Source organism: Bradyrhizobium sp. 195 (assembly GCF_023101665.1).
GTDB lineage: Bacteria > Pseudomonadota > Alphaproteobacteria > Rhizobiales > Xanthobacteraceae > Bradyrhizobium.
Genome location: NZ_CP082161.1, coordinates 5,517,102 through 5,573,919, shown reverse-complemented (window position 1 = coordinate 5,573,919; position 56,818 = coordinate 5,517,102). Strand labels below are relative to the sequence as shown.

Annotated in this window: 50 protein-coding genes and 1 tRNA gene (2 of these 51 only partly in view); 18 read left to right on the top strand and 33 right to left on the bottom strand. The window is 64.2% G+C overall.

Going from position 1 to position 56,818, the window contains the following annotated elements; all coding sequences use genetic code 11:
- A protein-coding gene (gene groL, locus IVB26_RS26070; RefSeq protein ID WP_247968013.1) for a chaperonin GroEL crosses the window boundary here: on the bottom strand, positions 1–1,255 show its 5' portion. 386 nt of this gene lie to the left of the window's left edge; the window shows 1,255 of its 1,641 coding nt (coding positions 1–1,255); its start codon is at positions 1,253–1,255; the stop codon falls past the left edge of the window.
- Positions 1,256–1,300: 45 nt separating this feature from the next.
- Entirely contained in the window at positions 1,301–1,615 is a 315-nt protein-coding gene (locus IVB26_RS26065) for a co-chaperone GroES (RefSeq protein ID WP_008139213.1), read from the bottom strand.
- Between the two features lie 377 nt (positions 1,616–1,992).
- On the opposite strand from IVB26_RS26065, the gene IVB26_RS26060 reads away from it, so the two are divergent.
- Complete coding sequence (locus IVB26_RS26060; protein WP_247968012.1) at positions 1,993–2,280, top strand: usg protein; 288 nt, start codon at positions 1,993–1,995, stop codon at positions 2,278–2,280.
- A 187-nt stretch (positions 2,281–2,467) separates the two neighbouring features.
- Here IVB26_RS26060 and IVB26_RS26055 read toward each other — a convergent pair whose 3' ends face one another.
- Positions 2,468–4,597, bottom strand: coding sequence for an O-linked N-acetylglucosamine transferase, SPINDLY family protein (locus IVB26_RS26055; protein WP_247968011.1), 2,130 nt, complete (start codon positions 4,595–4,597; stop codon positions 2,468–2,470).
- 206 nt (positions 4,598–4,803) lie between these two features.
- On the opposite strand from IVB26_RS26055, the gene IVB26_RS26050 reads away from it, so the two are divergent.
- The gene (locus tag IVB26_RS26050; protein ID WP_247968010.1) at positions 4,804–5,331 is read left to right on the top strand and encodes a cupin domain-containing protein; all 528 of its coding nucleotides are present in this window, start codon (positions 4,804–4,806) and stop codon (positions 5,329–5,331) included.
- A 210-nt stretch (positions 5,332–5,541) separates the two neighbouring features.
- Here IVB26_RS26050 and IVB26_RS26045 read toward each other — a convergent pair whose 3' ends face one another.
- The gene (locus tag IVB26_RS26045; protein WP_247968009.1) at positions 5,542–6,792 is read right to left on the bottom strand and encodes a NupC/NupG family nucleoside CNT transporter; all 1,251 of its coding nucleotides are present in this window, start codon (positions 6,790–6,792) and stop codon (positions 5,542–5,544) included.
- Positions 6,793–6,946: 154 nt separating this feature from the next.
- Between IVB26_RS26045 and IVB26_RS26040 the strand changes: the two genes are divergently transcribed.
- Positions 6,947–8,185, top strand: coding sequence for an MFS transporter (locus tag IVB26_RS26040; RefSeq protein WP_247968008.1), 1,239 nt, complete (start codon positions 6,947–6,949; stop codon positions 8,183–8,185).
- Between the two features lie 121 nt (positions 8,186–8,306).
- On the opposite strand, the gene IVB26_RS26035 is transcribed toward IVB26_RS26040, so the two are convergent.
- The 6 genes from IVB26_RS26035 to IVB26_RS26010 all read right to left on the bottom strand — a co-directional run bounded on the left by IVB26_RS26035 (position 8,307) and on the right by IVB26_RS26010 (position 13,754).
- On the bottom strand, positions 8,307–9,065 hold the full coding sequence (locus IVB26_RS26035; RefSeq protein WP_246928378.1) for an SDR family oxidoreductase: 759 nt from the start codon (positions 9,063–9,065) through the stop codon (positions 8,307–8,309).
- 22 nt (positions 9,066–9,087) lie between these two features.
- Entirely contained in the window at positions 9,088–9,846 is a 759-nt protein-coding gene (locus IVB26_RS26030; protein WP_194403044.1) for a proteasome-type protease, read from the bottom strand.
- A gap of 107 nt (positions 9,847–9,953) precedes the next feature.
- Positions 9,954–10,361 carry a carboxymuconolactone decarboxylase family protein gene (locus tag IVB26_RS26025; RefSeq protein ID WP_247968007.1) on the bottom strand — a complete coding sequence of 136 codons (408 nt, stop codon included), beginning with the start codon at positions 10,359–10,361 and terminating at the stop codon, positions 9,954–9,956.
- Between the two features lie 67 nt (positions 10,362–10,428).
- Entirely contained in the window at positions 10,429–11,277 is an 849-nt protein-coding gene (locus IVB26_RS26020) for a transglutaminase family protein (RefSeq protein WP_247968006.1), read from the bottom strand.
- A 109-nt stretch (positions 11,278–11,386) separates the two neighbouring features.
- Positions 11,387–12,331 carry an alpha-E domain-containing protein gene (locus IVB26_RS26015; RefSeq protein ID WP_018322069.1) on the bottom strand — a complete coding sequence of 315 codons (945 nt, stop codon included), beginning with the start codon at positions 12,329–12,331 and terminating at the stop codon, positions 11,387–11,389.
- Positions 12,332–12,335: 4 nt separating this feature from the next.
- Positions 12,336–13,754 (bottom strand): circularly permuted type 2 ATP-grasp protein, encoded by a 1,419-nt coding sequence (locus IVB26_RS26010; RefSeq protein WP_247968005.1) that lies wholly within the window; start codon positions 13,752–13,754, stop codon positions 12,336–12,338.
- Positions 13,755–14,033: 279 nt separating this feature from the next.
- Here IVB26_RS26010 and IVB26_RS26005 point away from each other — a divergent pair, with 279 nt between their 5' ends.
- The 3 genes from IVB26_RS26005 (at position 14,034) to IVB26_RS25995 (ending at position 16,062) form a co-directional block, all read left to right on the top strand.
- On the top strand, positions 14,034–14,771 hold the full coding sequence (locus IVB26_RS26005) for a competence/damage-inducible protein A (RefSeq protein ID WP_247968004.1): 738 nt from the start codon (positions 14,034–14,036) through the stop codon (positions 14,769–14,771).
- A 39-nt stretch (positions 14,772–14,810) separates the two neighbouring features.
- A complete protein-coding gene (gene gpt, locus IVB26_RS26000; RefSeq protein ID WP_212081434.1) occupies positions 14,811–15,338 on the top strand; it encodes a xanthine phosphoribosyltransferase in 528 nt (175 codons plus the stop codon).
- 106 nt (positions 15,339–15,444) lie between these two features.
- Positions 15,445–16,062 (top strand): hypothetical protein, encoded by a 618-nt coding sequence (locus IVB26_RS25995; RefSeq protein WP_247968003.1) that lies wholly within the window; start codon positions 15,445–15,447, stop codon positions 16,060–16,062.
- Positions 16,063–16,087: 25 nt separating this feature from the next.
- Here IVB26_RS25995 and IVB26_RS25990 read toward each other — a convergent pair whose 3' ends face one another.
- Positions 16,088–17,110 carry a methionine synthase gene (locus IVB26_RS25990; RefSeq protein WP_247968002.1) on the bottom strand — a complete coding sequence of 341 codons (1,023 nt, stop codon included), beginning with the start codon at positions 17,108–17,110 and terminating at the stop codon, positions 16,088–16,090.
- Between the two features lie 134 nt (positions 17,111–17,244).
- On the opposite strand from IVB26_RS25990, the gene IVB26_RS25985 reads away from it, so the two are divergent.
- The 3 genes from IVB26_RS25985 to IVB26_RS25975 all read left to right on the top strand — a co-directional run bounded on the left by IVB26_RS25985 (position 17,245) and on the right by IVB26_RS25975 (position 19,675).
- Positions 17,245–17,946 carry a glutathione S-transferase N-terminal domain-containing protein gene (locus tag IVB26_RS25985; protein WP_247968001.1) on the top strand — a complete coding sequence of 234 codons (702 nt, stop codon included), beginning with the start codon at positions 17,245–17,247 and terminating at the stop codon, positions 17,944–17,946.
- Positions 17,947–18,089: 143 nt separating this feature from the next.
- Positions 18,090–18,698 carry a 2-hydroxychromene-2-carboxylate isomerase gene (locus IVB26_RS25980; RefSeq protein WP_247968000.1) on the top strand — a complete coding sequence of 203 codons (609 nt, stop codon included), beginning with the start codon at positions 18,090–18,092 and terminating at the stop codon, positions 18,696–18,698.
- Entirely contained in the window at positions 18,698–19,675 is a 978-nt protein-coding gene (locus IVB26_RS25975; RefSeq protein ID WP_247967999.1) for an NADPH:quinone oxidoreductase family protein, read from the top strand. The genes IVB26_RS25980 and IVB26_RS25975 overlap by 1 nt, the downstream gene beginning before the upstream one ends.
- 118 nt (positions 19,676–19,793) lie before the next feature.
- On the opposite strand, the gene IVB26_RS25970 is transcribed toward IVB26_RS25975, so the two are convergent.
- From IVB26_RS25970 to IVB26_RS25935, 8 genes are all read right to left on the bottom strand, one after another.
- The gene (locus IVB26_RS25970) at positions 19,794–20,684 is read right to left on the bottom strand and encodes a crotonase/enoyl-CoA hydratase family protein (protein WP_247967998.1); all 891 of its coding nucleotides are present in this window, start codon (positions 20,682–20,684) and stop codon (positions 19,794–19,796) included.
- A gap of 139 nt (positions 20,685–20,823) precedes the next feature.
- Complete coding sequence (locus IVB26_RS25965; protein WP_247967997.1) at positions 20,824–22,245, bottom strand: amidase; 1,422 nt, start codon at positions 22,243–22,245, stop codon at positions 20,824–20,826.
- Entirely contained in the window at positions 22,238–23,410 is a 1,173-nt protein-coding gene (locus IVB26_RS25960) for a M20 aminoacylase family protein (protein ID WP_247967996.1), read from the bottom strand. Before IVB26_RS25960 ends, IVB26_RS25965 begins: the two co-directional genes overlap by 8 nt.
- Before the next feature lie 14 nt (positions 23,411–23,424).
- A complete protein-coding gene (locus tag IVB26_RS25955; protein WP_247967995.1) occupies positions 23,425–24,930 on the bottom strand; it encodes a M81 family metallopeptidase in 1,506 nt (501 codons plus the stop codon).
- Between the two features lie 212 nt (positions 24,931–25,142).
- Positions 25,143–26,792, bottom strand: a complete 1,650-nt coding sequence (locus IVB26_RS25950; RefSeq protein WP_247967994.1) for an ABC transporter ATP-binding protein — start codon at positions 26,790–26,792, stop codon at positions 25,143–25,145.
- A 130-nt stretch (positions 26,793–26,922) separates the two neighbouring features.
- Complete coding sequence (locus tag IVB26_RS25945; protein WP_247327022.1) at positions 26,923–27,810, bottom strand: ABC transporter permease; 888 nt, start codon at positions 27,808–27,810, stop codon at positions 26,923–26,925.
- Between the two features lie 19 nt (positions 27,811–27,829).
- Positions 27,830–28,771: an ABC transporter permease gene (locus IVB26_RS25940; RefSeq protein WP_246927300.1), complete on the bottom strand. Its 942-nt coding sequence runs from the start codon at positions 28,769–28,771 to the stop codon at positions 27,830–27,832.
- A gap of 240 nt (positions 28,772–29,011) precedes the next feature.
- Positions 29,012–30,142, bottom strand: a complete 1,131-nt coding sequence (locus IVB26_RS25935; RefSeq protein WP_247967993.1) for a M20/M25/M40 family metallo-hydrolase — start codon at positions 30,140–30,142, stop codon at positions 29,012–29,014.
- A 269-nt stretch (positions 30,143–30,411) separates the two neighbouring features.
- Between IVB26_RS25935 and IVB26_RS25930 the strand changes: the two genes are divergently transcribed.
- Complete coding sequence (locus IVB26_RS25930) at positions 30,412–32,022, top strand: ABC transporter substrate-binding protein (protein ID WP_247967992.1); 1,611 nt, start codon at positions 30,412–30,414, stop codon at positions 32,020–32,022.
- Positions 32,023–32,307: 285 nt separating this feature from the next.
- On the opposite strand, the gene IVB26_RS25925 is transcribed toward IVB26_RS25930, so the two are convergent.
- Positions 32,308–33,510 carry a multidrug effflux MFS transporter gene (locus tag IVB26_RS25925; RefSeq protein ID WP_458309287.1) on the bottom strand — a complete coding sequence of 401 codons (1,203 nt, stop codon included), beginning with the start codon at positions 33,508–33,510 and terminating at the stop codon, positions 32,308–32,310.
- Positions 33,511–33,869: 359 nt separating this feature from the next.
- Here IVB26_RS25925 and IVB26_RS25920 point away from each other — a divergent pair, with 359 nt between their 5' ends.
- Together IVB26_RS25920 and IVB26_RS25915 are read left to right on the top strand one after the other, a co-directional pair.
- Positions 33,870–35,192, top strand: a complete 1,323-nt coding sequence (locus IVB26_RS25920; protein WP_247967990.1) for a hypothetical protein — start codon at positions 33,870–33,872, stop codon at positions 35,190–35,192.
- A 71-nt stretch (positions 35,193–35,263) separates the two neighbouring features.
- A complete protein-coding gene (locus IVB26_RS25915) occupies positions 35,264–36,517 on the top strand; it encodes a hypothetical protein (protein ID WP_247967989.1) in 1,254 nt (417 codons plus the stop codon).
- A gap of 2 nt (positions 36,518–36,519) precedes the next feature.
- On the opposite strand, the gene IVB26_RS25910 is transcribed toward IVB26_RS25915, so the two are convergent.
- The 7 genes from IVB26_RS25910 to IVB26_RS25880 form a co-directional block, all read right to left on the bottom strand.
- Positions 36,520–38,025: a hypothetical protein gene (locus IVB26_RS25910; RefSeq protein ID WP_247967988.1), complete on the bottom strand. Its 1,506-nt coding sequence runs from the start codon at positions 38,023–38,025 to the stop codon at positions 36,520–36,522.
- Positions 38,026–38,210: 185 nt separating this feature from the next.
- On the bottom strand, positions 38,211–39,929 hold the full coding sequence (locus tag IVB26_RS25905) for a hypothetical protein (RefSeq protein WP_247967987.1): 1,719 nt from the start codon (positions 39,927–39,929) through the stop codon (positions 38,211–38,213).
- A gap of 56 nt (positions 39,930–39,985) precedes the next feature.
- Positions 39,986–40,789, bottom strand: coding sequence for a class I SAM-dependent methyltransferase (locus IVB26_RS25900; protein ID WP_247967986.1), 804 nt, complete (start codon positions 40,787–40,789; stop codon positions 39,986–39,988).
- Positions 40,790–40,813: 24 nt separating this feature from the next.
- Complete coding sequence (gene asnB, locus IVB26_RS25895) at positions 40,814–42,715, bottom strand: asparagine synthase (glutamine-hydrolyzing) (RefSeq protein WP_247967985.1); 1,902 nt, start codon at positions 42,713–42,715, stop codon at positions 40,814–40,816.
- Positions 42,716–42,737: 22 nt separating this feature from the next.
- On the bottom strand, positions 42,738–43,604 hold the full coding sequence (locus IVB26_RS25890) for a glycosyltransferase family 2 protein (RefSeq protein ID WP_247967984.1): 867 nt from the start codon (positions 43,602–43,604) through the stop codon (positions 42,738–42,740).
- Positions 43,601–44,347 (bottom strand): class I SAM-dependent methyltransferase, encoded by a 747-nt coding sequence (locus IVB26_RS25885; protein ID WP_247967983.1) that lies wholly within the window; start codon positions 44,345–44,347, stop codon positions 43,601–43,603. The genes IVB26_RS25890 and IVB26_RS25885 overlap by 4 nt, the downstream gene beginning before the upstream one ends.
- A 361-nt stretch (positions 44,348–44,708) precedes the next feature.
- Positions 44,709–44,797 (bottom strand) — tRNA-Leu (locus IVB26_RS25880).
- 174 nt (positions 44,798–44,971) lie between these two features.
- Here IVB26_RS25880 and IVB26_RS25875 point away from each other — a divergent pair.
- Complete coding sequence (locus IVB26_RS25875; RefSeq protein ID WP_247967982.1) at positions 44,972–45,400, top strand: twin-arginine translocation pathway signal; 429 nt, start codon at positions 44,972–44,974, stop codon at positions 45,398–45,400.
- Between the two features lie 20 nt (positions 45,401–45,420).
- Here the strand turns inward: IVB26_RS25875 and IVB26_RS25870 are convergent, their stop codons facing one another.
- Positions 45,421–46,623, bottom strand: coding sequence for an FAD-dependent monooxygenase (locus IVB26_RS25870; RefSeq protein WP_247967981.1), 1,203 nt, complete (start codon positions 46,621–46,623; stop codon positions 45,421–45,423).
- Between the two features lie 19 nt (positions 46,624–46,642).
- Positions 46,643–46,888 (bottom strand): zinc-finger domain-containing protein, encoded by a 246-nt coding sequence (locus IVB26_RS25865; RefSeq protein WP_007602543.1) that lies wholly within the window; start codon positions 46,886–46,888, stop codon positions 46,643–46,645.
- A gap of 304 nt (positions 46,889–47,192) precedes the next feature.
- Here IVB26_RS25865 and IVB26_RS25860 point away from each other — a divergent pair, with 304 nt between their 5' ends.
- The 3 genes from IVB26_RS25860 to IVB26_RS25850 all read left to right on the top strand — a co-directional run bounded on the left by IVB26_RS25860 (position 47,193) and on the right by IVB26_RS25850 (position 50,332).
- The gene (locus tag IVB26_RS25860; protein ID WP_247967980.1) at positions 47,193–48,329 is read left to right on the top strand and encodes a hypothetical protein; all 1,137 of its coding nucleotides are present in this window, start codon (positions 47,193–47,195) and stop codon (positions 48,327–48,329) included.
- 123 nt (positions 48,330–48,452) lie between these two features.
- A complete protein-coding gene (locus IVB26_RS25855; protein ID WP_247967979.1) occupies positions 48,453–49,208 on the top strand; it encodes an alpha/beta fold hydrolase in 756 nt (251 codons plus the stop codon).
- A gap of 308 nt (positions 49,209–49,516) precedes the next feature.
- Positions 49,517–50,332 carry a hypothetical protein gene (locus tag IVB26_RS25850; RefSeq protein WP_247967978.1) on the top strand — a complete coding sequence of 272 codons (816 nt, stop codon included), beginning with the start codon at positions 49,517–49,519 and terminating at the stop codon, positions 50,330–50,332.
- Positions 50,333–50,623: 291 nt separating this feature from the next.
- Here IVB26_RS25850 and IVB26_RS25845 read toward each other — a convergent pair whose 3' ends face one another.
- Complete coding sequence (locus tag IVB26_RS25845) at positions 50,624–51,982, bottom strand: hypothetical protein (RefSeq protein WP_247967977.1); 1,359 nt, start codon at positions 51,980–51,982, stop codon at positions 50,624–50,626.
- Between the two features lie 290 nt (positions 51,983–52,272).
- Here IVB26_RS25845 and cysE point away from each other — a divergent pair, with 290 nt between their 5' ends.
- Together cysE and IVB26_RS25835 are read left to right on the top strand one after the other, a co-directional pair.
- The gene (gene cysE / locus IVB26_RS25840) at positions 52,273–53,097 is read left to right on the top strand and encodes a serine O-acetyltransferase (RefSeq protein WP_247967976.1); all 825 of its coding nucleotides are present in this window, start codon (positions 52,273–52,275) and stop codon (positions 53,095–53,097) included.
- 133 nt (positions 53,098–53,230) lie between these two features.
- Entirely contained in the window at positions 53,231–53,449 is a 219-nt protein-coding gene (locus tag IVB26_RS25835) for a DUF3126 family protein (RefSeq protein WP_007602550.1), read from the top strand.
- A 37-nt stretch (positions 53,450–53,486) separates the two neighbouring features.
- On the opposite strand, the gene IVB26_RS25830 is transcribed toward IVB26_RS25835, so the two are convergent.
- The 3 genes in view from IVB26_RS25830 to IVB26_RS25820 are tightly spaced (at most 2 nt apart) and all read right to left on the bottom strand, a layout consistent with a single transcriptional unit that may run on beyond the window.
- Positions 53,487–54,815, bottom strand: a complete 1,329-nt coding sequence (locus IVB26_RS25830; protein WP_247967975.1) for an FAD-dependent oxidoreductase — start codon at positions 54,813–54,815, stop codon at positions 53,487–53,489.
- Positions 54,812–55,117: a ferredoxin family protein gene (locus IVB26_RS25825; RefSeq protein ID WP_247967974.1), complete on the bottom strand. Its 306-nt coding sequence runs from the start codon at positions 55,115–55,117 to the stop codon at positions 54,812–54,814. The genes IVB26_RS25830 and IVB26_RS25825 overlap by 4 nt, the downstream gene beginning before the upstream one ends.
- Before the next feature lie 2 nt (positions 55,118–55,119).
- On the bottom strand, positions 55,120–56,818 hold the 3' portion of the coding sequence (locus IVB26_RS25820; RefSeq protein WP_247967973.1) for a molybdopterin-containing oxidoreductase family protein. 473 nt of this gene lie beyond the right edge of the window; the window shows 1,699 of its 2,172 coding nt (coding positions 474–2,172); the start codon falls outside the window, past its right edge — the gene reads right to left on this strand; the stop codon is at positions 55,120–55,122.

Below are 56,818 nucleotides of genomic sequence, written 5' to 3'. Positions count from 1 at the left end.
GGGCGACGCCGCCGCCCGGGACGATGCCTTCTTCCACAGCCGCGCGGGTCGCATGCATCGCGTCATCAACGCGATCCTTGCGCTCCTTCACCTCGACCTCGGTCGCGCCGCCGACGCGGATCACCGCAACGCCGCCGGCGAGCTTGGCCAGACGCTCCTGGAGCTTCTCACGGTCGTAGTCCGAGGTGGTTTCCTCGATCTGCGCCTTGATCTGGGCCACGCGCGCCTCGATGTCGGCCTTCTTGCCGGCGCCGTTGACGATCGTGGTGTTCTCCTTGTCGATCATCACCTTCTTGGCGCGACCGAGCATGTTGAGCGTGACGTTCTCGAGCTTGATGCCGAGATCTTCCGAGATCGCCTGGCCGCCGGTCAGGATCGCGATGTCCTGCAGCATGGCCTTGCGGCGATCGCCGAAGCCGGGAGCCTTGACGGCCGCGACCTTGAGGCCGCCGCGCAGGCGGTTCACGACCAGGGTCGCGAGGGCTTCACCTTCGACGTCCTCGGCGACGATGACCAGCGGCTTGCCGGTCTGCACCACGGCCTCGAGCAGCGGCAGCAGCTCGTTCAGCGAGGAGAGCTTCTTCTCGTTGATGAGGATGTAGGCGTCGTCCATTTCAACGCGCATCTTGTCGGCGTTGGTGACGAAGTAGGGCGAGATGTAGCCGCGGTCGAACTGCATGCCCTCGACGACGTCGAGCTCGGTCTCGAGCGACTTGGCTTCCTCGACGGTGATGACACCCTCGTTGCCGACCTTCTTCATGGCGTCGGAGAGGAACTTGCCGATCTCCTGGTCGCCGTTGGCCGAGATGGTGCCGACCTGGGCGATCTCGTCGTTGGAGGTGACCTTCTTGGAGTTCTTGACGAGGTCGGCGACCACGGCTTCCACCGCCAGGTCGATACCGCGCTTGAGATCCATCGGGTTCATGCCGGCGGCAACCGACTTGGCGCCTTCGCGCACGATCGCCTGGGCGAGCACGGTGGCCGTGGTGGTGCCGTCGCCGGCCGCGTCAGCGGACTTGGAGGCGACTTCGCGCACCATCTGGGCGCCCATGTTCTCGAACTTGTCCTCGAGCTCGATCTCCTTGGCGACGGTGACGCCGTCCTTGGTGATGCGGGGAGCGCCGAACGACTTGTCGAGCACGACGTTGCGGCCCTTCGGACCGAGCGTGACCTTCACCGCGTTGGCGAGAACGTCGACGCCGCGCAGCATCTTGTCACGCGCTTCAACCGAGAATTTGACTTCTTTGGCTGCCATGTGGGTTTTTCCTTGGAATGTTTGACTGGAGGGAGAGAGGGGCTCTTAGGCCGCCTTCTTCTTGGAAGCGGGGACGTCGAGAACGCCCATGATGTCGCTTTCCTTCATGATCAGCAGGTCGACGTTGTCGATCTTGACCTCGGTGCCGGACCACTTGCCGAACAGCACGCGGTCGCCGACCTTCAGGTCGATCGGGATCAGCTTGCCGGCTTCGTCGCGGCCACCGGGGCCGACGGCGACGACTTCGCCCTGCGAGGGCTTTTCCTTGGCAGTGTCGGGAATGATGATGCCGCCAGCGGTCTTCTCTTCTGCGTCGATGCGCTTGACCACGACGCGGTCGTGAAGCGGACGGAATTTCATGCAGTCCTCCTAAGCATTTGCTCGGGTTGAGATTTTCAGATTGTTAGCAATCGGTGCCCGCGAGTGCTAGCACAGGCGAGGCTGAAATAGGACAGGAATTTTGCGGGAGCAAGGGCTTCTAGCAGAAAAATCGGCACCCGGAAGCGCGGATTGCCAGAATCTCTTTTCCATCGTTAACCGAGGTCGGGTCCGTATTAGCACGGTGCCGCATCTGCTGCTAACGCATTGAATTTCAACAGCTTGTTAAACTTTTGGGCTTGAGATGAATTGTCAGTTTGCGTCACATTTCTCTCATGTGAGCGCATCAGTACCAGGTGGCTCGTAAGGCGCACACCGACCAAGCCGCCCTTGAATGCGCTCCTGCAAAGGAGGTTGGCATGGACTTGCGGAGTGGGGGCGTTTCCGAGGACTTCCGGAAACAGATGCTGGGTTACGGGCTGACGACGGCACAAATTCTCTATCGGATGCCGGATCATCCCTCGCTGCTACAGACCTACGTCTGGCAGAACTACGACATGTTTCCGAAATTCCCGGCGCTGAAGGATTTCCTGGCGTTCTGGCAGGAGAAGCTCGACGGCCCCCTTCATTCGGTCACCGTCGCGCATTCCAAGCTGATCAAGCCGGCCGAGCTGCGCGCCGTGGATGGCGTGTTCCGGCTGCATTGAGGCGGACACCGGTCTCGTAGGGCGGGCAAAGGCGCGCGCTTGCGAGCCGTGCCCACCATATCTCTCCGCGATTGCATGGGCATGGTGGGCACGCTCCGCTTTGCCCACCCTACGATATCTGCGTTGGAACTGCGCAGGATGGACTAGCATCGGCTGCGCGTGTCGCTGTCCGCCCGCGAACACGCAATCATGCGCCGCCGTTGCAATAGCGCTTCCACATTGCGCGATAGGCCTCGTCCACCGCCCGCGCATAGGGGACAGGGTTGCCGGCGGCTGCGGAGTCGATCTGTCCAGGCAGGTCGCGGCGCAAGCGATCGAGTTCACCGATCTCAACTGCATGGCAGACAGCGATTTCGATATATCCCTCATTGCTATCCGTAACCCAGTGCGGCAGGCCAAGCGCCGTGAGGATGGAGCCGGCAGCACGGCTGGGCAGGCTGTTGCCGAGTTTCGCCACCACCGGCACGCCCATCTGCAAGGCCTCCCAGGTGCTGACGCCGCCGTTCTGCGGGAACGGGTCGAGGCAGATATCGACGCGATTGAACGATGCCAGATGTTCGCCCCGCAAGGTGGCTCCGAGCAGATCGATACGTTCGGCCGGCAATCCGCAAGCCGCAAACCGCGCCAGCAGATTGTCGCGGACCAGCTGGTCGTCCAGCGCAACATCCTTGATCAGCAGGCGCGAACCCGGCACTCGCTCGAGAATCCTGGACCAGACTTCCGCTGCCTCGTCCGAAATCTTGCTGATGCGGTTGAAGACGCCGAATGTGACGAAGCGGTTCGAGATCGCCGGGGTCGGCGCCTGCTCGATCCCGGCCGGCAGTGGCGTCAGCGTTACAAAGCACGGCAGGTCGACAACAGTTTCCGCAAACAGATCCCGGACCGCGAAAGGAATCGCGACGGGGTCCGAGAACAGATAGTCGATCGTCGGCAGTCCGGTGCCAGTGCCGTGGCCCCAGCCATGGACCTGGATCGGCGCCGGCTTGCGTGCAAACACGCTGAGCCGGTTTCCTCTGGTATGGCCGGACAGATCGATCAGGATATCGACGCCATCGGCGCGGATCTCGGCGGCGAGACGCTCGTCGGTCCATTGCGAGGCGTCGCGCCAGCGGTCGGCAATCCCTTGAAATTCGCTGGTCGTCGTGTCCACTTTTGACGAACAAGAGTAGCAAACGATCTCGAACTGTGCCCGGTCGTGATGTTGCAGGACCGGCTTGAAAATGAACGCAGCCGAATGCGCGTTGAAGTCCGACGAGACATAGCCAAGCACGAGGCGGCGATCCGGATCGCGGCTGTTGTCATGCGGTCCGGCCGCCTCCGAGGCGATCTTCGCGCCGACACGCTCCCACCATACCTGCCGCGCCTGCTGGTGCCGTTCGACGGTGGCGTCCCCCACAAAATCGAGCGTGAATATCTTGTTGGAGATCGCGCTCTGGAGGTCAGGCTGGATGTCGAGGGCTCTGTCAAAGCTGGCCAGGGCTTCGTCGACCCGGCCAAGCCCGGCGAGGCAAAGGCCCAGCACCAGGTGAGCTTGAATGGAATCGGGAGCGATCGCGAGGGCCTGCTCGCAATCGTGCGATGCCTGGGCAATTTGCTGGATCTGGAGCAGGACACTGGCCCGCGCGAGCCACCCGTTCGCCTCGTCGGGTGCCAGCCCGACGGCCCGATTGCCATCTCCCAGGGCTTCATCGAATCGCTGAAGTTCCCGCAATGCAACCGCGCGGTTCGCCAGCGCTGCGGCGTAGTCAGGCTTGATCGATAGCGCGCGGTCGAGGCTTGCGAGCGCCCCGTCATAATTGCGCAGACGGCTGAGCGCCCAACCCCGGCCGTTATGGGCTTCAGCAAGGTTTGCGTCGAGTGCGAGCGCCTTGTCGTAGTTGTGGAGTGCCTCCTCGTGAAGGTCGAGGGCCACGCTCGCGTTACCGAGATTGGAGAGGGTTACGGCGTGGTTGGGCCGCAAGGCGAGGGCCTTGCGATAGCTCGCGCAGGCCTCGCCGTGACGCCGTAGTCCGTTGAGCGCGACGCCGAGGCTCATATGAGCATCGGCCGACCGCGGATCGACGGCAACCGCCCGGCTCAGCAGAATTTCCGCCTGCTGATAGTTCTTGGTGTCGGCCTCCAACACGCCAAGCATATGCAGCGCGATGAATTGGTTGGGGGCGAGCTGCAGGAGTTGGCGATAGGCGGCCTGGGCCTCCGGCAAAAGCCCCATCTTGTGCAACTGGAGTGCATGCCCGAGCAATGGCAGCACTTCGGCTTTCTGTCGTTTCTGAAGCCGGGCATTTTGAAATGCACGCTGACCTACGCTGCTTCCCATGAATCAATTCCCCAGGATCTCCCGGCGAGATTAATTCAGCGTGGGAACGAATACGAGACGACGTCGGCTCGCCACGACAGCTTGGGACAAGCTACGATTGGATCTTCGACTGACCAGCCCGCAATTGCTGCCTCGTCCAAGACTGGATAATCTGCCTTCGGGTCGTACCCGTCCGGCGGGCGCGGCTCAGATCAGGGAGGCAGACAATGGCCAAGCAAAAGGCATCAAGACCCGCAACGAAGAGTGCGGTGAAGAAGCGCAGCGGAGCAAAGGCGGCGGCGCGATCGTCGGCGCGCAAAGCGGTGAAGGCGAAGGCCCGCATTGTGACTCCGAAAAAGCCCGCGCGCCCTAGACAACGCATCGCGATCAGCCATCACCGCGAGGAAGACTTCAAGGCCGACGGCCTGCGCGCCTACGCCAAGTATCGTGACCTCGGCATTGCCGCAGCGTCCCATGGTCTCGCGCAAGCGCATGTGATCCGCCTGCAAGGCCCCTGCAATCCGGCCGAGGTCTCGAAGCTGCACTTTCACGACGTCGAATTCCAGATGGTCTACGTGCTCAAGGGCTGGGTGAAGACCTACATGGACGGGCAGGGCGAGACGCTCATGAAAGAAGGCAGCGCCTGGACCCAGCCGCCGAAGATCAAGCACATGATCCTGGACTATTCCGACGACGTCGAGCTGCTGGAGGTGATCCTGCCGGCGGAGTTCCGGACGGTGGAGTTGAAGGCGTAGGCCACACTCTCTCTCCTCGTCATTGCGAGGAGCTCTTGCGACGAAGCAATCCAGACTATTTCCGCGGACACATTTCTGGATTGCTTCGCTGCGCTCGCAATGACGATTTTCTAGTAGCCCGGATGAGCGCAGCGACATCCGGGACACCGTCAGCAACGAGCTAGAAAGTCCCGGATTGCGCTTCGCTCCATCCGGGCTACGGACTCGTTGCTAGCTCAACACCCCCACCACCGCCCCCATCAAGCACGTCGTCAGCGTCCCCGACACGATCGACTTCAGTCCGAGCGCGTTGATCTCCTCGCGCCGCTCGGGCGCCATCACTCCCAGGCCGCCGATCATGATGCCGAGGCTGGCGAAATTGGCGAAGCCGCACATCGCATAGAGCATGATCAGGCGCGAGCGCGGATCGAGCGCGTCGCCCGGCAGCTTTGAGAACTCGACATAGGCGATCAATTCGTTGAGTACGGTCTTGGTACCCATCAGGCTGCCGGCGGTCACGGCCTGATCCCACGGCAGTCCCATCAGCCAGCACACCGGCGCCATCACGAGCCCAAGCAGGCGCTGCAACGAGATCGCGGCGCCGCCGATGTGTGGCAACAGGCCGAGGATGGCGTTGACGAGATAGACCAGCGCCACCAGCACCAGCAGCATTGCGACGATGTTGATCAGCAGCTCAATCCCTGCGCTGGTGCCCTTCACGATCGCATCCATCGTGCCGGAGACCTCCATCTCGGGGTCTTCCAACGTGCCGCCGGTGCGCTTGTCGGAGGTTTCAGGCACCATGATCAGGCTGATGAGGATCGCGGCCGGCGCGCCCAGCACGGAGGCGATGACGAAATGCGCGGCGGCATCAGGGATGAGGGGAGCAAGGAACGTCGCATAGAGCACCAGCACCGTGCCTGCGATGCCTGCCATGCCGCCGGTCATCACCAGGAACAGCTCGCTGCGGGTCATCTGTTTCAGATAGGGCCGCACGAACAGCGGTGCCTCGACCATGCCGAGAAAGATGTTGGCTGCGGTCGACAGGCCCACCGCGCCGCCGACGCCCAGCGTCCGCTCCAGCAGCCGGGCCATGCCTCGCACGATCGGCGGCAGCACGCGCCAATAGAACAGCAGCGTCGTCAGCACGCTCATGACCAGCACGATCGGCAGCGCCTGGAACGCCAGGATGAAATCGGCGCCCGGCACCTTCAAATCGAACGGCAGGGTGCCGCCGCAGATATAGCCGAACACGAAGGCGGACCCGGCGCGCGAGGCCGCCGAGATCGCGCCGACCGCCTCGTTGATGGCACCGAAGGCGCGCGCGACGATCGGCAGCTTCAGGAGCGCGATCGCGGTGACGAAAGTGGCGAGGAGGCCGATCGCCGCCTGTCGCAGCGACACGGCGCGCCGATTCTCTGCGAGCGCGAAGGCGATCAACAGCAATGCGAAAATGCCGAGTGCCGATTGCAAGCGCAGCATGATGTCCCCGAACCCTCAATGATTATGGCCGCGCCTGCGCTGCAAAGGCAATGCCGGAAGGTCCCCCCAGCCGCCTGCTGTTGACAAGAGGGTCCCAGTCAGTCACGCGAGGCACGTCCATAGGAGCGACGTTTCAGGGGTCACGCAAGAGGCGATGTCAGAGCAGCCAATAGCAGCGAATCCGCCGGTAACTGCCCGCGAGCTCCTCACCCACCGCGCCTTCCTGTTCTTCCTGCTCTCGCGCAGCCTGTCGCGCTTTTCCAGCCAGATCGCGGCGGTCGCGATCGGCTGGCAGATCTACGATCTCACCGGCTCGGCCTTCGACCTCGGCATGGTCGGCCTAGTCCAGTTCCTGCCCACCGCGCTCCTGGTGTTCGTCGCCGGCCACGCCGCCGACCGCTTCGAGCGCAAGCGCGTGGTCCAGCTCTGTCAGCTCGTGGAAGCCGCAACCGCGCTCTATCTCGCTGCGATCACCTATCTCGGTGCGGTCAGCGAGGTGCAGATCTTCATCGCGACCTTCGTGCTCGGCATTGCCGGCGCGTTCGAAAGCCCGACTACGGCGGCGCTGCTGCCGTTGATCGCGCCGCAGGGCTCGCTCCAGCGCGCCACCGCCGTCTCTAGCGGCGCGGCGCAGGTCGCGACCATCACCGGGCCGGCGCTCGGCGGCTTCGCCTATGCGGTCGCCCCGCATCTTGCCTATGCCATGATGGTCCTGTTCTGGATCTTCGGGATGGTCCTGACCGGCTTTATCCGGCCGCGCCCGCAGGCCATCGCGAAGGAGGGGACGAACTCGGACAATATCTTCGCCGGCGTCCGCTTCATCCGCCGTAATCCCGCAATCCTCGGCACCATCTCGCTCGATCTGTTCGCGGTGCTGTTCGGCGGCGTCACGGCACTGTTGCCGATCTATGCCCGCGACATCCTCCAGACCGGGCCGGTCGGGCTCGGCGTGCTGCGTGCGGCGCCCGCGGTAGGCGCGCTCCTGATGACCATGGTCCTGGCGCGCCACGCCATCTCCACGCATGTGGGCCTGCGCATGTTCCAGGCCGTGATCGTGTTCGGCCTCGCCACGATCGTGTTCGCGTTGTCGTCCTGGATGTGGCTGTCGGTGCTCGCGCTCGCGATTCTCGGAGCCGCCGATACGATCAGCGTCGTGATCCGCTTCTCACTGGTGCAGCTCGCAACGCCCGACGAGATGCGCGGCCGGGTCGGCGCGGTCAACTTCCTCTTCATCAACGCCTCGAACCAGCTCGGGCAGTTCGAGAGCGGGGTGGCAGCCGCGCTGCTCGGTGCCATGCCGGCCGCCGTATTCGGCGGCGTTGCCACCGTCGCAGTGGCGCTCTTGTGGATGAAGCTGTTTCCCAGCCTGCGGAAGGTGGAAAGCTTAGAGTAGGGGAAGTTCTCTCCACGTCATTGCAAGGAGCCCTTGCGACGAAGCAATCCAGAATCCCTCTGCGGAAAGATCCTGGATTGCTTCGCTGCGCTCGCAATGACGATCGTTGGAGAAGCGTGCTTCAGCCCCGTCCGACGAACGGCATCTTGGTCGCCATCACCGTCATCGTCAGCACGTTGGCGTCGAGTGGCAGGCCGGCCATGTAGGCGACGGCATCGCCGACCGCTTTGGCGTCCATGCGGGGTTCCTGCTTCGACGTGCCGTCGGGCTGCAGCACGCCGGGGCCGTTGACCATACGATCGGTCATCGGGGTCGCGGCATTGCCGATGTCGACCTGGCCGACGGCGATATCGTACATGCGGCCGTCGAGGTTGCTGGCCTTGGTCAGGCCCGTGATGGCGTGCTTGGTCGAGGTGTAGGCCGCCGAGAACGGCCGCGGCGCATGCGCCGAGATCGAACCGTTGTTGATGATGCGGCCGCCGCGCGGGCTCTGGTCCTTCATGATGCGGAAGGCGTGCTGGGTGCACAGGAACGGGCCGGTGAGGTTGGTGTTCACCACCGCCTGCCACTGCTCGAGAGTGAGATCTTCGAAATTCACCGGAGGCGCGCCCATGCCGGCATTGTTGAACAGCACGTCGAGCCGGCCGTAGGTCGCCTTCACCTTGTCGAACAGCGCGGCGATCGAATCCGGCTTGGTCATGTCGGCGGTGACGCACAGGCTCTTGCCCGCGGGACCGAGCTTTGCGGTCTCCTCGAGCATGTCGAGCCGGCGCCCGACCAGCACCACGGTGAAGCCGGTGTTCATCAATGCCAGCGACGCCGCGCGCCCGACGCCGGTGCCGGCGCCGGTCACCACTGCGATTTTCTTTGCTTCACTCATCATTTCCTGCCTTTTCTTGCTGTCAGGTTTTCGGTTCTTTTTCGTTCTTGTAGGGCGGCCGCGGAATGTTCTGATGCGCGGCGCGCAGGGCCGCAGACCAGCGTGAGCGCAGATCGTGGAAATAGGGCTCGCCCGCTTCGATGCGGTGGTTGAGATCGGCCTCGCAGGCGTCCGCGCGTACCACCAGCACGTCGATCGGCAGGCCGACGCCGAGATTCGAGCGCATGGTCGAGTCCATCGAGATCAGACCGGTCTTCAGCGCCTCGTAGAGCTCAACGTCGTAATGCATGGCGCGGTCGAGCACAGGCTTGCCGTATTTGTGCTCGCCGATCTGCAAATAGGGCGTGTCGGTGGTGCACTCGATGAAGTTGCCGGCGGTGTAGATCATGAACAGTCGCATCCGGGAGCCCTTGATCTGGCCGCCGAACAGAAAGGAGACGTCGAAGGACACGTCCTCTGATCTCAGCGCCGGCCCTTCGGTTGCGTGCACCGCCCGGATTGCCCGGCCGATGCGCTGGGCGGCCTGGAACATGGTCGGCGCGTTCATCAGCGTCTCGAGCTCGCCCGTGTTGGGGTCTTCCAGGCCTTCGGTCAGCGTCGACAATACCGACTGGCTGATGGCGAGGTTGCCAGCGCTGGCGATCGCCATGATGCGCTCGCCGGGCTTTGAGAAGATGTGAAGCTTGCGGAAGGTCGAGACGTTGTCGAGGCCGGCATTGGTGCGGGTATCGGCGATCATCACCAGACCGTCCCGAACCAGGATTCCACAACAATAGGTCATTTCCAGTCCCCGAACGCGTTTGCGCGGAATTACTAGCCAATTTCAAGGGCCGCTCCAACCCCCGATTCCCGGGGGCGAGCCGTCATCCCGGGACGCAACTGGCAGCTTCAGTCGGCGGCATCGACCAGAAACGCCTCATCAACCGGCACGCCGAGCGCTGTGACCAGACGATTGGTCTCCGCGGCCATGCCGACGATGGCGAGCAGCTCGCCATATTCGGCCTCGCTCATGCCCTTGGCTCGTGCGGCGACGGTGTGCGAATGGATGCAGTAGCTGCAGCCATGCGCGATCGAGACCGCGACATAGAGCATTTCCTTGACCTTGGGATCGAGCGCGCCTGGAGCCATCACCTCCTTGATGCTCTCCCAGGTTCGCCGCAGCGTCTTCGGATCATGCGCCAGCGCGCGCCAGAAATTGTTGACGAAATCCGATTTCCGCACTTTGCGGATGTCGTCAAAGACGGCGCGCGCTTCAGTGGAGAGTTCATCGTCCGAAAGCAGCTTTACGGTTGCCATGGGGTACCTCGCGGGGACAGTCTGGTCCCGCGAGTGTAGCACGGCCTCTGCATTTGGACGGTTGCGCCTAGCTTTGCCACTGTGACTGCGATTGCGACTGCCCGCCGCGGCCGGCCTGCTCGACCTTGACCGCCACAGTCAATGTCTCCGCGCCGCCGCCATAGCGGGTGCCGCGCACGGGAGCAGCGCCGAGATAGTCGAGCCCGATCGCGACGCGGACATGAGCGTCGGTGGCGCAGATGCTGTTGGCGGGGTCGAAGCCGATCCAGCCGAGATCGGGCACGTAGGCCTCCGCCCAGGCGTGCCCGGCGTCCTGATGCAGCATACCGTCCGAGCGCAGGAAATGGCCGGAGACGAAGCGTGCCGGCACGCCGCCAGCGCGGGCGCAGGCAATGAAGATGTGCGCGTAGTCCTGGCAGACCCCGCGCTTGAGCGTGAACGCCTCCGCCGCCGAGGTGTCGCTGTGGGTGGGGTCCTCGTCGAAGGTCATGTGATCGGCAATCTGGCTCATCAGCGTATGCAGGAAGCCGAGCGTGTCGCTCTCGGCCTCGCTGCGCAACTGGCGCGCAACCGCCATCATCGCTGGATTGACGGTGGTGAGGTCGGTGGAGCGAAGAAACATGCCGGCCGGAAAGCGCTCGTCCGTGCCGCGCAGCACGCCGCCGGTGTCGTGGGTCTCGATCAGTCCTTCGGCGATGATCTTGATGTCGCCGACCGGTCCGCAGGACAGCACGTGGGTGACGTTGCCGAAGGCGTCCTCATGCGTGTCGAGCTTGGTGTCCGTGGAGACGTCGATCTGCCATTCCGCCACATATTGCCCGTCATGGCTGCCGGGTGTCATGCGCAGGATCTGGATCACGCTCGTGGCCGGCGGCTCGTAGCGATAGGTCGTGGTGTGCAGGATTCGCAGGCGCATGGTGGACCGTTGTTTTTGCGTCGTCATTCCGGGGCGATGCGCCAGCATCGAACCCGCAATCTCGAGATTCCGGGTTCGCCCTTCAGGCGCCCCGGAATGACAGCGTCTATCAGATCAAATACTGCTTCGTGATGATTTCGCCCAGCCTGGAATTGTCCGTGATGAATTCCTGAATGAATTCATGCACGCCATGCTGGAAAATGTCGTTCATATTGCTGTGTTCCAGCCGGTTGCGGATGCCGCGGGCGTGGCGCTGGGCGGGGCCCTGGCGGCCATAGGCGACGCCGATCTGGTCGAGGTTGCGCACGAGATTACCGTAGCAGCTGGCCAGCGAGCGCGGCAGCGTGTCGTTGAGGATGAGCAGGTCCGCGATCAGCCAGGGCTTCAGTGTCTCGCGATAGACCCAGTGATAGGCCGTCAGCGCCGAGACCGAGCGCAGGATCGAGCTCCACTGATAGAAGTCTAGGGGACCACCGACATGCTCCTCCTCGGGCAGCAGCACGTGGTACTTCACGTCGAGAATGCGCGCGGTGTTGTCGGCGCGCTCCAGATGCACGCCCATCCGCGAGAACCAGTAGGCGTCGTTGCGCAGCATGGTCCGGTAGGCCGAGCCGTCGAAGCGCAGCGAGGTCTCCTGCACGAAGCGGAGGAATTTGGCGAGGTCCTCGCGCGTCGAGGTGCCTTTGCTCCAGACCGCCTGAAGCTCGATCCAGGCCGAGTTGATGGTGTCCCACATCTCGCTGGTCAGCGCGGTGCGCACCGAGCGCGAGTTCAGCCGCGCCGCCTCGATGCAGTTCCTGATCGAGGACGGATTGTCCACGGAGAACGAGAGGTAGTCGACCACGTTGTGCTCGTTGGCTTCCTCGTAGGTCTGATAGAAGCTGGCGGCGACGCCGGCGGTGAGCAGCGCCGAGTCCCATTCGTTGGTTTTGCCGACATAGGCGGCGGGAAGCGCGGTGACGCGCAAGGTCGCATCGATGGTGCGCGCGAGATATTCGGCCCGTTCGACGTAGCGGGCGAGCCAGTAGAGGTTTTCGGCGGTACGCGACAGCATCTGTCTACTCGTCCAGGATCCAGGTGTCTTTGGTGCCGCCGCCCTGGCTCGAATTGACCACCAGGGAGCCTTCCTTCAGCGCGACGCGGGTCAGCCCGCCCGGCACGATGGTGGTGCCCTTGCTGCCGGTGAGCACGAAGGGCCGCAGGTCGACATGGCGAGGCGCAAGGCCCGACGCCGTGCAGGTCGGGCAGGTCGAAAGCGCCAGCGTCGGCTGCGCGATGAAACCTTCCGGCTCGCGCTTGAGCTTCTCGCGGAACGCTTCGATCGTCGCTTTGGTCGCGGCAGGTCCGATCAGCATGCCGTAGCCGCCGGAGCCGTGCACCTCCTTGACGACGAGCTCGCCGAGATTGTCCAGCACATAGGCGAGATCCTTCGGCTCGCGGCAGCGCCAGGTCGGCACGTTCTTCAGGATCGGCTCCTCGCCGAGATAGAATTTCACGATGTCGGGCATGTAGGAGTAGATCGCCTTGTCGTCGGCAATCCCGGTGCCGACGGCGTTGGCGAGCGTGATGTTGCCGGCCGCATAGGCCGACATCAGCCCGGGCACGCCGAGCACGGAATCGGGACGGAAGGTGAGGGGATCGATGAAGTCGTCGTCGACACGGCGATAGATGACGTCGACCCGCTTCAGCCCTTCCGTCGTCCGCATGAACACTTCGTTGTTCTTGACGATGAGATCGCGGCCCTCGACCAGCTCGATACCGAGCTTGTCGGCGAGGAAGGAGTGCTCGTAATAGGCCGAGTTGTAGACGCCAGGCGTGAGGAGGGCGACGGTCGGCTCGCCCGAGGCGCTTAACGGCGCGACCGAGCGGAGTGCCGAGAGCAGCTCGTCCGGATAGCGCTCGACTGGCGCCACCCTGTGGCGGGCGAACAGATCCGGAAACAACCGCATCATGATCTCGCGGTTTTCCAGCATGTAGGAGACGCCGGACGGCGTCCGCGCATTGTCCTCCAGCACGATGAAGTCGTTGGCATCGACCCGGACGATGTCGATGCCGGCGATGTGCACATAGACGTCGTGCGGCACCTGCTGGCCGTTCATCTCGGGCCGGAAGACGGGGTTCTGGAAGATCAGATCGTCGGGTACGATCTCGGCGCGCAGGATGTCGCGGCCGTGATAGATGTCGCGCAGGAACATGTTGAGCGCGCGCACGCGCTGCTTCAGGCCCTTCTCCAACAGGGCCCATTCCTTGCCCGACATGATCCGCGGGATCACGTCGAAGGGGATCAGGCGTTCGGTGGACTCGGCCTCGCCATAAACAGCGAAGGTGATGCCGATGCGGCGGAACAGGAGCTCGGCCTCCTGGCGGCGATATTCGAGCGCCTCGGGAGGCGTCTCCTTGAGCCAGCGTGCCAGCTCCTCATAGGCAGGGCGAAGCTCCCCGCCGGGAATATTCATTTCATCAAACGCGACTGCCATAGATCCCGACTTGTCTCCGCAAGGCGTTGCGCCATTGGACAGGCCGCCAGGCCTTCGTGAAGACCGCAACGTCCTGTGGCCATGCGGCAAGAGTGCATGACTCTGAGGTGGTAGCAAGGGCCGGGCCAGCGCGATATGCATGGACTGACAGCATTTGGCGGGAATGGCCGCGAACATGCCTGAAAAAATGGCTGAGGACTGCTTATTTCGGCAGCAAAACCGCGTGACTTCAACGCGTTACCTCGGCAAAGTCGGCGCCACAGGTGAGGGACTTAAGTTATGAGCGAGATCGTCACGGCGGGCATTCTGGTCATTGGGGACGAAATCCTGTCCGGCCGGACCAAGGACAAGAATATCGGCTTCATCGCCGAATACCTGACCAATATCGGCATCGACCTGAAGGAGGTCCGGGTCGTCTCCGATGAGGAGGCCGACATCATCGCGGCCTTGGATGCACTGCGGCATCGCTACACCTACGTCTTCACCACCGGCGGAATCGGGCCGACCCATGACGACATCACTGCAGACAGCGTGGCCAAGGCGTTCGGCGTCGGCATCGACCACCACCCGGAGGTCGTGGCCCGTTTCCGCGAGCGCTGGAGCGAGCAGGACCTCAACGAGGCCCGCCTGCGCATGGCCCGCATCCCCGACGGCGCCGAGCTGATCCAGAGCGCGACCATCCTCGCTCCCGGCTTCAAGATCGGCAATGTCATCGTGATGGCGGGCGTGCCCTCGATCATGCAGGCGATGATGGACATCGTCTCGCCCAAGCTGAAGTCGGGTGTGCGCATGCTGTCCGAATCGGTTCGCGCCAATGCGCGGGAGGGCGACATCGGCAGCCCCTTGCGGGCAATCGCCGCCGCCCATCCCGACACCATCATCGGCAGCTATCCCTTCATGGACGAAGAGCAGAAGCCCAATACCAATCTCGTGGTGCGTTCGCGCGATGCGGACAAGCTCACATCCGCGATGGCGGCGGTGAAGGAAATGCTGGCGGGATTGAACATCACCCGCTAGCAGAGAAAACTGCCCGCAGACCAATGGCAGGAGACGACGATGGCTGGTGAAGCACCGGAACTGAGCGCACAGGAGCGGGCGGGCAGGGCCTTTCCGGTCTCCTGGGACCAATTCCACCGGGATTGCCGGGCGTTGACCTGGCGGCTCAACGAGGTTGGTCCGTTCCACGCGGTGATCGCGATCACCCGCGGTGGCCTCGTGCCGGCGGCGATCGTGGCGCGCGAGCTCGGCGTGCGCGTGATCGATACGGTCTGCATCGCCAGCTACGACCACAACAAGCAGGGCGAGCTCCAGGTCCTCAAGGGCATTTCGGAAGCGGCGATGAAGCTCGGCGGCGGCACCGGCAAGGGGCTGTTGATTGTCGACGACCTCGTCGACACCGGCAAGACCGGCAAGCTGGTGCGCGAGATGCTGCCCGATGCGCACTTCGCCACGGTCTACGCCAAGCCGATGGGCCGTCCGCTGGTCGATACCTTCATCACGGAAGTCTCGCAGGACACCTGGATCTTCTTCCCCTGGGACACCGCGCTGTCCTATCACCCGCCGCTGCGAGATGGCGCGGCGTGACTGCCGCCGTCAGTGCGAGCGAAGCGAAGCAATCCAGAGCTGAATCCGAGAAGCAGTCTGGATTGCTTCGTCGCTTCGCTCCTCGCAATGACGGGGAAAGACCACCATGCCCCTGCAAAACCGGGTCACGCCCACAGGCGATATCATCGCCACCCCGCACCACGGCCTGTTCACCGGCAATCGCGGCATCATCCATGATCCCGCGACGAAGACACTGCTGAGGAAGCGCTGGTCGTCGACGGCCTGGCTCACCTGCACTTGTGAATTCCGGGGCCGCCGCCGCGAGGTGATGGCACAGCGAAGCTGGACCGAGCTGTTCTTCCTGGACGAGGCCACTGCACTCGCCGCCGGCCATCGCCCCTGCTTCTATTGCCGCCGCGACGATGCCAATCGCTTCCGGGCCGCGTGGGAGAAGGGCAATCGCGTCCACGACGTCCGCATGCACGACATCGACACGGTGCTGCATCATGAGCGGCTCGATCATGGCAGGAAACGGCTGCACGCGCTGCTGGTGCCGCTCGAACAGCTCCCCGCCGGTGCGATGGTTCAGCAGGGCGAGGAGAGCTTTCTGGTGACGCAAGGCAGGGCGCTGCAGTGGTCGCCGGCGGGCTATGGCGCGGTCGAGCGCCAGCTTGGCGAGGTGGCGTTGCTGACGCCACCCTCGACGCTACGCACGCTCAATGCCGGCTACCAGCCCGTGCTGCATCCGACGGCGTCAGGCTAGAGCAAGTCCAACGCCGTCGTCGTGATCACCCCAGTTTCTCGCGCGCTAGCGCAGCGCCAGCGCCGAGCGCCATCAGCTTGGCTTCGGCGATCTCGCGCCGCATCGGAGCCATGCCGCAATTGGTGGTGGCGATGATGTTGCTCTTCGGCACGAATTTCGACACCGCGTCGATCACCTGCACGACGTCCTCGGCCGTCTCCACCGTGTCGCTGGCGACGTCGATCACGCCGGCCTGCACGATCTTGTTCTTCAAGAGCGCGAGCAGGTCGAGCGGCACTTTCGAATTGCGGCATTCGATCGCGACCTGCTGGATCGGGCTGGCGTCGATCGCCGGAAAGATCTGCTCGTACTGCCGCCACTGGCTGCCGAGCGTCTCCTTCCAGTCGGTGTTGGCCTTGATGCCGTAGCCGTAGCAGATGTGCACGGCCGTGGCGCAGGTCAGGCCCTGCGCGGCGCGCTCCAGCGCCTTGATGCCCCAATCGTTGACCTCGTCCATGTAGACGTTGAAGGCGGGCTCGTCGAACTGCACGAGATCGACGCCGTCGGCTTGCAATGCCTTGGCCTCCTCGTTGAGCAGCTCGGCGAAGGCAAACGCCATCTTGACGCGATCGCCATAGTAGCAATCGGCAATGGTGTCGATGATGGTCATCGGACCGGGCAGCGTGAACTTCAGCTTCCTCTTCGTATGCGTGCGCGCCGCGCGCGCCTCAAAGGCATGCACGCGCTCCTTCAGCCGGAGCGGCGCGACCACCTGCGGCACCATCGCCTTGTAGCGATCCTTGCGGATGCCCATCTCGACCTTGTGGGCGAAATCGATGCCGTCGATCTTCTCCAGGAAACCGTGGACGAAATGCTGACGGGCCTGCTCGCCCTCGGTGACGATGTCGATGCCGGCGTCCTCCTGGATCTTCAACCAGATCAGCGTCGCATCGCGTTTGGCGCGGAGGAGTTCGTCGCCTTGCGACTTCCAGGGCGCCCAGAGCATGTTGGGCTCGGCGAGCCATTCCGGCTTCGGCAGGGAGCCGGCGATCGTGGTTGGAAACAGCATGGCGGCCCTCCCGGCAGGTTGTGTTGCGCCTCTTCCTGCCATGTCCTAACGTCAAGGTACAGAACAACGAAAGTCGCGCTCTATTCCAGCGGCGATGACAGGGAAGGCCCACAGGAAGGGCCAAGGGAAAGGTCATGATCGACCTCTATTACGCGCCGACGCCGAACGGCTGGAAAATCTCGATCATGCTGGAGGAACTCGGGCTTCCCTACACCGTGAAGCCCATCAACATCCGCACCGGCGAGCAGTTCGGTCCCGAGTTTCTGGCGATCTCCCCGAACAACCGCATCCCCGCCATCGTCGATCACGCACCCGCAGACGGCGGCGCACCTTTCTCGGCCTTCGAGACCGGCGCAATTCTGGTTTATCTCGCGGAGAAGACCGGCCGCTTCCTGCCGACCGACTTGCGCGGCCGCTCCACCACCATCCAGTGGGTGATGTGGCAGATGGCCGGCCTTGGACCGATGCTCGGCCAGCACGGCCATTTCGCGCTCTATGCGGCGGAGAAGATTCCCTATGCGGTCCAGCGCTACCGCGACGAGGCGGCCCGGTTGTACGGGGTGCTCGACCGGCAGTTGGGGAACACCGGTGCCTATGTCGCGGGCGATTATTCCATCGCCGACATCGCCTGCTTCCCCTGGACCATGACCCACAAGGCGCAGGGCTTTACGCTCGACGACTATCCGAACGTCAAGCGCTGGTATGCCGAAGTCCGCGCCAGGCCGCAGGTGCAGGCGGGGCTTGCGATCGGAAAATTCGTGAAAGAGCCGTTCGACGAGGAATCACGCAAGATCATGTTTGGCCAGCGTGCGAAGGAAGTGTTGGGAAGGAAGTAACGGCTACTGCTCTCACCTCGTCATTGCGAGGAGCTTTTGCGACGAAGCAATGCAGACTGTTTCCGCGGAAAGATTCTGGATTGCTTCGCTTCGCTCGCAATGACGGAAGATAGAGCTTACCGATACAAGAAAAAGGAAACGCCATGATCGAATTCTTCTTCGACTGCTCCAGCCCCTGGACCTATCTCGCCTTCCACAACATCCAGCCGCTCGCCAGAAAACTGGGCGCCGAGATCGTCTGGCGACCGATCCTGGTCGGCGGCATCTTCAATACGGTCAACCCGAGCGTCTACGCGCAGCGCGAGACGCCGGTGCCGCTGAAGGCGCGCTATATGAAGAAGGACCTTCAGGACTGGGCGCGCTCGGCAGGCCTTGCGATCAAGATGCCGCCGACGGTGTTTCCGGTGAACAGCGTGAAGGTGATGCGCGGCTGTATCTGGCTGGGTAAAGACGTGGTGCCGTTTGCAACGGCCGTGTTCGAGGCCTATTGGAGCGCCGACAAGGACATCTCGCAGGACGCGGTGCTTGCCGACATCTGCAAGCAGGTCGGCATCGACGCACCAAAATTCTTCGCCGGTATCGCGGAGCAGGGGATCAAGGATCAGCTCAAGGCCAACACCGAGGAGGTCGTCGCCCGCGGCGGCTTCGGCTCGCCGACGATTTTCGTTGGCAAGACCGATATGTACTTCGGCAATGATCGCCTGCCGCTGATCCGCGAGGCGCTGTTGCGCAGCAAGGCGAGCGCGGCCTGATGGTGCGCGCTGTCGTCTGCCGCACGCTCGGCTCGCCCGAAACGCTGCGACTGGAGGAATCTCCGCCGCGCGCACTGAAGCCGGGAGAGGTGCGCGTCGCGATCCGCGCCGCGGGGCTGAACTTTCCCGACGTGCTGATGGCCGCCGGCGAATATCAGCTCAAGCCGGAACTCCCGTTCACACCGGGTATGGAAGCCGCTGGTGACGTGACCGAGGTGGGCGCGGAGGCGAACGGTGTTGCCGTCGGCGACAAGGTCATCGTCAAGATGCGCCACGGCGCCTTCACCGAGGAAGCCGTTGTCACGCCGTCGCAACTCACCCCCAAGCCGTCGACATTCGACTACGCCGAGGCTGCGACCTATCTCGCGGGCCACGGCACCGCCTATCATGCGTTGATCGACCGCGGCCGAATTGCGCCCGGCGAGGTGCTGCTGGTGCATGGCGCCGGCGGCGGCGTCGGCCTTGCTGCCGTTGAGATCGGCAAGATGCTGGGTGCGATCGTGATCGCGACTGCTTCCAGCGACGAGAAGCTCGCTATCGCCCAGGCCCGCGGCGCCGATCATCTCGTCCGCTACGACCGCGAGCCGTTTCGCGATGCCGTCAAGCGCATCACTGATGGTCGCGGCGCCGACGTCGTGTTCGATCCCGTCGGCGGCCAGGTCTTTGAGGATTCGATGCGCTGCATCGCCTGGGGCGCGCGGCTGCTGGTGATCGGCTTCACCGGCGGCATCGGCTCGGCGAAAACCAATCTCCTGCTGATCAAGGGCGCCAGCGTTCTCGGCGTGCGGGCGGGTGAAGCGGTGCGGAAGAATCCGGCGCTCGGCGAGGTGCGTCTGAAGGCGCTGCTGCAATGGGCGGAGGAGGGCAAGCTGCGCCCCAATGTCTCGCACCGCCTGCCGCTGGCGGACTATGCAAAAGCGATGCGGCTGTTGATCGACCGCAAGGCGATCGGGCGCGTGGCGCTGGTGATGGAGTGACGGTGTCGTAATGACGGTGCCGTAGGGTGGGCAAAGGCGCTCTTGCGCCGTGCCCACCATATCTCTCGATCGCGAAAAGTGCGTGGGCACGCTTCGCTTTGCCCACCCTACGAGAGGATCACTTGTATTCCCGCTCAGTCCACCACGGGAAGTAGTCGGGCATATCGGTGGACACCTTGTTCTTGAACTGCGCCGGACGCTTCTCCAGGAACGACACCACGCCTTCCTTGACGTCGTCGGAGCGGCCCCGGGCGTAGATGCCGCGGCTGTCGACCTTATGGGCTTCCATGGGATCGTCGGCGCCCATCATGCGCCACATCATCTGGCGGATCAGCGCCACGGACACCGGCGCGGTCTTGGCAGCGAACTCCTTGGCGAGCGTGCGGGCGGTCGGCAGCAGATCGTCCGGCGCGACGACCTTGCTGACGAGACGTCCCGCAAGCGCCTCCTGCGCCGGGAAGACGCGGCCCGAATAGCACCATTCCAGCGCCTGCGAGATGCCGACGATGCGCGGCAGGAACCAGCTGGAGGCGGCCTCCGGCACGATGCCGCGCTGGGAGAACACGAAGCCGAACCGCGCGGCATCCGACGCAATGCGGATGTCCATCGCAAGCTGCATGGTGACGCCGATGCCGACGGCCGGGCCGTTCACGGCGCCGATCACGGGCTTGAGGCATTTGAAGATGCGCAGGGTCACCTGGCCGCCGCCATCGCGCACCTGCGGATCGCTGTAGTCGACCTTGCCGTCGGCGAACCGCTTCACGGGACCACGGCGCGCGTCGCGATCGAACGTGTCGGCGCCGGAGGAGAGGTCGGCGCCCGCGCAAAAACCACGGCCGGCGCCGGTGACGATGATGGCGCGGACATTGTCGTCCTTGTCGGCCGCGTCGAATGCGTCGATCAGCTCGGCCTGCATCTGGGCGTTGAAGGCGTTGAGCTTGTCGGGCCGGTTCAGCGTGATGGTGAGGATCTGCTCGGCGATCTCGTATTTGATCGTCTCATACGCCATGGTGGTTTCCTTCCCTGTCTTGAATTCGGTCTCGCTGAGACGAGATGCATGGTCGCCACCGTCCGTCTTGCGCGGACTGGGCACGTAGCGGCCTGTAGAGGAACGTAGATGGCCGGGACAAGCCCGGCCATGACGCATGTTACTTCGCCGGCGGGCTCGGCCAGGGCCGCTGCGGCCCGCGCAAGCCTTCAAACGCCTTGGCCATGCCGAGCACGCCGATATCGTCGAAGCGGCGGCCGACGATCTGCACGCCAATGGGAAAACCCTTGGCGTCGAAGCCGCCGTTGATCGAGACGGCGGGGTTCTCCGACATATTCCACGGCACGGTATAGGCGATGTGCTCGAACGGCTTCATCGGATCATTGGTCGGCGAGGCCCATTCCGCCGCATAGTTCACGTTTGGCGCTGTCGGCGAGATCACGTAGTCGAGCTCGCAGAACAGCTTTGACGCCGCCGCGCGGATCGCCATGGTCTGGTTGAAGCCGCGGAGGACGTCGACGCCCGACAGCTTGGCGCCGGACTCGCCCCATTTGAAGATATAGGGCAGCACCTTGGCCTGTTCGGCCGGCGTCAGCTTGGCCAGATCGTCCCACATCCGGGCACGCCAGAAGTTGTCGAGGCCATCGAGCATCTCGCGCGTGAGGATGCCGTCGACCTCGGTGACGACGGCGCCGGCGGATTCGAACGCCTTGGCCGCCTTCACCGCGACCTCGCGCACCGGCTTCTCCAGCGCCAGGCCGCAGCCGGGATCGAGCATGAGGCCGATGCGCAGCTTGCGCGGAGATTTCTCCAGGCCCTTCCAGTTGAGCGGTTCGGCGGGCAGGCTCATGCCGTCGCGCCGGTCGGGCTTTGCGATCGCACTCATCATCAGCGCGCAATCGTCGACCGTGCGGGTCATGGGGCCGGCGACGCGGCCGACATAGGTGGGATCGATCGGCACCCGGCCAAAGCTCGGCTTCAATCCGACGAGGCCGCACCAGCCCGCAGGCAGGCGCACAGAGCCGCCGATATCGGTGCCGAGATGCAGCGGACCGTAGCCGGCCGCAGCGGCAGCGCCTGCGCCCGCGCTGGAGCCGCCGGGGTTCTTGGAGAGGTCCCAGGGATTGCGTGCGAGCGCATGGAAGCTGGAGAGCCCGGAAGACAGCATGCCGTAATCGGGCATGGTGGTCTTGGCGAAGATGACCGCGCCGGCCTCGCGCAAGCGAGCGGCGGGCGGGGCATCCTTCTCCGCCGGCACGAGCTTGACGCTGGCCGCCCCGAGCGGCACCGGCACGCCCTTGGTTGCGATGTTGTCTTTCACCGTGACCGGCACGCCGTCGAGCGCGCCGGACGGTTCGCCCCCGGCCCAGCGCGCGGTCGAGGCCTTCGCGGCCTCGCGCGCGCCGTCGGGATCGAACGCATAGAGCGCCTTCAGATGCGGCTCCCACGCAGCGACGTGCGCGAGCACGTCCTCCAGCACCTCGCTTGGCGAGAACTGCTTGGCGCGATAGCCCGCGATCAGATCGACCGCGGACAGATCGTGCAGCGGGGTGACCGCCTCTTCGACGTTCTTTTTATGCATTGGCACCTACCGGCATGCGCGTCTCGATGATGCGGGCAAACATGCTGGCGCCGATCGGCAGGATCTTGTCGTCGAGCACGAAGCCGGGATTGTGCACAGGCACCGAGCCGTCATGGCCGACCCAGAAATAGGCGCCGGGGATGGTCTGCAGCATGTCGGCGAAATCCTCGCTGCCCATCTTCGGCTGGGCGCGGGTGATCACGTTGGCGGGGTCGACGATGGTGCGCGCGACCTCCTCGACCACCTTGGACTGCTCGACCTGGTTGACCAGCACGTCGAAGGTATCGCGGATGTCGACGTCGATCGCGCAACTGTAGGCGCTCGCGATGCCGGCGCAGATCGTGCGGATGCGTTCGCTGATCAGGGTGCGGACTTCTTTCGAGAAGGTGCGGATGGTGCCGCACAGATGCGCGTCGCCGGGGATGACGTTGTAGGCGGAGCCGGCGTGGATCTGCGTGATCGAGATGACGGCGGCCTGCAGCGGCTCGACGTTGCGGCTGACGATGGTCTGGATCGCCTGCGCCAGCGTGGTCGCGATGATCACCGCGTCCTTGGAGCGCTCGGGCATCGCGCCATGCGCGCCATAGCCGGTGATGCGGAGGTCGAAGAAGTCGGCGCTGGCCATCGCGGGGCCGGGCAGGATCGCGATCTCGCCATGGTTGAGGTCGGGCGCGTTGTGCAGGCCATAGAGCTCGTCGCAGGGAAACTTCTCGAACAGGCCGTCCTTGATCATGGCGCGAGCGCCGCCAAGGCCTTCCTCGGCCGGCTGGAAGATCAGATGCACGGTGCCGTCAAAGTTCCTGGTCTCGGCGAGATAGCGCGCGGTGCCGAGCAGCATGGTGGTGTGGCCGTCATGGCCGCAGCCGTGGAAGCGGCCGGGGATTTTCGAACTCCATTTCAGATTGGTGTTCTCTTCCATCGGCAGCGCGTCCATGTCGGCGCGAAGGCCAATGCGCTTGCCGCTCGATCCCTTGCCCTTGATGACGCCGATCACGCCGGTGCCGCCGAGGCCGCGATGCACCTCGATGCCCCAGCTCTTCAGCTTGTCGGCGACGATGCCGGAGGTGCGCACTTCCTCGAAGCCGATCTCGGGATGGGCGTGAAGGTCGCGGCGGATGGCGGTGAGTTCGTCGGCGTAGCCGTCGATGCGGTCGATCGTGGGCATGTGTTCCTGTCCGGTTAGCGTGAAGGAGGATTGAAAACGGGACCGTTCGGCTTGATGCGAATGCCCGGGCGCAGGCGTGTCCAGGGCAGCGTTGCGGTGTCGGCCGGCATCGCGCCGGGCGCGGCGCAGATCATCAGCTTTTCCGCGATCGGCTCGAAGTCGGCGCGGAAGTGCACCGAGCTCTTGTTGACCAGAATTTTCTGTTCGGTGGGCTCGATGCCGACATAGCGGTACATGGCCTGGTCGGCGAGCTGCGCCTTGTGCGAAGAGACGACAACGCGGACGTCGCCGATGCGCAAGGCCGCCGAGGGGCCCATCTCCATCTCGCGGCCGCCGTAATAAGGGCCGGGCGCGATGAAGCGGCCGTCGGACAGCTTTTCGACCACGAACGTCTCGCGATAAGGCTCGTCGCCGGGAATGCCGGACTTGCCGCCGAGCGACAGCGTCACGGTGGCGCCGACGCCGGCCGCATGCGCGGCCATGGCCGATGCCGGATCGTAGATCGCCCCGGTCGCGGCGCTCGCCTTGTTGCGAACCAGCGCGCGCAGCATGCCCGTCGTGTCGGAATCGCCGCCGGCGCCGGGATTGTCCTGGGTGTCGGCGATGATGATCGGCTTGCTTGCGCTCTTAGAGAGTTCCATGGCGTGGCGCACGCCATCGTCGGGCGACCAGATCTTGCCGTCGAAATCATCCTCGTGGCTTTCGATCAGCTTCACGATCGCATCCGCCGCACGGTCGGCGTCCTCTTGCGTTCTGCCATAGGCGAACACGCTCGGACCGCAATCGCGGAAATCGGCGGCGGGGAACCCCGGCGCGAAAGAGAGCGTCGGAACCGCATCGCTCTCCAGCGCGGCGAGCTTTTCGTAGATGCCTTTGGTCGGCTGGTCGTTGGTGCACTGCCAGCTGATCGGGATCAGGAACGGCAATTGCCGGAACGCCTTTGCGAAGCGTTGCTTCGTCTTCAGCAGCAGGGCGAGATGCCGCGCCGAGGCGCGGCCGGTCTCGGCCATGTCGACATGGGGATAGGTGCGGTAGGCGATCAGCGTGTCGGCATGCGCGATCATCTCGGGCGTGACGTTGGCGTGCAGGTCGAGGCTGGTGACCAGCGGAACATCCTTGCCGATGACGCGGCGCACGCGCGCCAGGATCTCGCCTTCGCCGTCGTCGAGATGCTCGGTCACCATGGCGCCGTGCAGGTCGAGATAGACGGCATCGATCGGGCCGGCGGCAGCGATGCCGTCGACCATCACCTTCACGATGCGCTCGAAGGCATCCTCGGTGACGTGTGCCGAGGGGCTCGCCCCGCAGGCGATCGTCGGAACGAGTTCCCAGCCGTTCGCTTCCGCGCTGTCGACGAAGCCGGCGAGGCCGACATTGATGCGCCGCATCACCTTCAAGACGTCGGCGCCTTCCGTCATTGCCGGCCAGCCGCCGCCATGCTGGAAGTCCGCAAATGTCGCCTTCGTCGGGGCGAAGGTGTTGGTCTCGTGCAGGAAGCCGCCGACGGCGATACGTGTCATTCAGTTCAGTCCCAATTGAAAGTGCGCGACGTTAGCCCCGGCGTTGCGCCGAGGGCAAGCAAGGCAGGCCATCGCGCCGCGCATGGCTTTAAGCTGTTTTGGGAATACTTCCCGCGATCGCCGTCATTGCGAGCGTAGCGAAGCAATCCAGACTGTTTCCGCGGAGGGATTCTGGATTGCTTCGCTTCGCTCGCAATGACGAGGGGAAAGGCTTACGCGCTGGCCCCCACGCCTTCCGACACCGGCCGGAAGTTCGCAAAATCCCAGTCGCGTCCCGGAGCCGCATCGAGCAGCGCCTTGGTGTAGGCCTCCTTCGGATGCGTCAGCACTTCGGCGGCGGGGCCTTGCTCGACGACGCGGCCGTGCTGCATCACCACGACCTCATCGCAAATCTGCGCGGCGACGCGCAAATCATGGGTGATGAACAGGATGGCGATACCGAGCCGCTTCTGGATCTCGTCCAGCAGTTCCAGCACCTGCGCCTGCACGGAGACGTCGAGCGCGGAGACCGCTTCGTCCGCGACCAGCACGTCGGGATCGAGCGCGAGCGCACGGGCAATGGCGATACGCTGGCGCTGGCCGCCGGAGAACTGGTGCGGATAGCGCGACACCGCATCGGCGGGCAGGCCGACCAGCTCGAGCAGCTCGCGCGCTCGTTTCATCGCGTCAGTGTGCGCGACGCCGTAGTTGATCGGACCTTCGGCGATGCTTTCGCCGACGGTGACGCGCGGGTTGAGCGAGCGGTAGGGATCCTGGAACACGATCTGGATCTTCTGCCGGTGCGGCTGCAGCAAGCGGCGCGAGATGTCGGCGATCTCGCGGCCGGCGAGGCGCACGCCGCCCGAGGTCGGGTCGATCAGGCGCACGATGCAGCGTGCCACCGTGGACTTGCCCGATCCGCTTTCGCCGACGATGCCCAGCGTACGGCCCTTGCGCAAGGTGAGCGTCACCTTGTCGGCGGCGACGACCTCGCGGCCTTTGCCGAAGAAGGCGCGCTCCTTGTAGACCTTGCTGAGGTCGTTGGCCTCGAGCACCACGGGCTCGCGGCTTTCCTCGCGCGGCGGCCGCGGCACCAGGCTCGGCACCGAGGCGAGCAGATTGCGGGTGTATTCCATGGTCGGATTGCGCAGCACGGTCTCGAGCGGGCCGGTCTCGACCAGGCGGCCCTGCCGCATCACCGCGACGCGGTCGGCGATCTCGGCGACCACGCCCATGTCGTGGGTGATGAACAGCACGGCGGTGCCGTGATCGCGCTGGAGCTCGCGGATCAGGCTCAGGATCTGCTTCTGCGTGGTGACATCGAGCGCGGTGGTCGGCTCGTCGGCAATGAGGAGCTTCGGCTCCAGTACCAGCGCCATTGCGATCATGATGCGCTGGCGCTGGCCGCCGGAGAGGCGGTGCGGGTAGGAGGCGAAGATGCGTTCGACCTGGGGCAGGTGGACCTGCTCCATCATGTCGAGGATGCGCTTCCTGCGCGCCCTGCCATCGAGCTTGGTGTGTGCGCGCAGCACCTCGTCGATCTGGCGACCGACCGGCACCACCGGATTGAGCGCGGTCATCGGCTCCTGGAAGATCATCGCCATCTGTGTCGCGCGTAGCTGGCGCAGGCGGCGGTCGGTCGCGGTGAGCACCTCTTCGCCGACCAGCTTGACGCTGCCGGCGGTGGGCACCAGCGTGCCCTTCGGCAAAAGGCCCATCGTGGTGAGCGAGGTCACCGACTTGCCCGAGCCGCTTTCGCCAACGAGGCACAGCGTCTCGCGCTCACGGACCTGGATCGAGATGCCGTCGATGATCTTCGGTCCATTCGGCTTCTTGCCGACGGAGACGACGAGGTTGTTGATGTCGAGGATGGTGTCGGTCATGCAAACTCTCTTGTCATTCCGGGGCGCGCGTCAGCGCGAGCCCGGAATCCATCGGGCGTCAGTCCAAGCGGTGGAATGGATTCCGGGCTCGCGCCAAGGGGCGCGCCCCGGAATGACAGTGCAAATCGAATCACTTCCCCTCCCGCTGCTTCATGCGCGGATCGAGTGCGTCGCGGGCCGCGTCGCCGATCAGGTTGATGCTGAGGATGGCGATCGAGAGCAGGAGGCCGGGCCAGAAGATCAGCGATGGCTTGATCTGGAAGTACTGGCGGCCCTCGGCCATGATGTTGCCCCACGTCGGCGTCTCAGGCGAGATGCCGGCGCCGAGGAAGGAGAGGATGGCCTCGGTGAGGATCGCGCTGGCGCAGACATAGGTACCTTGGACGATCAGCGGCGCGATCGTGTTCGGCATCAGGTGCCGCCACATGATCTTCGGCAGGCTGGAGCCGACCGAGATCGCCGCCTCGACGTAAGGTTCCTCGCGCGCCGACAGCACGACCGAGCGCACCAGGCGCGCCACGCGCGGAATCTCGGGAATGGTGATCGCGATCAGCACGGTCCAGAGGCTGGCACCGGACAGCGACACCACCGCGATCGCCAGCAGGATGCTCGGCATCGCCATCAAGCCGTCCATGACCCGCATCAGTACGGCATCGACCAGCTTGAAGAAGCCGGAGACGAGCCCGATCGCGAGCCCGATGACGATCGACAGGATCGCCGAGCCGATGCCGATCAGAAGCGAGATGCGGCCGCCATAGAGGACGCGCGAAGCCAGGTCACGGCCATAAGCGTCGGTGCCGAGCAGGAATTGCGCGGACGAGGGCTTGAGCCGTTGCGACGGCGCGAGCTGGATCGGATCATGCGGCGCGATCAGCGGCGCGAGGATCGAGATCAGCACGATCAGCGCGAGCAGAACCGTCGCCGTCGCGATGATCGGCGTCGAGGTCAGGAATCCGAAGCGCGGGCGCAGCGGCGACGTGATCGGAATAGAGGACTGGGGAAGGGTATCGACCGACATGTTTGTCCTTGTCCTTGCCTCAGTACCGGATCCGGGGATCGAGCAGGGTGTAGGCGACGTCGATGAGAAGGTTGACGACGACGTAGATCAGCGACGTCAAGAGGATCATCGCCTGGATCACCGGATAGTCGCGCGCCAGCACCGCGTCCACGGTGAGCCGGCCGATGCCGGGGATGTTGAACACGCTCTCGGTGACGACGACGCCTGAGATCAGAAGCGCAAAGCCGGTGCCGATCACGGTGATCACAGGCACGGCGGCGTTGCGCAGCGCGTGCCGCATCATCACGGCAACCTCGTTGATGCCCTTTGCGCGCGCGGTGCGGACGTAGTCCTCGCCGAGCACGTCCAGCATCGCCGCGCGCGTCATGCGCGCGATCAGCGCGATGTAGATGAAGGAGAGGGCGCAGGTCGGCAGGATCATCCGCTCGAAGAACGGCCCGAACCCGTTAAAGATGCTGCGGAAGCCCTGCACCGGAACCCAGCGCAGTTCGATCGCGAAGATCTGGATCAGGATGTAGCCGACCACGAACACCGGCACCGAGAAGCCGAGCACGGAGAGGCCCATCACGAAACGGTCGATCCAGGTGCCGTGCTTCCACGCCGCGATCACGCCTAAGGGAACGGCGACGATGACGGCGAGGATGATGGTCGACAGCGCGATCGAGATCGACGGCTCGACGCGCTGGCCGATCATCTTCATGACAGGCAGATTGGAGATCAGCGACGTGCCGAGGTCGCCGTGCAGCAGCTTGTTCACCCAGGTGATGAACTGCACGATCAGCGGCTCGTTGAGGCCGAGCGAGGTGCGGATGCGCTCCAGCCGTTCGGGCGTCGCGTTGTCGCCGGCGAGGATCGCGGCGGGATCGCCAGGGGTGAGGCGGAGCAGGAGGAAGACGAACAGCGCGACGACACCCATCACGGGCACGGCGGCGAAGATTCGGCGTAGGAGATATCCGAGCAAGTTGGATTCCGTCAGATTAGAGTCAAATCGGCGGCAGCCGCGATGGTCAGTTCTGCCACTAGCCTAACATTTCAGCAATTCCCGTGCCATCAGGGCCACAGTTTTTGCAGTGCGGTCAGCTGATTTCCGCGCCCTTGCATTTGGCCGTCATTCCGGGGCGATGCGCAGCATCGAACCCGGAATCTCGAGATTCCGGGTTCGCGCTTTGCGCGCCCGGGAATAACGACCTCCATTACTCCATCACTCCAGCGTCGCCAGCAGACCCGCCATCAACCGACCGCGCTCAACCAGACTCTCGACTTCGATATACTCCTCGAGCGTGTGGCCGTTGGCGCCGCGCACGCCCAGGCCGTCGAGCGTCGGGATGCCCATCGCACCGGTGAAGTTTCCGTCGGAGCCGCCCCCGGAGCTCGCATGCGGCAGTTCGGCGCCGAGTGATTTGGCAATGCCGCGCGCCTTCTCGTACAGCGCCATCGTGCCGGCATCCGGTTCCCACACCGGGCGCGTGACCCCGCGCGTCACCTTGAAGGCGACATCGTTGCTCGTGCCTGACAGCGCCAGCATCCGCTCGACGCCGCGGTCGAGATCGGCCTGCCGCTTGGCCATGGAGAGCGCTTCGCCGGTGGCGGTCGTGGCAACGCAATTGACCCATTGACCGCCATGCACCACGCCGACCGAGAAGGTGCAGTCCTCCGTCGTCATCGCGTCGATGGCGAGAATCTGCCGCGCCATCTCGCGGATCGCCGAGCGTCCCGCCGACAACGTTGCGCCGGCGTGGCTCGGCCGGCCCGTCGCCTCGAGATTGAATCGTGCGATGGCGTAACGTCCAGTGGTGACGCCGTTGTCGGCACGGCCGGGCTCGGGCACCAGCACATATTTGTTGCGCGCAGCCTCCGCCTCGATGATGTCGCGTGTCGAAGGCGTGCCGACTTCCTCGTCAGGCGTGAACAGCACGGTGATCGGCAGCGGCGTGGTGAAGGATGCGCGCGCCAGCTGCCGGATCGCTTCCAGCGAGAGGTAGTTGCCGCCCTTCATGTCGTAGATGCCGGGGCCATAGCACTTGTTGCCCTCGCGCCGCCATTTCAGCTTCTCGATGGTGCCGACCGGATGGACGGTATCCATGTGGCCGGCGATCAGGATGCCGGGCTCGCCCTGTTTTGGGTGCGGAAAGCGCGCGCGGATCACGCCGCCGAAGCCTTGCCGGCCGGCGATGCGCTCGATCGTCGCACCCATGATCGCCATATCCCGCGCTGCGATATCGAGCATGCGGTTCACGGCACCAGCATCCCAGGTCGGGCTCTCGCATTCGACCCAGCCACGCAGACCCTGGAGCATTGCCTCGGAATCGAAAGGAAGATCGGCTGGATTCATCTCAATGTCTCTCAAGCTTCGAAAGATGGAACGCGCATTGCATTGCCGCGCGGCAGGACGAGTGGAGAGTGTTGTAGAGCCAAACCGATCCTTGTGGAGCCCGTGCCCGCGCCGCCAGGGCTTGCAGCGAAACCGGATTGACGCGCTCGGCACTGTCTGCAAGTCTCGAAAGATAAAGGCATTGCATGAGGTTAGTTCGCCCAATGGACGAGCCGCATGCTTAACCAATAACCTGCCTTTGAACAGTTTCACGTCAGGAGAAACTTTTTATGTTGCACTTCATGCGCCGGGGGCCTCGCGCGTTCGCCTCCAAACTTGCGCTGTCGGTCGTCGCGCTTTCGACGGCGCTCGCTTCGCCCGTGCTTGCAGCCGGCAAGACCATCACGGCGGTGATGCATTCGGATCTGCGCATCATCGACCCGATCTTCACCACGGCCTACATCACGCGCGACCATGGCTACATGGTCTACGACACGCTGGTGGCCCCCGATTCGAGCTTCAAGATCCAGCCGCAGATGGCGGACTGGAAGATCTCCGACGACAAGCTCACCTACACCTTCACCCTGCGCGACGGCCTGAAGTGGCATGACGGCGCAGCGGTGACGGCGGAAGATTGCGTCGCTTCGTTGAAGCGCTGGGCCGCGGTCGACGGTATGGGCCAGAAGCTCATGGACTTCACCGCGAGCATCGAGGCGACCGACGCCAAGACCATCACGCTGAAGCTGAAGGAGCCCTACGGCCTCGTGCTCGATTCCATCGGCAAGCCGTCCTCGCGCGTCGCCTTCATGATGCCGAAGCGCCTCGCCGAGACGCCGGCGGACAAGCAGATCCCCGAGCAGATCGGCTCGGGTCCGTTCAAGTTCGTGGCGTCGGAATTCCAGCCGGGTGTGAAGGCGGTCTACGTCAAGAACACCGACTACGTGCCGCGCAAGGAGCCGGCGAGCTGGACCTCGGGCGGCAAGGTGGCGAAAGTCGACCGCGTCGAATGGATCACGATGCCGGACTCTCAGACCGCGGTGAACGCGCTGCAGTCGGGCGACATCGATTTCATGGAGAATCTGCCCTACGACATGCTGCCGGTGCTGGAGGCGAACAAGGAGATCACGATCGAGGTCTCGAACAAGTTCGGCTTCCAGACCCTCGGCCGGATGAACTTCCTTTATCCGCCGTTCGACAACGTGAAGGTGCGGCGGGCTGCTCTTCTGGCCATGAACCAGAAGGACGTCCTCGACGCGCTGGTCGGCAATGCCAAGTATCAGAAGATCTGTGGTGCGTTCTTCATTTGCGATACGCCGTTCGCAACCGAGGCCGGCGCCGAGACTTTGGTGAAGGGCAATGGCATGGCGGAAGCCAAGAAGGCGCTCGCCGAGTCCGGCTATGACGGCACCCCGGTCGTGGTCATGGCGCCTGGCGACGTCACGACCCTCAAGGCGCAACCGATCGTCGCGGCGCAGTTGCTGCGCGAGGCCGGCTTCAAGGTCGACCTGCAGGCGACCGATTGGCAGACGGTGGTGAGCCGTCGCGCCAGCCAGAAGCCGCCGAAGGAGGGCGGCTGGAACATGTTCTTCACCAACTGGGTCGCGGCCGACGTCTCCAACCCGATCGCCAATCTCTCGATCGGCGGCCAGGGCAAGAAGGGCGGCTGGTTCGGCTGGGCGGAAAGCGCCAAGATCGAGCAGCTCAAGGACGCCTTCGTCCGCGCCCCCTCGCTCGACGAGCAGAAGAAGATCGCCGCCGACATCCAGAAGGAAGCCTATGAGCAGGTGATCTATATCCCGCTCGGGCAGTATCTCCTGCCGAGCGGCTGGCGCAAATCGCTGACCGGCGTGCTCGACGGCCCGGCGACGCCGCTGTTCTGGAACGTCGACAAGTCGGAGTAGGCGGGGGACGCCTGGGTCTGAAAAAGTGAACGGCGCCGCAGGTCATCGCGGCGCCGTTTTCTATGAAGCGATCCCTGGTCGATCTGGTCTAGCAGTTCCCGTCGCGCAGCTGCTCGAGCCCTTCACTTGCGAATGGCAGGCTCGTGTCCGGCCGCTCACCGGATGAACCTTGCCGTGAAGCTGGCCGTTCGATCTCCCATGCGGGCTTATCCGGTCTGTTCTCTTGTTCCATTTGGCCAATCCTCTGAATTGCTGCAGTACAACATAGAGAGGAGCGGGAAGTTCCTAGCCGATCGGACGATGATGCGGCTTGAACAGCCGTCCCTTCTCCACCACCAGCACGATCGCGAGCGCTGCCAGCGTCGACAGGAAGAAGCCGACCGAGAACGGCAGCAGCGTGCCGTCGAAGCTCTGTCCGATCGCCATGCCGACCACGATTCCGATCAGCGTCGTGATCGAGCCGTAGAGCGAGGAGGCGGTGCCGGCGATGTGGCCCTGCGGCTCCATGGCGAGCGCAGTGAAGTTCGCGATCATCATGCCGAACGAGAACATCATCAGCGCCGAGAGCACCATGAACAAGGTAAGCGGCAGCATGCCGAGGCTTTCCGTCAGCAGCATCACGGCGGCAACGACCGTGTAGAGCGCCAGCGCCCCGTGCGAGATCACGCGCATGCCGAGCCGCCCGACCAGCCTCGCATTGAGGAAGCCTGCGATGGCCGTACCGGCCGCAATCGCGGCGAAGGCGATCGGGAAGTAATGGCCGAGGTGATAGATTCCGGTGAAGACCTGCTGGGCGCAGAAGACATAGGCGAAGAGTGCGCCGATGACGCTGCCCGCGGCCGTGGCATAGCCGATGGTCTGGCGGTTGGTCACGGTCTGCCGGAACGCCGAGAGCACGTCGGCAGGCGCTAGCGACCGGCGCCCGGACGGAGGCAGGGTCTCAGGCAGCCGCAGCACACACCATGCGAGCGCGAGCAGGCCGTAGAGCATCAGCACCACGAAGATGCCGCGCCACGCCGTCACCAGCAGCACCGCCTGTCCGAACGAGGGGGCGATCACGGGCACCGCGATGAACACCATCATGGCGAGCGACATCACGCTCGCCATGCGACGGCCGGCGTAACAGTCGCGCACGATCGAGGTCGCGATCACGCGCGTCGCCGAGGTGCCGAGCCCCTGCAGCGCGCGCGCCAGTAGCAGCGTCTCGAACGAGGGCGCGGCGACCGCCAGCACGCTCGCCACCGCATAGACCGCCATGCCGCCGAGCAGCACCGGCCGGCGGCCGAAGCGGTCCGACAAGGGGCCCATGACGAACTGGCCGGCGCCGAAGCCGATCAGGAAGGTCGACAGCACCAGCTGGAGGTGGTTGGCGACGGGGATCTTGAAGGCCGCCCCGATATTGGGCAGCGCCGGCAGCATCATGTCCATCGCAAGCGGATTCAGCGCCATGATGGACGCGATCACGATGACGAATTCTGGAAAACCCATGGGGCGGTGTCCCGTGGACACCCAAGAATCGGCATTGATGTCGGACAAGAAGCTCACCTCTGAAATCGAACGACTTTATTCCTCGTCCATGCTGCGTTGCACAACCCATGTTTCGGGATGGCTGGCAGGCGGAACCGGGGCGGACAAAAATTGGTGAGGGAGCGCCCCGCTGGGTCGCCCGGGACGCAGTCTTGCGATGGGCCGGAAACCGCTGATTCACCATTCCTGCCTAAAGCTCGGCGCCGGACGAGGCTCATCGATCCCGCGGGATGAAACGGAAACGCATCCTGTTCAGTGTGACGGCTGATTTCCGGCGCCAATGCGGCGCCTCATAGAACCAGGCCAAAAGGTATCCGTTTGTGTCCGACGTGACCGATGCAGCACGATGGTTGGGACCCTCGGCCGACCCGGCTGCGGGGCGAAGGACCTGGCTGGCCTGCCTGATCGCCCTGACGGCGCTGTTCGTGCTCGGCAATATCGCCAATTATGCCCGGCTCGATTTGAACTATGGCTGGGACCTTCACGTCAATTGCGCAGCGGTCGATGCGCATGCCAAGGGGCTCGATCCCTATTTCGTCAGGAATCTGAAGGTCACCACGCTCTCCTATCCCTATTTGCCCGTGACGCTGGATGTCTTCCGCCCGTTGTGTGCGGGCGGTTTTCTCGCCGGTCACTACATGGCCGTCTACTTCGTCCTCGCCGTGGTCTGCGGTCTCCTCTTGCCCGCTCCCGGCCGCCGGCGCACACGCGTGCGCGATGTTTCGCTCAAGGTGCTGTGCGCGCTCGGCGCTTTCGTCGGTTTCGAATGGGTGCAGGTGTCCGGCAACTTCGCGATCTTGAGCGGCGTGCTGACCACGATCGCGTTGATGCTCCTGCTTCGTGCGCCCGGAGTGTCGGAGCATCCGAGCTTCGCCTTGCGTCTCGCCGGCGCTGCGCTGCTTGGCCTTGTGACCTCGTTCAAGCTGGTGTTCTTCCCCGTGCTGGCTGCGCTCTATTTTCTGCCGCTGCCGCGTCGCCGCAAGCTGGTGCTGATCGCGGTGGCGGCGTTCAGCTTCGTCTTGCCGATCCTGATATCGCGGATGCTGTACCCCGATCTGTTCGCGAGCTGGCTGCTTGCGATTGCGGGACAGATTCCCAACCAGCACTCCGTCAATCTCGTCGAGGTCAATCCGTCGCTGCTGCTGCTCGCACAGAGCCTGATGGATCACGCCGGCATTGATGGCAGGCCGGCCGTGTTCGCGACCTATGCGCTCGCAGCACTCGCGCTCGTGCTCGCGCCGTTCGCCTTGTCCGTCCTGCGGGTGGCTGCGGACCGGCCGGTGCGGGAAGGGGGATCGCGTCTGTTGCAGCTGGATCGCTGGCTGATGGATCATCCCCGCGCGGCCATGCGCATCACCGTGCTTGCCATGTTTGCGCTCTATCTCAGTTCGCCGCGCCTCAAGGAATATGCCTTCTTCGAGCTCGCGCTCTATGCCGCCATTCTGGTCGTCGACCTGCCGGCACGCGCGCTCGCTGCCGTTCTCACCGTCGGTCTTCTCATTCCCGCGCTGATCTCGCTCGCAGGGACGGCGTTCGAAGGCACTTTCATCCTCCTCCTCGTCGCGCTGATGTGTTTCTGGATCCTGCTGCAGGATTTTCGCGCGGAGCCGAAACGCCTCGAGATGAAGGGTGCGCAACCATGACCGACGTCGCCGCGTCCGCAGCAGGCGGAGAACGAGGGGCCCTTGCCACCGACGCGCGGGGGAGCAACTGGATGACCCGCTTCATCCTGGCCTTGGCGCTGCTGGTCGCAACGCTAGTTGCCATCGATATGGGCATGGACGAGACGTTCGGCTGGGATGCGCGGGTGAACTGCGCAGCCGTCGATGCGCATATCGGGGGGCTCGATCCCTATTTCGTCAAGAACCTGAAGGACACCAAGCTCTCCTATCCCTATCTTCCGGTGACCCTCGATGCCTTCCGGCCGGTCTGCGCCGGCGGTTTCCTCGTCGCGCACTACAAGCCGATCTATCTCGTTCTCGCGTTGATCTGCGCGCTGTTGTTGCCCGGCCTCGGCAGGACCCGGCCGGGCTTGAGGGATGTCGCGCTGCGGAGCCTGTTCGCGCTCGGTGGCTTCCTCGGCTTTGAATGGATCATCGCGACAGGGAATTTTGCGATCCTGAGTGGCCTGTTGACGGCCGCATCGCTGGCCTTGTTGCTGCGTCCGGCGCAGTCCGGGCGCGAGGGCGGCACGAGTCTCGCACCGCAGCTCGCCGGTGCGGCCGTGCTCGGCCTTGTCACCTCGTTCAAGCTGGTGTTCTTCCCGGTTCTTGCCGCGCTCTATTTCTTGCCGCAGCCAAGAGGTCGCAAGCTTCTCCTGATCGCCGTCGCAGCCGGCATGTTCGTGCTGCCGATCCTGGCTTCGCTGGTGTTCTATCCGGACCTGTTCAGGAGTTGGCTGAGCGCGATCTTCGGCCAGATCCCCGGACAGCATTCGCCGGGGAACGAGGTCAATCCGTCGCTGCTCTTCCTCGCGCGGACGGTTGCGGAGCGCATTGGGCTCGCCGGCAGCAAGCCGGTCGTTGCCGCGCTCTATGGTCTGATCGCAATCGCGCTCGTGCTTGCGCCGCTCGCGATCTCGGTGTGGCGCATGGTCGGCGCCTCGCGCCCCGCCCGCGAGGCTTCGCTTCTTCAGACGCTCGACGACTGGCTGGTCGCCCATCCCGACGCCGCAATGCGCATCACTGTGCTCGCGATGTACGCTCTCTATCTCTGCGCGCCCAGACTGAAGGAGTACGCCTTCTTCGAGGTGGCGCTGTACGCCGCGGTTCTCGTCGTCGATCTGCCTGCGGCGCTGATGGCCGCCGTGCTGACGGTCGCAATCGCCATCCCGACCCTGGCGTCGGTCTCGGGCGTGTTCATGGACGGATTCAGCCAGCTGTCGATCGCGCTGATCTGTTTCTGGCTCCTGCTGCCGCGTGGACCTTCAGGCGGCCCGGCCTCCTGGCGCGGGTCCCAGCAGAGCTGATCCTACCGGGGAGCGGCCTCTTGCCGGGTGTAGAGGCTGACATACGCGCCGGTATATTCCTCTTTCCAGCCTCTCTCGCTGACCAGGAAGTGCCGCAACGGGTCATGTGCTCTGACCCAGAGCACCGCATTGATCTCATACTTGCTGATCACCTTGTCCCAGGTCGCCTCGTCGATGTCCCACTGAACCAGCTTGAGATAGTCGCGCAGCAACTCGTCCGGGTAGGCGGTCGCCGCCCGGCCGTCGACGAAGACCGGCACTGATCCCCGCGTTCTGAAGATCAGGAGTCCACCGATGTTCCAGTGGTTCAGCAGGTGCGCGTGCGCGCTGTGCGCTTCGAGATAGCGCGCATCCTCCTCCGAGAGCATGTCAGGCAATGCCAGAGCCGGTCTCACCTGCATGAACGTGAATGGCAGCAACAGGATGCCGACGACGCTTGCCGCCAGCATCGCGCGCTGGACCTCGAAGCCCGACAGGCGTTTCGGCAGCAGCCGGTCGATGTGAAGCGCCATCGGGACGCTCGAGAAGATGAAGAAGAACGCGGTGTATCTGAACTGATAGAGACCCAGAAACAGGAAGAGCCACGCAAGCACGCGCGCCTCGAGCGGAACGCGCGTGGAGCTTCGGTATCGCACCTCCAGCGCAACGAACGTCAGCGCATAGGCGATGCCTGGAATGCTGCCGGGCAGCTCGACGTTGTGAAAGTAGGACCGCCATTCGCCGATATCGGCCTGGACGAAATGACCGAGCGTCGCCCTCACGCCGTCATAGACATGCCACCCAAGCGGATTGACGAAGATCGCGATGAAGCACCCCACGCCCGCGAGGCAGTAGTTCCGAAAGTTTGTCCAGTCCTGCCGCAGCAAAGCGATGCCGCCGAAGACGCCGAGGATCGGAAAGGCGAGCATGAAGCCGCCATGCAAATTCACCCAGAGGATCATCATCGGGGGCAACAGGAACCATCTTCGCCGCCGCAGGCACTCCCCGTAGAAAACCACCGCGAACAGCATGGTCGCGATGTTCGGCGATGCCGCCAGATACATGTTGGGCGAGGCTTCGTAGCAGGGGTAGAGCATGCACGCGGCGAAGACCGCGATGCAAACCGCCAGGGGCGATGCGCCGCTGCTCAGGCCGCAGAAGGCGAGGTATCCTGCGATGACCGCGCCGCTGGCGACGACCATGAGGACGATCCCGGCAAAGCCGGCGTGCTGATACAGCGCGCTGGCCATCACGTCCCAGAGCCAGGACAGATTGTACCATCGCTTGTCGCCGAGGGTGAATGCCCACGGATCCTGGAAGGGGACTTCGCCGCGCTGCCGGATCAGGTCTCCTGCGGCGAGGTGCCAGCCCAGATCATAATGACCGAGCAGAAGCGGTCCGTTCGACAGGTAGAACACGCAGAGGAAGGCGATCAGGAAGACGTAGACCTCGATCCCGTGCTGGGGATGTCCGGGCGCCGCTTGCCCTCCGTCAGTCCCGGACCGGGACCAATCCTCGCGCGCGTCCATTGGAGCTCTCACCATCGAAGCCAGCCGCTCCAGGCCCTGCATGTCCCTGGGTCTGCATCGACGGAGCAGACATGGATCGATTTAGGGGGAGACGCTCTAAAGTGGGGTAAAGGCCGATTGCGCAGGGCGGCTTCCGCAAGCGGAAGGTCGTCTTGGTAAACGAACCATTGCGCGCGCGGAGGGCTTCATGGCTGCAGGCCCGCTTCCGGGGACTGCGGCCGTGCGAGGGGGCGCTTGCGACGCGCCCAAGAGGTCAACACCCCCGGTACGCCCGAGCGGTTGACTTGATCGAGCGCCACGGCACCCAGGATCGCGCTCGCTCCTGCGAGAAATGGGACGGCGTAGTAGGCGTAACGGTTAAATCCGTAAATGAGAAAGGCCGGAAATGCGACGCTGATCAGCGCGAGCGAGATCATCAATGTTCCGGCAGCCGGCAGGCCCGCGGGGAGCGGCCGCATCCATCCGAGCCTGGCCGCGACGATGCCGGCGAGCAGGACAACCACGAGGATCAGAGTGGCCGCGGATACCCACCGGATCGGCCCGGGGAGGTCATCGTACTCGCTCGAGATGGTCAAGCCGCAGCACAGGTCGGCCAGATCCGGTCGCGGCTGGTAGCCAAGCGTCAGCAGGTAGTTCAGCCCCAGCTGCACGCGGGCCGGCGTCGGCAGGACCCGCCGCTCCAGCCGCCAATGAGGCTTGTAATGGTCATGGATCAGCTGTCCCGGTTTGAGCCCGGTCGGGCTTCCAAAGAACGGGAGCGGGTCCCGCTGGGCGAAGTACTCGTAGCCCTGCGGATTGACGGTCCGTCGCGCCGTGCTGTTTGCGTCGAACAGCAGGAAATACATCTCGCGCAGGAAATGCGCGGTGACGTGCCGATACAGCGTCGATGGCGTCGTCAGCGTTTCGATGAAGATGTCGCGAACCACCTTTTCGAACTCGGCTGCGCTGTCGCCGGGCCTCTCCAGCAAATGCATGGCCGCGAAGGGCCATTGATATACGCCCGCGTCGGTCCAGCCGGTCGGGGTGTCCGCTGACCGCATCTTCTCGACAAGCGCCCGCGCGTTGGCTTTCCGGTCGAGGTGGACGCCGTGATCGAAGTCGGCGGAATAGCCGACCACGAACGCCATGACCGCGAGGCTCTCATTGCCCGCCGGACGCTTTCCGATCGCATAATTGACGGCGGTCGGGATCAGATACACGGCGGTGGCAAGGCCGCCGGCCAAAGCGAGCACGGTCAGTCGGCGGAGCCATCCGGCATCCAGCACCACGGCCAGCCAAAGCAGGATCACGGCGGCTTGCCCGACCGCCGCAGAACGGCACGTCATCACTGCCCCCAGCGTCAGCCCCACGCCCGCTGCGGCAAGGAACGCCGGCCATTTCCTGAAGATGATGCCGGCGGCCAGGAAGGCGGCAAGGCTGATCAGGAAGTTGGAAATGGTCTCGGCGCCAATGGTGTTGTCGTAGTGAACGGTGCGCCCGTAGAGCGCAGCGAACAGAAACGCCATGACCGACAGAACGCGGGGAACGCCGGCAAGGCGCAACGTCGCGGCGATCAGAAGGGCCGTGCCGATGCTCACCAGGTGCTGAGCTATGACGAAGACGATGATATGCGGACCGAACAGCTTGGAGAGAAGCACCAGGAAGATGGCCATGCCGTAAGGCCGTTTTCCCGCATCATCGAGATAATGGCCGGTCAGGATCGATTGCGCCTCGTCCAGATAGGCACCGCCATCTTCGTGGAGGAAATGATCCGGCCAGGCCACCAGAAAAGCCAGGTGAACCAGGAGCGCCAGACCAATCGCTCCGAGCCAGATCCAGAGCCACACGATGCGGCTTGCCCATGCGAGGCGCGCCGGCCGCCCCGTGGGCGGGCCCTCTACGCCCAGGATGTCGGTAGCAGGCATGGATTCTCCGGATTGACTTGCGCGAAGGCGATAGCGGCGTTCCCTCGAGATGTCCCTCACACTGGGCGGGTGCCGCACACCGTCCAGCTATAGCCGTGGCGGTGATAGATCTTCACATCTTCGAATCCGCCGGCTGGGAGCAAGGCCTCGGCCTCTTCGCGGGTGTAGTATTTCGCGTAAGCGGGATTGAGCTGATCGTAGATGGTCAGACGCCGGACGCTGCGCGGAAATTTGGCCAGCACCGAACGCATGTAGGAGCGCATCGGGAGCGGCAATATTCGGCACAGCCCAATATAGGCCGTCAGCGCCCATTCCAGAACGTGGGATAGCGCCACGAGCAGACGGTGCGGCAACAGGACCGTAAGCCTGCGCAGCGGGACCACGAGTGACAGATAGGTCTCGTTGCCCTCGTAACCGTAGAGCCAGACAATGCATCGCCCTCCGGGACGCAAGGCCTCGAACGCCGCGCGAACCACGGGGATCGGCGCCGGGATGTGATGCAAGACGCCCATCGAAACCACGTAGTCCAGGCCGAGATCCGGCGGCAATTGGTCGCCGGGAATCTGCAGATAGTCGACCCGGTCTTTGCGCGCGGCCGTGTTGTCCTTCAGCACCTCCATGGCGGCCGATGGCTCGACCGCAACGACGCGGCCGGCTCCGGCATCCAGCAGCATGTTGACGATGCGTCCCGAGCCGCTGCCGATGTCGGCGATCGTCTTGCCTTTGAGTTCATCCAGCGCAACGAGGGAACCAAGGAGGTCGGCGAGCAACACGGCGGATCCGTAATAGCCGGGGTTGTCGCGGAACGCGCTCCATTGCTCCCCGAAATCTCTGATCGTGTCTTCCTTCAGATCGCCCATGCGCACGTTCCCCGCCTCGTCCACTCAGCGCGGCGCGGGGCAGGCCAGCCCCAGCAACCAGATCCCTAAGGTGAGGATCGGCCACAACGCGAATGCGTTGTCGTTGCGGCGGTCGAGATGGTCCTTCCACAACTGCCGGATCGCGTCGGGCTTCAGAAACGGCGCAAACACGTCGGCTTGCTGATTGAGCACGCGGTCGCAGATGGACCGCAACCCGCTCCGCATCAATTGCGCAATGGGTACGTTGAAGCCGCGCTTGCGTGACCATGCCGCGTCGTGCGGCATGCCGAGGCGCTCGGCGAGCTTGCGCAGCACGTATTTCGGCGCCCCTTTCGGCCAGGGATTGAGCAGCGAGCTGTCGATGGTGCCGGCGAGGTCCATCACCCGTCGGTCCAGGATCGGAACGCGCACCTCCAGCGAATGCGCCATGCTCATTGCATCGACCTTCGAAAGGACGCTTTGCAGATGGAAGCGCTGGTCGGCGATCAGGGCCCGGTCAAGCACGTTTGCGTGCGGCTCCGCGTAATATTCGGCGTATTCGGCGAACGGATCGGTCGAAGCCAGATCGGCCATCTCGCCGTCATAGATCTTCTCGGCCAGAAAGCGGGGAACGAGGCGTCGCCATTGCAGGTGAGGGCTGTTGCCAGCTTCACCTAACCCGAGCGCGAAGCGGGCGAGTTGGGCTGCCGCCGGAAGCCGCTTCTCGTTGCCGCGCACGGATGCATAGGCTGTGCGGCCGACGAGGCCTGCGACGGGGCGCGGAATGACGTGGCGCACGCGCTCTGCCATCATGGTCGCGGCGTAAGTTTCATAGCCGCCGAAGAATTCGTCGCCGCCATCGCCGGACAGGACCACCGTGCAGTGCTGCCGGACGGCGCCTGCCAGGTGGTAGAAGCCAAGCGCGCCGGTGTCGGCGCACTGTCCGTCGAAATGGTAGGCGACCGCGCGCAACGCGCTCTCGGCTCCTTCGCCTGCTTCCCCGTCGATGACGTGAAGCGGCAGGCCCGCGGTCGCGGCAATCTGGCGTGCCACCGCGGTTTCATCATGGCTCTTCTCGGAGAAGCCGGCCGTGAACAAGGGCGGCTTCAATCCAAGCCGGCCGAGCGTGAGGCTGATCAGCGAACTGTCAATGCCGCCGCTCTGGAGCACGGCAAGCGGCACGTCGCTCACCATCTGGCTCTTCACCACGGTCTCGATCGTCGATTGCAGCCGGACGACGGCTTCATCGAGGTCGCGGATCTCGGGCGCGCGCACTGGCCGCCAGAAACGCCGTTCGACGCGGTCGCGGCCGGTGAACCCGATCATCGTGCCGGGCGGGACCTGCTTGATGTCCTGATAGAGGCTCTGTCGCGTCCCTGGATGGCCTGCGGCGAGATAGTTATGCAGCGAGACGGGATCGATCCGCTCGGCGATGTCGCCGCTCGCCGTAAGTCCCTTGATCTCGCTTGCGAACAGGACGCGGCTGCTGCTTTCCGAATAATAGAGCGGCTTGATTCCGATGCCGTCGCGGGCAAGGATCAAGCGGCCCTCTTTCCGATCCCACAATCCGATTGCGAAGAAGCCTTCCAGGCGTTCGAACATCGCCTCGCCCCAGGCGAGGTAGGCGTAAGGAAGGATCTCGGTGTCGCAGGTACTGCGAAACCGGACGCCGAACGATCGCTCGAGCTCGCTGCGCAATTCGCGGTCGTTGTAGATCTCGCCGTTGTAGGTGACGACGATGCGCTCCGACGCATCGAGCATCGGCTGGCGCCCGGCATCGGAGAGATCGCGGATGGCGAGCCGGCGGTGGGCGAGGCCGACAGGCCCGTCCAGCCAGGTGCTCTCGCCGTCCGGACCGCGGTGAACCAGCGCTGCCGACATCGCCGCAACGGCGCGGCCGTCGGCGGGGCGGCCGTCACAATGAAAGATGCCCGCTATGCCGCACATCGCGTCCCCTTGCCGAGGGAGGTCATGTTCGCTGATTCATGATCTGCTTCAGAAGCACCGCGAGCAGCCCCATGGCGACGACGAGAATGCTGAGCAAAATCGCGCCGACGCCCAGGACGAAGGCGCTGACGAGCTGCAGGATGATGCCCCCGATCAGTGAGACCAGTGCGAGAGCCATGCACATCATCGCCAGCAGCACGAAGATCTTCAGCGGGTTGTAGTAGGTGCAGGCCTCCAGCACGTATTGCAGGGTCCGAATGGAGTCGCGGAACAGGTTCACTTTGGAGCGCCCGATCCGCTCCTTGTAGTCGATGTCGATGTAGTCGACGAACTTCGCGTTCATCATGTAGGCGAGCGTCAGCGACGTCGTGAAGCTGAACAGGTCGCTGACATGCTCGAAATAGGAGATCGCGACCTGCCTGCCGAACACGCGCAGGCCGGAGTTGATGTCGGGAATCCTGCGGTTGGCGGTGAATTCGACGATCGCCTTCAGGATGGCGCGCAACGGCGACTTCAGTCTCGACTCGCGGTAGTTGGGTCCGGTCCTGGCGCCGACGACCATGTCAAAACCCTGGTTGAAGCGCGCGACCAATGCTGGAATCGCCTCCATCGGATAAGAACCATCGGCATCGCTGATGACGATCGTATCGTACGTCGCTGCGCGGATCCCGTCCTTCAGCGAGCGGCCATAGCCGATGTTGTGGGGATGCCTGAGCACCTTCGCACCCGCCCGTTCGGCGAGCTCGCCGGTCCCGTCGACCGAACCGTCATCGACGATGACGATTTCATAGGGAGTGAGTTGCGCACCCTCGAGAGCTGCCTTGGCTCGATCAATGGTTTCAACAATGCCGTTGCACTCGTTGAGCGCAGGAATGACGACTGAAATCATAAGCGGCGTGCAATGCAGGTGACGGATTGCCCAAAGAAGCTTCGCGAGAGCGGATCGAGCGCCCGCGACAGCGGTACGGCATATTTGTCGAACAGGGCGATCTGCCCGTTGACGGCGGCATCGTTCAGCGACTGATGACGCTTCAGGCGATTGGCAAGCCATCCAAGCCCGCCGATCGGATTGAAGTAGCTCAGCCGGACCAGCTCGACCGGTTGATCGGCGAGCAGCTTGGCGAGGCGCGCCGTGGTGTAGCGGCGGCAATGCCCCGCCAGGCGATCGAGGTCGTTATAGAGCAGCATCAGGGCGGGAACGCTGATCAGGAGGTGTCCTCCGGGCTTGAGCACCTGCACCAGATTGGCAATTGCGGTGGCGTCATCCTCGATGTGCTCGAGAACATTGATGGTGAAGACCGCATCGACGCCTTCGGGAAACAGGGAACTCAATTGCTCGCGGATCAGAATGTCGCAGACGGCGAACTTGCGGTCGGGCATCGCCATGGTGGCACGTTCGACGCTTTCGCGGTCGTGGTCCACGCCGCAATAATCGCCGAGCTCTCCGAGCACTCTGCTGTAGAGCCCATGCCCAAACCCGACCTCGACGATGCTGCCCTTCAGATAGGGGCGGAACTGGTCGACAACCCAGTTCATGTAATTCTGTGCGTCGGCGATCGCGCTCGAATACGTATCGGCCCCGACTTTCAGGCCTTCCGTCGTGGGCTGGGCGGGAAAGGAGGTTTGAGCCATGGAGCCTGCGCCTTGTTCTGGCCCGGGTTAGCAGTGAGCGCCGTAATTCTCAAGGAGATGTGCGGCACAATCGCCCTAAAGTTGACAGCTCTCGCTTTGGTCTTCGATGGCTTCAACTTCCATCTGAAGGCTGGTTCCTTTCATGGCTCAGCGTCGTGCCATTCAAGACGTCGAAACTGTCTGACAGGAACACGATGGGCTCCAACGAGCATTCGAATCTGCGCAACTGGGCCATCGGATTGAACGAGCCGTCGCCCGACGCGCGTTCGATGGTAGCTTGACCCATGGCCTACCGCGGCGCGCCTCATGGCTGCAGACCTGTTTCGGGGGCTGCGGCCGCCGCGCGCGGCGTCAAATCTCGTGGTGCGGGCAGCCGGGGTCGAACCGGCACAGCGCTTGCGCACCGAGGGATTTTAAGTCCCTTGCGTCTACCAATTCCGCCATGCCCGCTTGATCCAACGAGATCAAACACTTAAGTCCATCTCCGGCCGTCTGGAATTGGCGCTTTGCGGGCCTGGAGGGACGGTTCTTCCTTAAGCGAGCCGGGCCCACAAGGCAAAGCCTCAATCCGGACATCTGTTGTTGCTTTAGGCATTCTCAATTCACGGGGGCTATTCATCCGGCATGGTTGCTTCGTTTTCCTCTTCGCCGCGCGGCTTTGGCGCGCTCCTGGCGCTGCTTGCGGCCGGCGCCGCGCTGTCCGGCTGCGCCAGCATGAGCGAGACGGTCGCGCCGGCCTTTGCCGATCCCGCCAAATACGAATTGTACGACTGCAAGCAGCTGGAGGGTGAGCGCAAGGCGCTCGCCAAGCGCACTGACGATTTGCGCGGGCTGATGGAGAAGGCCGAGACCGGGACGGGTGGCGCCGTCGTGTCCGAGCTCGCCTATCGCAACGACTATATCGCGGTGCGCGGGCAGGCCCAATTGGCCGAGGACGCCTGGCGCCGCAACAGGTGCCGGGAGACGCCGCCAGAGGCGACGCCGCCCGCTGCGCAATTGTCGCCCGCGGCCACCGCCAAACCCGCATCGAAATCCGGAAAAGCGGCCCGCTGACGCACCGCGCCGGCGATGCGTCAGGGCCGCCAGCCGTAGATCCAGTCCTGCCGCGCCAGCATACGGTCCGGGCCGAGCGCGCGGATCGCAAGATCGCGTGCGGCCGCAAGCGGCCCACCGAGATGATAGATGCGGCCCTGCTGCCGCGCGGTCCGCTGCACCCGCCGCACCCGCGCCTGGCGCGCGCGGCCGTATTGCTTCAGCGCCGCACTGATGCCCGCGGTGCTCTCGGCGGCTTCAAGGCTCAAATGCCGGGCGAGCACCGCGGCATCCTCGATGGCCATGCCGGCGCCTTGGGCGGCAAAAGGCAGCATCGCATGCACGGAATCGCCGAGCAGTGCCACCGGACCCTTGCTCCAGGGGCAGCCGTCCGGCACGCCGAACAGCGCCCATTTCCGCCAGCTGTCGACCGGGGCGAGCATCATGCGCGCCGCCGGCGGCCAGCGCGGCGCGGCGAAGGCATCCATCACCTCGCGGGGATCGCCGGGCGTGCTCCAGCCCGGCCTGTTCCAGGTGCCCGGCAGCACCGCGACCACGTTGATCTGGCGGCCGCCCGCAATGGGATAGGCGACGAGATGGGCGTTCGGCCCCATCCAGAGCTGCACCCCGCGCGCGGTGTAATTCTTCGGCAGTTGCGTGGCGTCTAACGTGCCGCGCCAGGCGATCAGACCGGAGAAGCGTGGCTGCACCTCGGGAAACAGATGCTGGCGGACCGTCGACCAGATGCCGTCGGCACCGATCAGCGCACTGGCGAGATCGCTGCGGCGGATCGTGCCGCTGCGATGGACGACCGTCAGTCCCTTGGCATGCGGCGCCATGTCTTCGAAGGTCGCGCCCAGTTTCAGGTCGATATCGGGATGATCGGCAACGGCGCCTGAAAGCGCCGATTGCAGGTCGGCGCGGTGCACCACCCAATAGGGCGCGCCGGCCCGCAGCGAAGCTGCTTCACCGAGCGGCATGCGCAGCAGCTCGCCGCCGGCCCGCGCGCTCATGATCGAGACCGCCTCCGGGACGACGGCGCGGAGCTTGAGGCGCTCGGTGAGGCCAAGCTCGACCAGCACGCGGCTGGCATTGGGGGAGAGCTGCAGGCCGGCGCCGACGTCCTCGAGGCGCTCGGCCTTTTCCAGCACGACGATCCGGAACCCGCGGTTTGCGAGCGCAAGCGCAGCCGTCAGTCCACCGATGCCGGCACCGGCGATGACAATCGTTCGGGAGAGCGCCACCCCTGACCGATGGAAGCGGTCAGGCCACCTTGTCCTTCAGCACGCATTCCGGCGGGCGGGCTTCGCCTGCCTTCAGGTCGGCCGCAAAGCGATACAGCGTCGAGCAGTAGGGGCAGATGATCTCGTTGTCGTTGCCGAGGTCGAGGAAGACGTGCGGATGGTCGAACGGAGGGTTGGCGCCTACGCACATGAACTCTTGCGAGCCGATCTCGATGACGGGGACACCGGCATCGTTGTGGAAGTGCGGGACGACATGGTCGGACATCGAACTCATCCTGGAGTGGCAACGGCGGCAGACACAATCACGAACTGACGCGGCATCTTTAAGGCGCCGCGGACCATACTGGCGGGTGCAGACGATTGCTAGTCCAGCGGAACCGAAAGCCCCGCAATTACCCCATGCTCATTTGCTCATGCAAATTCGACACAATCTTAAGGCCTGAGAAAAGCCCTTCTTTCGTCGGGGACGTTGTGTCGCAATTTTGGCATACTATGTCTGGGGACGAGCGCAATTGGCGACCAAAGACGAATCAATCGTCAACGATTTCAGGACCGTCCAGGTTTCCCGCATGAAGTGGCTGCGAATCAGCACAGCGTTGACCGGTATCGCCGCGTGCGGCTTCATGCTCGCGCAGGTAGCGCCGCACGCCCGCGAGGCCGGCGCGATCCTCGCCGCCCAGGATGATCCGGCCGTGCTCTCCGGGCTCAAGCTCGATGCGTTGCTGCAGCGGAATGACCGACTGGTCCAGGACAACATCGAGGCCGCGCTCGCCGCTGATGACGCCGATCTCGCCGACAGTTTCGTGGCGTTGGCGCGCGACCGGAACATCGCGTTGCCGGACGACCTGCTGAGCCGCGTGAGTGATGCGGTCAAGGAACAGAATTCCACCTCGTATTTCGCAAAGCGCTTTGCCACCGGCCTCGTCACCGGCAATGCCGACGATGTCGCGAGCCTGTCCGGGACGGTGGCCGGGGATCTCTTCGTGATCGGCGACATCAGGGACGTCGTGCGGGAGGGCAAGCACCTCGCTATGGGCGAGGACACCGATCGCCTGGTGCTCGGCCTCGCGACGGCCGGCCTTGCGGTGACTGCGGCAACCTATGTGTCCGTCGGTGGCGCTGCGCCCGTGCGCGCCGGACTGACCCTGGTCAAGGACGCCCGCAAGGTGGGCCGGCTCAGTGAGAGCCTTGCGGCATGGGCTGGACGCTCCGCGCGCGACGTGGTCGATACGCCGATGCTCCAGAACGCCGTGGCCAAGGGCTCCGTGTTCCGCCCCGGCGAGACCGTCAGTGCGATCAAGGCCGCGTTCCGCGCCGAGAAGGCCGGTGCGCTGGTCCGGCTCGGCAAGGACGTCACGCGCGTCGCCGGGAAGACCGGCACGCGCGGGGCGATGGATACGCTGCGCATCGCCGAAGGTCCGAAGGACGTCGCGCGCGCGGCGCGGCTTGCGGAAGCGCAAGGCGGCAAGACGCGCGCGATCATGAAGCTGCTCGGCCGCGGCGCGCTGCTGCTGATCGGCGGTGCGTTCGATCTGGCGCTCTGGCTGCTCAGTGCGGCACTGACGCTTTTCGGCCTTCTCTCCTCCATCAAGGTGACGACCGAGCGCCTCACCCAGGCCTGGTGCGATCGCAGGCGGGCGCGGCGGCTTCGCCGGGCGCAGATCGCAGCCGAAGCCGCTCTGGCGGACGCTGCCGTCACGGCCTGAAGCGCGATTGCCATCGCGCCTCAGGTTATTGTTTGAGCATGATGTTGCCGGAAAACTGCTGCACGGTTTTCCGGATCGTGCTCTAAGATCAACCATTCCCCTCAACACCTCACGGAACTGATGATGCCGAGCTTTCACAACGGCGCCGTTGAAATTGCCTATCTCGATGAAGGTGAGGGCGATCCGATCATCCTGGTGCACGGCTTTGCCTCGAGCAAGAACGTGAACTGGGTCTATCCGACCTGGGTTTCGGAGCTGCGCAAGAACGGTCGCCGCGTCATCGCGCTCGACAATCGCGGCCACGGCGAAAGCGCAAAGCTCTACGAGCCCTCGCAATATTCGATTCCCGTGATGGCCGGCGACGTTCTCGCGCTGATGGATCACCTCGCCATCCCGCAAGCCGACATCATGGGCTATTCGATGGGCGGACGGATGGCGGCCTGGCTGTCCCTCAACGAGCCGCAGCGCCTGCGCTCGGCGATCCTCGGCGGCATCGGCATCGGCGGCCTGATCGAAGGCACCGGACCCGGCGAGAATGTCGCCAAGGCGCTCGAAGCGCCTTCGCTCGACGACGTCACCGATCCCGTCGGCCGCACCTTTCGCGCCTTCGCGGACCAGACCCGCTCCGACCATCGCGCCCTTGCCGCCTGCCTGCGCGGCACGCGCGAGCTGATGACGAGACAGCAAGCTGCACGCATCGAGCTGCCAGTGCTGATCGCGGTCGGCACCACCGACGACGTCGCCGGCTCCGCCAGCGCGCTCGGCGCGATCATCCCGGGCTCGGAAGTGCTGGACATTCCCAACCGCGACCACATGCGCGCGGTCGGCGACAAGGTCTACAAGACCGGCGTGCTGGATTTCTTGTCACGGCGGCGATGAGGCACAAAGCGCCACAAGCAGACATCTCGCGACAGCTATGTGGCCAGTCTTTCGAGAAGAGTGTGGACCGCGAATGCTACCATTGGAAGCACCACGATCGTCATCAGCAATCGTTGCTGCACAAATTGCCTTTGCTGATCATCCCTGGGAAACATCTCCCAAGTCATTCGCTCCCACAAATCGCGGCGTTGCTCGAATATGCAGCACGTGGGCCGACCAAAGCCAGGTGAAGGCGGTGGGTGAGGGAGCTCCTCCACACGTCAGCTATGATATGTTGTGCCTTTCTGCATCGCAGGAGATGGCTTGACGTGTCCGATACCCAGAAACTGACGCCCGCACTCTCGACGCCTGAGCGCGACCTGCTGAGGCGAGAAATATATAAAGGACTGGCCGACAGAGCGGCTGGCCGCGTCAAAGACCTCGACGTTGACGCCATCCTTGCCAAAGGAAAGGAGCTATTCCAGAAGCGCTCAATCTCCAATGTAAGGCAATTCGGAGTTGATGGTCGAAAGACGCTCTTCTTGCTGCTTCTCCTTTTCGCGATCCCCGCGGACGACTGCTCCGCGCAGACGCCGCCGCCGCCACTCGACGAACATGCGTTCGAGCGCGTGCCGCCGACGGTCGTGAAGAGATTGGCGACCCGCTTTTCGCTAGGCGCATTCGCCGGCCGCTTCGAGGAGACCTCGCTCGGCGCAGTCCGCGAAGCCGTGGGCGAAGGGACCATCCAACACCAGGGCGACGCTGGAGGTAGCATCTATTGGCTGTGTTATAGGCGCGCGCAGCATCGATTATGGGTCGTTAGCGGAGAGATAGGCGGCCCGGACCGTCTCGTCACAGAGATCGTGGAAGAGCTCACCGAGAAAGACACCGAGACCTCGACCGATTGCGCCATCATCCCGGAAAAGTTCGCGCCCCTCGTCTTCGACGGCAAGCTGCATTTGGGTATGTCGCGTTTGGAGGTAGTCAAGGCGCTGGGACCGCCGTCGAAGTCGGAAGCTGCTCAGATGGTGTATTCTCACGAAGGAAAGCTCGCAGACGGTTTCGATGAAACCGCATGGTTCATTCTCCGGTTTCGTGAGGAAAAGCTCGTGTCCATGCGCGGCGGCAAGACCACGACGAATTGAAGTGGCTGCCAGCAGCGTTCAAGCCTCACGGCGTGATGCAAGCGAGTCACGCTCGCTCACAAAAGCTACTCGCTTGCGCCGTCCGCTACGGGTCAGTAGGCGGGCAGCGTGCCAAGGTCGGGTATGGGTCACGCGCAGACGTGCAAACGGGGCAGTCCGCCCAGGGCTGTTATCGGACTCTACTTCCTTGCCGACGCGGATAGGCTGTCGAATGCCAAGCCTAGGTGTTCATTTTGGATGAAAGCGATCGCTGCTCCACGAAACCAAGCGCGATGACGCTTCATCCTGATCTCATCGCGCCTTGACGTCCTCACCAAACCGCCGCGCCAGCGCCGTCAGCACCACGAAGGTCGCGACCCACGCCATCCGCGCGCCGTAGCGGTCGTGCGGGCCGGAGATGACGGCGCAGATGAAAGCGTTGCCGAGCAGCGCCAGCGTCACGGTCGCCGCCAGCAGCGTCAGGTCATCGAGCCGGCGGCTCGCGAGCGCATGGCCGAGCAGCGCGACCAGCGCCAGCATCGAGGCCAGCGCCACCGGCACGTGCAGCCAGTTTATGGTGTCGAAATTGACACCCCAGTGCTGCTGCCGCGCCGCGCGCATTGGCGCGGCCTGTGCGGGGATGTAGCGCTCGATAATGCCGCGGGTGTGCGGAATCCAGCCATTGGTGCCTTCGCCGGTCGCGACATGCAGCAATTGCTGGCCCATCGCCCGGAGCGCCGCGCCGGCCTGCCAGGCCGGATAATCCCTCAGCGACTGCACGACGATGTAGCCCATCTCATCGTTCATGCCTTCAAAGCGGCCGAGCGTGTTGAACATGCTCTTGCCCCACAGGAACTCGTCGGCGGTCGCCGGCAGTTCATTGCGATACGGACAGAGCTTGTAACGCTCGCGCGGGCAATGATCGCTAAGGTAGCGCGCGACGATGCCGTCCTGCATCATGCGGCCGAAGGCGACGCCGTAGCCGCCGGGCGTCCAGGCCAACTTGCCGGACAACGCATAATTCGCCGAGACCAGCATCACGCCGCCCACGACGATGGTGAGGCTCGCCTGCGCCAATCCGGCAAGCGGAAGGCGCTCCCTTAGGAACGGCCGCGCCATCCAGCCCACGGCGCAAAGACCGAGCAGCACGCCGAGCGTGGCGCTGTGAGTCGCAGCGGCAAAGGCGGTGAAGACGAACAGCGAGGTCTTTTCGAGCGTCGAGGTCCGTTGCCCGCCGACGACAAGCAGGAACAGCGACAGGATCGAGAGCCCCGCGAAGATGTCGGTGAGCAGCATGCTGGCAAGCCAGGGCAGCGCGGTCGACAGGATCAGGCCAAGGCAGATCGCGACGAAGCGGAAGGTCTGCATCATCGAGAGCACGCGAAGGGTGAGCTGCAACAGCCACAGCGTCGCCAGCGACTGGACCGCGAGGTTGATCCAGAAACCAAAACTCTCGCCATAGTGCAGATAGAGACCGAACACCGTGGAGCGGCTGGGGACGAGATAGCCCTCGTACCAGCGCGCCAGATAGCCGCCGGTATCCCACTGCAACAGGGGATAGCCGTTCCAGAACGCCGGCGCGATCATCAGAAGGGGCAGGGCCACCGCCGCCAGACGCAGCCAAAGCGTATCCGCGGCGCGCCCGCGCAATTGATCGGTGGTGATGCTCAAATCTGCTCCCGTCCTCGCATGCGACCATGCCCGCAATAACGGTCGGCAGAGAATTCACCAATAGTTTGACGCCGCCCGGCTTGAATTTGGCAAAACTCTGACCACTTTGAGCCGACCTGCCGCTTGGGGGCCTCAGAAGAAACTGTTGTGTTTCAACATCTTGGCATGCCTTCGCGGGGCAAGGTGCTGTTCACTCTCAGGCAAGCCCGTCGGGACTTTGTCGCCTAGACTATGCTATAGAGCCGGTAAAGCGGGTCCATTCGAAAGAGCAAATCCCAGAGAGCAAATCCATGGCAGTGCATCAGGTCAATCCGGGAGGAAAGCTCGCATCGCTCGATCCGATATGGGACCGGATCCGGGGCGAAGCGGAGGACATCGTGCGTCGCGAGCCGGAGCTTGCGACCTTCATCTATTCGGCGGTGCTGCATCACGGCCGCCTGGAGGACTCGGTGGTCCACCGCGTCGCCGAACGGCTCGATCACTCGGCCCTGTCGGGCGACCTCGTGCGCCAGACCTATGGCGAGGCGTTGCGCGACGATCCCGATCTCGGGAATGCCTTTCGTGCCGATCTCGTTGCGGTCTACGACCGCGATCCCGCGACCTCGCGCTTCATCGATCCCTTGCTCTACTTCAAGGGCTTTCACGCGATCCAGACCCATCGCCTCGCGCACTGGCTCTATCTGAGGGGCCGCAAGGATTTTGCGTATTATCTCCAGAGCCGCGCCTCTGCGGTGTTCCAGACCGACATCAATCCCGCCGCGCGCATCGGGCGCGGCATCTTCCTCGACCACGCTACCGGCTTCGTCTGCGGTGAGACCGCCATCATCGAGGACGATGTCTCGATCCTGCACGGCGTCACGCTCGGCGGCACCGGCAAGGAGAACGAGGACCGTCATCCGAAGATCCGCCATGGCGTCCTGATCGGCGCCGGCGCGAAGATCCTCGGCAACATCGAGATCGGCCATTGCGCGCGCATCGCTGCCGGCTCGGTCGTGGTCAAGCCCGTGCCGCACAACGTCACGGTCGCAGGCGTGCCCGCCAAGATCGTCGGCGAGGCCGGCTGCGCCGAGCCGTCGCGCACCATGGATCAGATGATCAACGCGATGGGGCTTTGAGACCCGGCCTTGACGTTGAAAAGGGGCCGGATTTCCGGCCCTTTTGATCCCCAAATTCTTTGGCAATTGATGCTGGCGGTTCGTCGCGTCTCGTCCTAAAACCCGCCGACCATTTTTCGATCGGAGACTTGCCGTGGACGTCAAAGAAGTCAGAAAGCTCGACGCATATCTGAAGCGCGTATTCGGCAATCCCAAGATCCGCGTCGTGCCGCGGCCGAAGAAGGACGATTCCGCCGAGGTCTATATCGGCGAGGAGTTCATCGGCGTGCTGTTCGTCGATGACGAGGACGACGATCGCTCGTTCCAGTTCCAGATGGCGATCCTCGAGGACGATCTCGTCGATCAGGAGTAGACGCGAAGCGTCGTCGCGGCATTCTGGCCCCGTCGGGTCAGGCGCCCATCGCCGCGATCATGTCGGGAACCGTGACGAACTTCTCCCGTGGCTTGCCGAGCGGGGCTCCCCTGCGTTTCTCGGCCATATCGATCGCCATCCAATCAGGATAGCTCACGACGCGTGCCACGCGGCTGCCGATCCGTGCAAGCAGTGCGTCGGACGCATCCGAACGCGTCCGCCGATGGGCAAAGTCGGCCAGGACGGCCTCCGCCGTGGCCATCCCGCAGCCGCGATTGGTGCCGATCGTTCCGCTCGGCCCGCGCTTGCTCCACCCGCAGACATAGAGTCCTTCGACCACGGAATGCCCCGTCGCAACGCGCCCATCGATGTTCGCATGGACGCCGCGCTGTGCGTCATAGGGAACGCCGGCGATGGGCGTGGTCCTGCGGCCAACGCTGCCGAACGAGAGGCCGCACGCGATCTCCTCGATGACGCCCGACCGATTCCTGAGCGCGACCGTCTCGACCCGGCCGCGTCCCTTGATTGCGACGGGCGAGAGACCAAAACGGAAGAGACAACGCCTTGGCCTGGTCGCGGCCTGCCGCGAAAACGCGCGCAGCAGCGACAGTTTTTCGGCGAGCTCCGGATCTCCGGAAATCTGCGGCTCGAATTCGTCCGGACCGATCCCGCGGTCGTCGACCAGCGTGTCGCACGCGCTCAATTCGAGGAAATCACGCAATTCTTTAGCCGTGAATTTCGCCTGCGCCGGCCCGCCGCGGCCGACGATGACGACCTGGCGAATCCGGCTCTCCGCCAGAACTTCGAGCGCATGGCGCGCGATGTCGGTCTGGCGTAGCTCATCGGCGGACTTGGCGAGAATACGTGCGACGTCGAGAGCGACGTTGCCGTGGCCGATGATCACCGCCGCCTCGTGCTCGAGATCGAATTCGAGATCGGCGAAGTCGGGATGGCCGTTGTACCACGCGACGAAATCGCCGGCGCTGTGGCTCCCTGGCAGCGCCTCGCCGGGAACGTCCAGAGGCCGGCTCAGTTCGGCGCCGGTCGCGAGCACGACGGCGTCATAAGCCTCGCGGAGCTCGTCGACCGTGACGTCGTCTCCAATCGTGACGCCGCCGACGAAACGAAAACCAGGCGTTCTCGCGATCCTGTCGAAGGCGGTCGTGACCTGCTTGAGCTTTGGATGGTCGGGAGCGACGCCGAACCGCACCAGCCCGTAGGGCACCGGCAGCCGCTCGAACATGTCGACGGTCACAGATGCGTGGGAGCGCAGCAGCGCTTCGGCGGCGTAGAAGCCGCTCGGTCCGCTGCCGACGACAGCGACGCGGAACTTGCCCGCATCGACCTCTGAGGCTCGTTCCGTCATCGGCCCAGCGCCAGCCTACGCTCGTCGGCGCCCGGCAGAGGCGCCAGGCGCGCGCTGACGACGGGAGTTTCAGCCGCGCGTTTGCGATTGACGTCGATCCAGAATTTCTTGTCCGCAGCCAGGCGATAGTCGGGCTCGATCGCGCCGACCGGGCAGGCCGGCGCGCAGCCACCGCAATCGATGCAGTTTTCCGGGTCGATATAGGTCATGGCGTCATCGACGTGGAAACACTCCACCGGGCAGACGGTGACGCATTCCGTGTATCGGCAGCCGCGGCAATTGTCGGTGACCACGTAAGTCATCGTCAGGCTCCGCGGGCTTGGACGGCACCGATCTGGACGGCACCGACCTGGATGCCGCTGACCTGGACGAGAATGTCCGAGAAGGTCGGGGCGCGACCGAGGTCGGCGAAGGCCGGGGGCGTCAGCGCGTGGACGGTCGCTCCCTTGCGGTTGGATCGTTGCCAGTATCCGGACGGCGCCACCACGACGCCCGGCATGATGTCGGGGGAAACGGTCGCGAATGCCTCGAACGAGCCGCGATCGTTGAACACGCGGATGGGCGCGCCTGCGATGATGCCGCGTTGTGCCGCATCGTCAGGGTTGAGGAGCACCGCCTGTTCCTCGCCGGCCTGCGCGGTTTGCGCCGGCAGGTTGCCGTAGTTCGAATTCAGGAAGGCATGGCTCTTCGGTGAAATCAGGCTGAGCGGATAGTGGGTCGCCAGCGCGGGCGCCGAGCGCGGGTTCTCGTTCGGCCGGATGTAGTGAGGCAGGGGATCGACCGGCGTGCCGTCCTGGTCGCCATTGTAGCCCTGGCGGAACAGCGGCACCACGAAGTTGCCTCCACCGGCGATCGTCGACTTGAACTCGCACTTGCCGGAGGCGGTCGGAAAGTTGCCCTCGCGGTGCGGTGCCCAGTCCGCGGGCGCGGGCATGTTGAGGCGCACATAGCCCTTGGCCTTGACGTCCTCGAGCGAGATGCCATCGAGCACCGGGCTGCTCCAGTCGAGCGATGCGGCGATGATCTCCTCGTCGGACCGGAAGAAGGTTGGGTCCGTGATGCCCATCGCGCGCGCGAGGCGGCGGAACAGCTCGGTGTTCGGAACGGCTTCGCCGAGCGGCTCGATCGCCTGGTTGTTGTAGGAGAGGTAAAGGTGTCCCCACGAGAACAGGATGTCCTTCTGCTCGAGCTGCGTGGTCGCAGGCAGAACGATGTCGGCATATCTGGCGGTGTCGGTCAGGAAGTGTTCGCTGACGACCGTGAAGAGATCCTCGCGTTCCAGGCCCTTTTCGAGCTTGCCCTGTTCGGTCACCATCGCCATCGGATTGGCGTTGTAGACGAACAGCGCCTTGATCGGCGGATCGAAGTCGAGCTCGCCCGTCAGCGCCGCGCCGAGACGCCAGGAATTGAGCACGCGCATTTTTTCGGGCTGGAGATCGGGACGCATCAGCACGTCCCACCTGACGGGGAATGCCCAGATCGGAAGCTGGAGCAGGCCGCCGCCGACATGCTTCCACGCGCCGATCAGGCCGGGAAGACAGGCGATCGCGCGCACGGTCTGGCCCCCGCCGGCATGCCGCTCGACCGCGACGCCGATGCGTATGACGGCCGGTGGTGTCGCGGCATATTCCCGCGCCAGCCTGACGATATCGTCGACGGGAATGCCGGTTTCCTCGGAGGCAAATTCGGGTGTGTAGGTCGACGCGCGCTCGGCCAGCTCGTCATATCCGACGGTGTGCTTGTCGACGTAATCGCGATCGACCAAGTTCTCCTTAATGATGACGTGGATCATTGCCAGCGCGAGCGCAGCGTCGGTGCCGGGACGGATCGGAATGTGCCAGTCGGCGAGGCGCGCCGTGCGGGTGCGGACGGGATCGATCACCACGAGCTTGGCACCGGCCTTCTTCGCCTGCTCGATGAACGGCCAGTGATGCGAGTTCGTGCTCAGCGTATTGCAGGCCCACAGGATGATGTATTTCGAATGCACGAAGCTCTCGGGATCG

Excerpts from the sequence above, each read along its gene's own strand:
- IVB26_RS25985 (WP_247968001.1), top strand. The coding sequence starts at position 17,245 with ATGATCGACCTCTATTACGCGCCGACGCCGAACGGCTGGAAAATCTCG.
- IVB26_RS25970 (WP_247967998.1), bottom strand. The coding sequence starts at position 20,684 with ATGGCGTATGAGACGATCAAATACGAGATCGCCGAGCAGATCCTCACC.
- IVB26_RS25905 (WP_247967987.1), bottom strand. The coding sequence starts at position 39,929 with ATGCCTGCTACCGACATCCTGGGCGTAGAGGGCCCGCCCACGGGGCGG.
- IVB26_RS25885 (WP_247967983.1), bottom strand. The coding sequence starts at position 44,347 with ATGGCTCAAACCTCCTTTCCCGCCCAGCCCACGACGGAAGGCCTGAAA.
- IVB26_RS25900 (WP_247967986.1), bottom strand. The coding sequence starts at position 40,789 with ATGGGCGATCTGAAGGAAGACACGATCAGAGATTTCGGGGAGCAATGG.
- IVB26_RS25930 (WP_247967992.1), top strand. The coding sequence starts at position 30,412 with ATGTTGCACTTCATGCGCCGGGGGCCTCGCGCGTTCGCCTCCAAACTT.
- IVB26_RS26030 (WP_194403044.1), bottom strand. The coding sequence starts at position 9,846 with ATGACCTATTGTTGTGGAATCCTGGTTCGGGACGGTCTGGTGATGATC.
- IVB26_RS26015 (WP_018322069.1), bottom strand. The coding sequence starts at position 12,331 with ATGCTGTCGCGTACCGCCGAAAACCTCTACTGGCTCGCCCGCTACGTC.
- IVB26_RS25955 (WP_247967995.1), bottom strand. The coding sequence starts at position 24,930 with ATGACACGTATCGCCGTCGGCGGCTTCCTGCACGAGACCAACACCTTC.
- IVB26_RS26065 (WP_008139213.1), bottom strand. The coding sequence starts at position 1,615 with ATGAAATTCCGTCCGCTTCACGACCGCGTCGTGGTCAAGCGCATCGAC.
- IVB26_RS25890 (WP_247967984.1), bottom strand. The coding sequence starts at position 43,604 with ATGATTTCAGTCGTCATTCCTGCGCTCAACGAGTGCAACGGCATTGTT.
- gpt (WP_212081434.1), top strand. The coding sequence starts at position 14,811 with ATGGCTGGTGAAGCACCGGAACTGAGCGCACAGGAGCGGGCGGGCAGG.
- IVB26_RS25830 (WP_247967975.1), bottom strand. The coding sequence starts at position 54,815 with ATGACGGAACGAGCCTCAGAGGTCGATGCGGGCAAGTTCCGCGTCGCT.
- cysE (WP_247967976.1), top strand. The coding sequence starts at position 52,273 with ATGGCAGTGCATCAGGTCAATCCGGGAGGAAAGCTCGCATCGCTCGAT.
- IVB26_RS25935 (WP_247967993.1), bottom strand. The coding sequence starts at position 30,142 with ATGAATCCAGCCGATCTTCCTTTCGATTCCGAGGCAATGCTCCAGGGT.
- asnB (WP_247967985.1), bottom strand. The coding sequence starts at position 42,715 with ATGTGCGGCATAGCGGGCATCTTTCATTGTGACGGCCGCCCCGCCGAC.
- IVB26_RS25855 (WP_247967979.1), top strand. The coding sequence starts at position 48,453 with ATGCCGAGCTTTCACAACGGCGCCGTTGAAATTGCCTATCTCGATGAA.
- IVB26_RS25915 (WP_247967989.1), top strand. The coding sequence starts at position 35,264 with ATGACCCGCTTCATCCTGGCCTTGGCGCTGCTGGTCGCAACGCTAGTT.
- IVB26_RS25965 (WP_247967997.1), bottom strand. The coding sequence starts at position 22,245 with ATGCATAAAAAGAACGTCGAAGAGGCGGTCACCCCGCTGCACGATCTG.
- IVB26_RS25950 (WP_247967994.1), bottom strand. The coding sequence starts at position 26,792 with ATGACCGACACCATCCTCGACATCAACAACCTCGTCGTCTCCGTCGGC.
- IVB26_RS26060 (WP_247968012.1), top strand. The coding sequence starts at position 1,993 with ATGGACTTGCGGAGTGGGGGCGTTTCCGAGGACTTCCGGAAACAGATG.
- IVB26_RS26025 (WP_247968007.1), bottom strand. The coding sequence starts at position 10,361 with ATGGCAACCGTAAAGCTGCTTTCGGACGATGAACTCTCCACTGAAGCG.
- IVB26_RS25975 (WP_247967999.1), top strand. The coding sequence starts at position 18,698 with ATGGTGCGCGCTGTCGTCTGCCGCACGCTCGGCTCGCCCGAAACGCTG.
- IVB26_RS26020 (WP_247968006.1), bottom strand. The coding sequence starts at position 11,277 with ATGCGCCTGCGAATCCTGCACACCACGACCTATCGCTACGAGCCGCCG.
- IVB26_RS25945 (WP_247327022.1), bottom strand. The coding sequence starts at position 27,810 with ATGTCGGTCGATACCCTTCCCCAGTCCTCTATTCCGATCACGTCGCCG.
- IVB26_RS25980 (WP_247968000.1), top strand. The coding sequence starts at position 18,090 with ATGATCGAATTCTTCTTCGACTGCTCCAGCCCCTGGACCTATCTCGCC.
- IVB26_RS26045 (WP_247968009.1), bottom strand. The coding sequence starts at position 6,792 with ATGCTGCGCTTGCAATCGGCACTCGGCATTTTCGCATTGCTGTTGATC.
- IVB26_RS26005 (WP_247968004.1), top strand. The coding sequence starts at position 14,034 with ATGAGCGAGATCGTCACGGCGGGCATTCTGGTCATTGGGGACGAAATC.
- IVB26_RS25990 (WP_247968002.1), bottom strand. The coding sequence starts at position 17,110 with ATGCTGTTTCCAACCACGATCGCCGGCTCCCTGCCGAAGCCGGAATGG.
- IVB26_RS26010 (WP_247968005.1), bottom strand. The coding sequence starts at position 13,754 with ATGGCAGTCGCGTTTGATGAAATGAATATTCCCGGCGGGGAGCTTCGC.
- IVB26_RS25910 (WP_247967988.1), bottom strand. The coding sequence starts at position 38,025 with ATGGACGCGCGCGAGGATTGGTCCCGGTCCGGGACTGACGGAGGGCAA.
- IVB26_RS25860 (WP_247967980.1), top strand. The coding sequence starts at position 47,193 with ATGAAGTGGCTGCGAATCAGCACAGCGTTGACCGGTATCGCCGCGTGC.
- IVB26_RS26055 (WP_247968011.1), bottom strand. The coding sequence starts at position 4,597 with ATGGGAAGCAGCGTAGGTCAGCGTGCATTTCAAAATGCCCGGCTTCAG.
- IVB26_RS25865 (WP_007602543.1), bottom strand. The coding sequence starts at position 46,888 with ATGTCCGACCATGTCGTCCCGCACTTCCACAACGATGCCGGTGTCCCC.
- IVB26_RS25875 (WP_247967982.1), top strand. The coding sequence starts at position 44,972 with ATGGTTGCTTCGTTTTCCTCTTCGCCGCGCGGCTTTGGCGCGCTCCTG.
- IVB26_RS25960 (WP_247967996.1), bottom strand. The coding sequence starts at position 23,410 with ATGCCCACGATCGACCGCATCGACGGCTACGCCGACGAACTCACCGCC.
- IVB26_RS25825 (WP_247967974.1), bottom strand. The coding sequence starts at position 55,117 with ATGACTTACGTGGTCACCGACAATTGCCGCGGCTGCCGATACACGGAA.
- IVB26_RS26050 (WP_247968010.1), top strand. The coding sequence starts at position 4,804 with ATGGCCAAGCAAAAGGCATCAAGACCCGCAACGAAGAGTGCGGTGAAG.
- IVB26_RS25925 (WP_458309287.1), bottom strand. The coding sequence starts at position 33,510 with ATGGGTTTTCCAGAATTCGTCATCGTGATCGCGTCCATCATGGCGCTG.
- IVB26_RS26040 (WP_247968008.1), top strand. The coding sequence starts at position 6,947 with ATGTCAGAGCAGCCAATAGCAGCGAATCCGCCGGTAACTGCCCGCGAG.
- IVB26_RS26035 (WP_246928378.1), bottom strand. The coding sequence starts at position 9,065 with ATGAGTGAAGCAAAGAAAATCGCAGTGGTGACCGGCGCCGGCACCGGC.
- IVB26_RS25995 (WP_247968003.1), top strand. The coding sequence starts at position 15,445 with ATGCCCCTGCAAAACCGGGTCACGCCCACAGGCGATATCATCGCCACC.